Here is a 55,555-nt window from a genome sequence, read left to right as displayed (position 1 = left end):
TGGCGTTGGGCAAACCGTTGCGGGTCAAGGTGCAGGCACGCGACGTCAGCCTCAGCCTGCACGCCGAGGAAGCCAGCAGCATCCTCAACCGCTTGCCGGTGACGGTCACCCAGGAAATAGCGGCGGACAACAGCGCCCATGTACTGGTGCGCCTGGATGCCGGCGGTACGCCGCTGCTGGCGAGGATTACGCGCTTCTCCCGCGACCAACTGCACCTGCATCCGGGCCAGGCCTTGTGGGCGCAAATCAAGGCGGTAGCCGTGCTGGCGTAAGTATTTGGCACCCGCGCAAAACCCTGTGGTCAATCAGGTATACCGGCCTGATCTGTTGCCAAGGAACCTGCACCATGCCCGACTCTGCGCTGCCTGCCGACCTGCCCCGCGACCTGCATTATGTTGACGACACCCAGCCCGGCATCCGCCGCAAAAAGCTGCGTGGCAAGTTTCAGTATCTCGACCCCAAAGGTCAGCGCATCACCGATGCCGATGAAATAAAGCGTCTGAATGCGTTGGCCGTGCCACCGGCCTACACCGATGTGTGGATCTGCGCCGACCCGCGCGGGCACCTGCAAGCCACCGGCCGCGATGCCCGAGGCCGCAAGCAGTACCGCTATCACACGCGCTGGCGCGAAGTGCGCGACACCGACAAATACTCGCGCCTGCAAGAGTTCGGCAATGCCTTGCCCAAACTGCGCAAGCAATTGGAAGCGCAAATCGCCGCGCCGGGGTTCACCCGTGAAAAAGTCCTGGCCACCGTGGTGATGCTGCTGGACGCCACACTGATCCGTGTCGGCAACACCCAATATGCCCGCGACAACAAATCCTACGGGCTGACCACCCTGCGCAACCGCCATGTGGACATCAAGGGCAGCGAGATTCAGTTCCAGTTTCGCGGCAAGAGTGGCGTCGAGCACCAGGTCAGCGTCAAGGACCGGCGCCTGGCCACGGTGGTCAAGCGCTGCCTGGAGTTGCCGGGGCAGAATCTGTTTCAGTACCTGGACGAAGACGGCGAGCGCCACACTGTCAGTTCCCACGACGTGAATACCTATTTGCACAGCCTCACCGGCGCCGATTTCACCGCCAAGGACTATCGCACCTGGGCCGGCACTGCGATGGCGCTGGCGGTGTTGCGCGAGTTGGAGTGGCAGCCCGAATCCGATGCCAAGCGCCACGTGGTGGCGATGGTCAAGGACGTCGCCAAGCAGTTGGGCAATACGCCAGCGGTGTGCCGCAAGTGCTATATCCACCCCGCCGTGCTGGAGCACTTCAGCCTGGGCGAGCTGTCCAAGTTGCCCAAGCCACGGGTGCGCAAGGGCCTCAAAGCCGAAGAAGTCGCGCTGGCGATGTTCCTCGAGCAATTGGCCACCGACTTGCCCAAGGGCGCCAAGCTGGGTTAGCCTTCGGGTCCCTTCTGACTCACGGGATGAGCGCCGACGTGAACAACTAAGCCTTCCAAAATGTACCTGCAACGAGCCGCCTGGCGCGCTTGTTGGCCTGTTCGACATTTTTTTGGAGGTGCTGATGACTGACGTCAAACGCCTGCCCGTATTGGTTTCCCTGCAACACGTGTGCTTTCAGTTCGCCAATGGCGAAACCTTGCTGGACGACCTCACCCTGTCCATTGATTACACACCCACCGGGATTGTCGGCCGTAATGGTCGCGGTAAAAGTATCCTGGCGAAGCTGCTTGCCGGGGTGCTTGCACCCTCTTCCGGTACGCTGGACGGCAAGGCCCGCGTCGCTTACGTCGCACAGAGCCTGACGCTGCAACCGGGAGCAAGCCTTGCGCAGATCACCGATACTGCCCAGGCCCTGGCCGCGCTTGAGCGCATGGCCCGAGGCGAGGCCCGGGGCGGTGACCTTGAGCTGATTGACGATCGCTGGGACCTTGCCGAACGCCTGCGTGCCGCACTTGATGACGCGGGTTTACACGCGCTCGGCTTTGACGCGCCAGCCCATCAACTGAGCGGCGGCCAACTGGCCAGGGTTGCCGTCATCGGTGCGCTATTGGCGGCGCCGGATCTGCTGGTGCTGGATGAGCCCACCAACCACCTCGACAGCCATGGGCGCGAGTGGCTGCTGCGGGTTTTGAGCGAGTGGCGCGGCGGTTTGGTGGTGGTCAGCCATGATCGCCAGCTGCTCAATACCCTGGCGCGCATCGTCGAGCTGTCGCCCCTTGGCATGCGTGTGTATGGCGGCAATTACGCTGCCTATCGCCAGCAGCGCGATACCGAACAGCACGCTGCCGCCATGGCGCTTGAGCATGCTCGTCTGCAACGCAGCCGCGAACGCAAGCGCCTGCAAAAAGATCACGACAGCCTGCAACGCAATGCCGCACGCTCACGCAAGCATGCCGAAACCGCCAACGTTGATCGCTTTACCAAAGCCCGCTGGAAAGGCGCCGCCAAGGAAATCGTCAGCACGGTGCGCAGCGCTCACCAAGCCTACAAGAATGAGCTGGATGGGCAGGTGCGCCAAGCCTATGCACGTGTCGTCGATGAAACCCCGACCTTGCTCGCCCTGCCCGGCTCGGCCTTGCCCAACGGCCGACACGTACTCACCCTGGAGCATGCCCAACTGCCGTGGCTCGACCCGCACCAGCCGGCAACTTACCTCACACTCAACCTGATCGGCCCGGTACGCGTGGCCGTGCGTGGGCCGAACGGTTGCGGCAAGTCCACGCTGCTCAAGCTGCTGGCGGGCCAATGGCAAGCGGTCAGCGGCGCCTGCACGGTGTCGATACCCGCCGCGTATATCGATCAGCACCTGGCGCTGCTGAGGGATGAGCGTTCCATCGTCGAACAACTCAACCTGCTCGACACGCCCCTGGCCGAAGGCGAGCTGCGCACGCGCCTGGCCTTGTTGCAACTGGATGCCCTGCGCGTCACCCAACCCACCGGTCAACTGAGCGGCGGCGAACGCTTGAAAGCTGCGATGGCGGTCACCCTATGGCGCGATTCCCCGGCGCAACTGCTATTGCTGGACGAGCCCACCAACCATCTGGACCTGGAATCGGTACTGGCCTTTGAGCAGGCGTTGCGCGGGTTTACCGGGGCCATTGTCGCGGTATCCCATGACGAGGCGTTCATCCAGGCGATCCGGCCGACCCACCATTTGATCTGGCAGCCCAGCGGCTGGCGACTGGAAAGTGTCTGAGGTCATTGCATGCACCGCCAAAGCGTCCTACGGTAGTGGCCGAATAATCTCACCGCGGAGCCCGGTCCTATGTTGCCTTCGTCCCAAAGGCCTTACGCCAATGCAGCGCTTGCCCATCGCCAACGCTGGCGCGGGCGTGTCGGCTTGATGCTGGTGGCCAGCCTGTCGGTACTGGCGGGCATGACCGATGCGATTGGCTTTATGGCCAGCGGGGATTTTGTTTCATTCATGAGCGGCAACACCACGCGCCTGGCGGTGGCAATCAGCGCCGGCGACCTGGGCCTGACCGGGCGCCTGCTGTTGCTGGTGGCGATGTTTGTGCTGGGCAACGCCCTGGGCGTGGTGGTCAGCCGCTTCAGCCGCCGGCATGCGCTGCCTTTGCTGCTATGCATCGCCGCCTTGTTGTGCGGCGCGGCGCTGTGGCCCTTCGACGATACGTTGCCGGCGCTGCTGGCGGCGATCCTGGCCATGGGCATGCTCAATGCGGCCGTGGAAGAGGTCAACGGTTTGCCGGTGGGCCTGACCTATGTGACCGGCGCGCTCTCACGTTTTGGTCGCGGGTTGGGGCGCTGGATACTGGGGGAACGGCGTAATGGTTGGCGGGTGCAACTGGTGCCATGGGTCGGCATGTTCGTGGGCGCCGTGATTGGCGCGGTGCTGGAGCACCAACTCGGGCTCAAGGCGCTGCTGGTCAGTGGCGCATTGGCCGCCGTGCTGGGGCTGGTGTCACTGAAGATTCCCCGGCGCTGGCACTTGGGCTACATGCCGCGATAGATAGAAAACGAGGCCCGCTCGACGTTCAGGCCTCGACGTCCGTGTACTGGTAAAGAGCCATCACGTCGAGCGAGCGGGAGGAATGATAATTCAATGTCCAGCGCCTGTCCCGCCGGGCGTTTCCGAAAAATGCTAAGGAGACAGCCTACAGACAGGTTGCCAGTGCGGCCAACCGACGCTTGGCCGGCATCGTGTCCTGGGCGGCATAGTACTTGACGCTGGAACCGCCACCGGCGACGCGCACATCGGCAAAGTAGTCACCGCCCGTGGTGTAGACGGTAAAACCACCGGCTTCGAGCGGCTCTTTGAAGCCACCAGCGTCAACGCCGAACACAGCCTCGTCCTGCCAGCCGAACTGAATGCATTGGGCTACCACCAATGTGGCCTTGTCCGACGCCAGGGTCTTGTAGGGCTGACCGCTGCGCGCGTCCTTCATCTTCGAGCCCGCACAGCCGGACAGTGCGGCCACTGCCAATGCGCCAATTACCAGCTTTCGCATGCCATTGCTTCCTTTGGAAAAAATGCGACTTTACCACTCTCCGGTGATTGTCTGATGCGTGCATGAACTTTGTTTCACTGTGAAGGGCGCGCCTGACCCCTATAGTCAGCAGGCTCATTTTTAAGAAGTATCCCTTCTGCCCGCTCTCCCGCGGGCTTTTTTTTGCCTGGTTTTTTTGGGAGGCGGTTGAGCACGCGGTGTTGATGTTTGTTGGGGGCCATTACTTAGGTAACGGCTGAGGATGTAAGGGCCTTAGCAACAGCTACAGCCGACCTCACCGTCAAGGTTGGATGCGGTCAACTGTGGGAGCGGGCTTGCTCGCGAATGCAATGTGTCAGTCAATTCATCTGTCACTGACCCACCGCATTCGCGAGCAAGCCCGCTCCCACACTTAGACCCCGTTGCATCAGGTAGATAGGCTTTTGCTTCAACCATTCAGGTCGGCTTTAAGGCCGCCATGCTGTAGATTTTAATCTGAGGCGCCCCGTCAACCACGCTGGCCGAACGCAGGCTTGAATCCGTGGGTAACCCGGTCAAAACCACCAGCGAAACAAATAAAACAACCCCATGCTCAACAGCACCGTAATCAACACGCTACGCGTCCAGAACATCAACGCCACCGCACAGACTCCCGCCAGCAAATAAGGATTACCCGGACTCAGATTCAACTGATGGTCGGCAAGAAAAATGATCGGCCCGCAAATCGCCGTCAGCATCCCAGGCACTGCAAACCCCAGAAACTCCCGCGCCCCACGGTTAAGCCGCACCGGCAAACGCGGCTCGATAAACAGGTAACGGTTAAAGAAAACCACCAGCCCCATGGCCACAATCATGATGTAGATCACTTCTGCCCTACCCCCAGCCGCTTGCAGGCAAACCCTGCACTCATGCCCAACACCCCGGACACCACCACCGCCGACTCCCAGTGCAAAAAGCTCAGCCACACCGAAAACAGCAGCGACACCGCCACACACACCACCGTCGGCACATCACGCACCACCGGGGTAATCAACGCGATAAAGGTCGCGGCAATCGAAAACTCCAACCCCAACTGGTCAAGCCCGGGGATGCTTTTGCCGAGCACAATGCCGGCCAGGGTAAAGAGGTTCCAGGCGATGTAAAACGTCAGCCCCACCCCCAACGCATACCAGCGATTGAACGTCTGGCGGTCATAGTGGTTGACCAGCGCGAAGAACTCATCAGTGAGCAGAAAGCCCAGGCTCATGCGCCAGCGGGCGTTAAGTGACGAGAGTGTCGGGCGCATGTGCATGCCGTACAGCAAATGCTGGGAAGTCAGCAGCAGGGTGGTCAGCACAATCGAGATCAGGCTGGCGCCGCTCTTGACCATGCCGATGGCCACCAACTGCGCGGCACCGGCAAACACGATGGCGGACAAACCCTGGGCCTGCAGCGGGGTAAATTGCGCGTCAATGGCCATGGAGCCGGCGAGCAGCCCCCACGGCGCACAGGCCAGGGATAACGGAATAACGGCGACGGCGCCGCGGGCGAAGGCGTAATGCGGTAAGGCAGCAGGCATGGAGACGGCTCATCGACAAACAGTCGACAAGCATGCCAGCGTTTAAAGCAGGTTGTCTTGAACGATCTTGCGCACTCAGGCGAGCTTGACCGACACCTGCTCCACCGAGTCGCGCGCCTCGCGCAGTTCATGGGCATCCTGATTGAGCCGGTGAATGGTATTGAGCAGGCGTTGGCGCAGCACTTCATCGCCGAGTTTTTCGACGGCGCGCATCAGGTCAAACGCCGCGGTTTCGTTATTGTCCGCGACGGAATCGAGGGTCTTGCGCAGGTTGCGAGTGGCACGGGTCACGCGGGTTCATCCTTCATCAGCAATGGGCAGGCACTTTAGGACATTCGTGTTTCATTTTAATTTCAGTCACTTGTGGCGGATTGAAGGGCGTTTGATCCACATCAATCGAATTCAGGAATTGACCTGCACATATGGACATACGTATATTCGAATAAACGCATATGAAAAAGACCTTCATCATGTCAGACCCCTTCTCCCCGCCCACCCTGTTCAAATGCCTGGCCGACGCCACCCGTGCCCGCTTGACGTTATTGATCCTGCGCGAAGGCGAACTTTGCGTGTGCGAACTGATCCATGCTCTGGACGACAGCCAGCCAAAGATCTCCCGGCACCTGGCGCAACTGCGCAGTTGCGGGTTGTTGCTGGATCGTCGTCAGGGCCAATGGATCTACTACCGCATCAACCCGGCACTGCCCGCTTGGGTCACTCAAGTGCTGGACACCACCTTGCAAGCCAACCAGCCCTGGTTGCACCACGACGCGCAGCGTCTTGCTGCCATGGGCGACCGACCACAACGGGCCAGCACCTGCTGCTGAGCCATCGGAGCGTTAATTCATGCTTGTCGCAATTGGCATTTTTATCTTCACCATCGTTCTGGTCATCTGGCAGCCCAAAGGCCTCGGAGTCGGCTGGAGTGCAAGCATGGGCGCCATTCTGGCCCTGGCCTGCGGGGTCATCAGCCTGGCGGACATCCCCGTGGTGTGGCACATCATCTGGAACGCCACCGGCACCTTTGTTGCACTGATCGTCATCAGCCTGTTGCTCGACGAGGCCGGCTTCTTTGCCTGGACCGCCCTGCATGTGGCGCGTTGGGGCCGTGGGCGTGGCCGGCGGCTGTTTGCCTATATGGTGCTGCTGGGCGCGCTGGTTTCGGCGCTGTTTGCCAACGACGGCGCCGCGTTGATCCTCACGCCCATCGTCATGTCGATGCTGCTGGCCTTGCGCTTTTCTCCGGCAGCGACCCTGGCGTTTGTGATGGGCGCGGGGTTTATCGCGGATACCGCGAGCCTGCCGCTGGTGGTGTCAAACCTGGTGAATATCGTCTCGGCGGATTACTTCAAGATCGGCTTCAACGAGTACGCGGCGGTGATGGTGCCGGTGAACTTCGTCAGTGTCGCCGCCACCCTTGCGGTCCTGCTGTGGTTCTTTCGCCGCGATATTCCCCAGGCCTACGACCCGGCCGACCTCGAAGACCCCGCCAGCGCCATCCATGATCGTGCGACCTTTCGCGCCGGCTGGTGGGTGTTGGGCATCTTGCTGGCGGGCTGTTTCGCGTTAGAGCCGCTGGGCATTCCCATCAGTGCGATTTCCGCCGTGTGCGCTGTGTTGCTGCTGGTGATCGCCGCCAAGGGCCACAAGATCTCCACACGCAAAGTGTTGAAAGAAGCGCCGTGGCAGATCGTGGTGTTTTCCCTGGGCATGTACCTGGTGGTCTACGGCTTGCGTAACGCCGGCCTGACCACCTACCTCGCCACCTGGCTCGACACCTTCGCCACCTACGGCGTGTGGGGCGCGGCCATGGGCACCGGCGTGCTGACGGCGCTGTTGTCATCGGCAATGAACAACCTGCCGACGGTGCTGATCGGCGCGCTGTCGATCGAGTCCAGCCATGCCGTGGGCGTGGTCAAGGACGCGATGATCTACGCCAACGTGATCGGCAGCGACCTGGGCCCGAAAATCACCCCGATCGGCAGCCTGGCCACCTTGTTGTGGCTGCATATCCTGGCGCGCAAAGGCATCACCATCACCTGGGGCTACTACTTCAAGGTCGGCATCGTGCTGACCTTGCCGGTGCTGTTGATCACCCTCGCCGCCCTCGCCTTGCGCCTGAGTCTCTGAAGGAGATACCGCAATGAAAGTCCTGTTCATGTGTACCGCCAACAGCTGCCGCAGCATCTTGTCCGAGGCAATGTTCAACCACCTCGCGCCGTCAGGTTTCGAGGCGATCAGCTCCGGCAGCTTCCCCAAAGGCCAGGTGCTGCCGCGCAGCCTGAGCACGCTGCAGGCAGCGGGCATCAGCACCGAAGGTCTGTACAGCAAGGGCAATGAGGCCTTTGAGGGCAACCCGCCGGATGTGGTGATTACCGTGTGCGACAAAGCTGCGGGCGAAGCCTGCCCGGTGTATTTCGGGCCGGCGGTGAAGGCGCATTGGGGCTTGGAAGACCCGTCGGATGTTCAGGGTGACGAGGCCAGTGTGGACGCAGCCTTCAAGGCCACGCTCAGCACCATCGAAAGGCGTTGCACGGCGTTCCTGGCCTTGCCCTTCGCCCAACTCAGCCCAGCCGAGTTGAAAGCTGAACTGGCCCGCATCGCAGCGCTTTAACCGGAGGACATAATGACCACCCTGCCCAACCTCAACAGCACCCTTGCAGGCCCACTGCCTGCAGGGCCAGGCCACCCGCCGCGCATCCTGCTGCTTTACGGCTCCACACGCCCGCGCTCATTCAGCCGTTTGCTGGTGGAAGAAGCCGCGCGGCTGTTGCGCCACTTCGGTGCCGACACGCGCATTTTCAACCCTTCGGGCCTGCCGCTGCCCGACGATGCGCCCAATGATCACCCTAAAGTCCAGGAGCTGCTGGACCTGATGCAGTGGTCCGAAGGCCAGGTGTGGTGCTCGCCCGAGCGCCACGGTTCGATGTCGGCGGTGTTCAAGGCCCAGCTCGATTGGGTGCCCCTGGCCCTCGGTGCTGTTCGCCCGACCCAGGGCAAAACCCTGGCGGTGATGCAGGTGTCCGGCGGCTCGCAATCGTTCAACACGGTCAACCAACTGCGCGTGCTGGGGCGCTGGATGCGCATGTTCACGATCCCCAACCAATCCTCGGTACCCAAGGCATTCATGGAGTTTGATGACCAGGACCGCATGAAGCCATCGGCGCTCTACGATCGCGTGGTCGATGTAATGGAGGAACTGGTGAAGTTCACCCTATTACTGCGTGATCGCCCAGACCTGGTGGACCGCTATTCGGAGCGCAAGGAAAGCGCCGATGAGCTGTCGCAGCGTGTCAACCAACGGTCGATTTGAGCGGCCCTGCTGGCGTATGCTCGTGCCAACCGCATCCTGAGCTGAATCATGAGCACTCTGCACCACGCCTGGCTGGGCAATTACGAAGTCAGCAGCACCGCCTGCACCGGCCTGACCTTTGCCCGCCATAGCCACGATGAATGCGTGATCGGCGTAAACCTCGTCGGTGAGGAAAAGGTCTGGCTCGACCGCCGCGAATTCGAAGCCGGGCCGGGCAGCATTACGCTGTACAACCCCGGTCAGATCCAGGGCGGCGGCGCGGCGCCAGGCGCGCCTTGGCAGTTTGTCAGCCTGTATGCCACGGCCGACCAATTGGCGGCTGACCTTGGGTTGGCGCAGCTGGAGTTCGATCGCTCGTTGTGCTTTCAGCCGGATCTGGCGCAGCGCCTGGCTGTGGCGGTGAAAGGCGCCTTGAGTGCCGACGCATTGGTCCGCGATCTCAATGAAGAAGCCTTGGTGTTGCTACTGGGTGAGGTGGTCGGCGTCAGTGGTGTGCGTGTGCCTGGCAGCATGGCAACGGGCAAAAGCATGATCAGCCGCGCCCAGGAATTGCTGGCTGCGCACTTGCATCAAGTGTTGCCCCTGGACCACCTCGGCGATGAGCTGGGATTGTCCAAATTTCACCTGCTGCGCGCCTTCCAGAAGGAAACCGGGCTCAGCCCGCGGCAATGGGCGATGCAACTGCGCACCCGCCGCGCCAAAGGCTTGTTGCGCAATGGCATAGCGGCCAGCGAAGTCGCCCATGACCTGGGCTTTGCTGACCAAAGCCACCTCAACCGGCATTTTCGCGCCGCCTATGGCATCACGCCCGGCCGCTATCAAAGCGTGCTGTTTAAACGCTGAAGCGCAATCTGGTTCAAGACACCTGCCCCACCTGCCGCCACACTGCCCGCCCTCTCTTGAAGGAACGCGGGCATGTTGACGATCTTCTTTTACGCGCTGGCATTCGGTTTTGTGTTTTGCCTCTCGCCAGGCGCCGTGCTGGCAGAAACGTTGCGCCGGGGCCTGCTGCACGGTTTTACCCCGGCCTTGCTGGTGCAGATCGGCTCGCTGGTAGGCGATGCGGTGTGGGCAGTGATCGGCCTTACCGGCATCGCCCTGCTGATCCAGCATGACGCGGTGCGTGTGCCGCTCACGGCGGTCTGCGCGCTGTACCTGGCCTGGTTGGGGATCCGCAGCTTGATCGATGCCTGGCGCTTGCCCGAGGCGAGCAGCGCGCCCGCCAGTTCCGGGCAAAATGCGCTGGCGGTAGGCGCGGCGATTTCCCTGGCCAATCCGAAAAACATTGTCTATTGGGGTGCACTGGGCAGCGCCTTGTCCGGCATCGTCGGCACCACGCCCAGCCATGGCCAAACGCTGATGTTTTTTGCGGGCTTTATGCTGGCATCGGTGTTGTCGTGCTTTCTGATTGCGGCGTTGGTCAACCTGCTGCGCAAGAACGCCTCACCGTTATGGCAACGCATCAGTTATGGCGCCTGTGGTGGGGTATTGATCTATCTGGCAGTTCTGGCTGCACAAGGGATATGAAGTTATATATCGCACAACTTGTCGATGCGGCTTGTCTGAATAAACTCTGAACACCGACGTATTTAACCAACTATGCGTTGACATTTTGTACCCCGCTGAGTAGATTGCCCCTGCCCACAACTGGGGCCTTTTTTAAACCTCACAAAAGAAGCCAATGGACACAGTATCTAGTCGCTGTCCGAGCACCGCTCACGCGGGCATCGGGCGCCAAACCCAGAATATGACAGGACTCGCCTTCCAGGTCCGGTAAGCTGCGCTAGAGCTTGATGCTCCACCGTAACTGCCTCGCCGGTCGCCCGTCCGGTCCCGAGGTGTGTTATGACCTTTCAACTGATTGTTTTACCTGACATTCGCACGCTGGCCGCAGCCCTGCGCGCCAAGCTGTGCCGCGAGCCCGTGGGCTTTGCGCCTGCGCGCTCAACCTTTGCTGCACCCTTCCCTCAAGCTAGCAAAGATCCACTGCGCCCAGCTCCCCCGCTGGCGCACTGGCGTATCTGCCCTGCCAGCGGCCAATTGCTGCAGCACTGGGACCACGCCGACCCTCAAGACCCGCAGAGACCTCAGGTTTCCACCCTGGCTCAAGCCAGCCTGTTGCTCGAGTTTTACCTGAGTACTCGCGCCGCTTAAACCAGCTGGAAACAGCAACTTCCTGATGATTATTCTGGAGTTCGTTATGAACACATCCAGTAGTAGCCCGCTGCGCGCCAGTTAACTAACGCGCACTAAGCGGGCACTGTAGAAGTTATGTGAACACCCTATTTAAACCGATCGCGAAGTCCGCGGCTCGGCATGCTTTCGCTCGCCTGTATTCAGGTAAGTACCGGGTATGTTTTGTCGAGAATTGGCGACAGGAGTACAGACAATGAGCGCCGTAAAAAACACGCCTCTGCACAAGAAAAATGGCACTGCAACCGACACCAAACTGTCGATGCGTGCCGCCCGTGAAGCCCAGAACGGCCTGTCGGCCACCCTCGCCAATGTGCGTGCCACCCAGGACGGCCTGACCGAACTGGACGCTTCGGCACGTCTGCAACGCGAAGGCTACAACGAAGTGGCCCACGACAAGCCGCCTCATGCCATCGTCCAGTTCCTGCAGGCACTGAACAACCCGTTCATCTACGTACTGCTGACCCTCGGCGGCATCAGCTTTATCACTGACTGCTGGCTGCCGATGCAGGAAGGTGAAGAAGCCGACCCGACCAAAGTCATCATCATCATGACCATGGTCCTGCTCAGCAGCCTGCTGCGTTTCTGGCAGGAGCACCGCTCGGCCAAATCCGCCGAAGCCCTCAAAGCCATGGTGCGCACCACCGCAACGGTATTGCGCCGCGAGCAAGTCGGCAGCCAGCCGATCCTGCGCGAAGTGCCGATGCGCGACCTGGTCGCCGGTGACATCGTGCAGCTGTCTGCCGGCGACATGATCCCGGCCGATATCCGCCTGATCGAATCCCGTGACCTGTTTATCAGCCAGGCCGTGCTCACCGGCGAAGCCTTGCCGGTGGAGAAGTACGACACCCTCGGCGATGTCACGCAAAAATCCGCCTCTACGCTGGCGGCCGACCAAGGCAACCTGCTGGACCTGCCGAACATCTGCTTTATGGGCACCAACGTGGTCAGCGGTCGTGCCAAGGCGGTGGTGGTTGCCACCGGGCCGCGCACCTACTTCGGCTCATTGGCCAAGGCGATTGTCGGCTCCCGTGTGCAAACCGCCTTCGACCGTGGGGTGAACAGCGTCAGCTGGCTGTTGATCCGCTTCATGCTGGTGATGGTGCCGATCGTGTTCTTCCTCAACGGCTTCTCCAAAGGTGACTGGGGCGATGCGTTCCTGTTCGCCCTGGCGGTTGCCGTGGGCCTGACCCCGGAAATGCTGCCGATGATCGTCAGCGCCAACCTGGCCAAGGGCGCCACGGCCATGGCCAAGCGCAAAGTGGTGGTCAAGCGCCTCAATGCGATCCAGAACTTCGGTTCGATGGACGTACTGTGCACCGACAAGACCGGCACGCTGACCCAGGACAAGATCATCCTTGAGCATCACGTCAACGCCATCGGCCAACGCGATGACGCGGTGCTGTCGCTGGCCTGGCTCAACAGCTTCCACCAGAGCGGCATGAAAAACCTGATGGACCAGGCCGTGGTGCAGTTCTCGGAGCAGAACCCCAAGTTCCAGCTGCCGCTGGCCTACAGCAAGGTCGATGAACTGCCGTTCGACTTCGTGCGCCGGCGCCTGTCGATTGTGGTGCGCGACACGGCCGGCGACCAATTGCTGGTGTGCAAGGGCGCCGTGGAAGAGATGTTGAGCATCTCCACGCACATGCTCGAAGGGGGCACCGCCGTGCCGCTGGATGATCAACGCCGTGATGAACTGCTGGCATTGGCCAACGACTACAACGAGGACGGTTTCCGCGTCCTGGTGGTGGCGACACGCAATATCCCTAAATCCATGGCGCGCCAGCAGTACACCACCGCCGATGAGCGCAACCTGGTGATCCAGGGCTTCCTGACCTTCCTTGATCCACCGAAGGAAACCGCAGGCCCGGCGATTGCCGCGCTGCAACAAATCGGCGTGGCCGTGAAGGTGTTGACCGGCGATAACGCCGTGGTCACCAGCAAGATCTGCCGCCAGGTCGGCCTCGAACCCGGCCAGCCGCTGCTGGGCGTGGAAATCGAAGCGATGGACGACGCCACCCTGCTGCGCCGCGTGGAAGAACGCACGGTGTTCGCCAAACTCACGCCATTGCAGAAGTCCCGCGTACTGAAAGCCCTGCAAGCCAACGGCCACACCGTGGGCTTCCTCGGCGACGGCATCAACGATGCCCCGGCGCTGCGGGATGCCGACGTGGGTATCTCGGTGGACAGCGGCACCGATATCGCCAAGGAATCGGCCGACATCATCCTGCTGGAAAAAAGCCTGATGGTGCTGGAAGAAGGCGTGCTCAAGGGCCGCGAAACCTTCGGCAACATCATGAAGTACCTGAACATGACCGCCAGCTCCAACTTCGGCAACGTGTTCTCGGTGCTGGTGGCCAGTGCGTTCATCCCGTTCATGCCGATGCTGGCAATTCACTTGCTGCTGCAAAACCTGATGTACGACATCTCCCAGTTGGCTTTGCCGTGGGACAAGATGGACAAGGAATACCTGGCCAAACCGCGCAAGTGGGATGCCAAGAACATCGGCCGCTTCATGATCTGGATCGGGCCGACCTCGTCGATCTTCGACATCACCACCTTTGCGTTGATGTGGTACGTGTTCAGCGCCAACAGCGTGGAAATGCAGACCCTGTTCCAGTCCGGCTGGTTTATCGAGGGCCTGCTCTCGCAAACCCTGGTGGTGCATATGTTGCGCACTCGCAAGATCCCGTTCTTCCAGAGCACGGCTGCCTGGCCGGTGTTGATGATGACCGCCATCGTCATCTGCCTGGGGATCTACGTGCCGTTCTCGCCGCTGGGCACATTGGTGGGCCTGCAACCGCTGCCGCTCGCGTACTTCCCGTGGCTGGTCGGCACCCTGCTCGCCTACTGCTGCGTGGCACAGCTGATGAAAACGATCTACATCCGCCGCTTCAAGCAGTGGTACTGATCACCCCCGCCGTTTAAACGGTGGCGGTCGCCCGGCCGCCACCGTGCATCACAAGGACCCTGACTATGCGCGTGCTTATCTGTGCAGGTCGTCATTACGCTGACACCAAAAAGACCCGCCAAGTGCTGGACGCCTACCACCGCCTGCGCCCGGTGCAGGTTTTGATTCACGGCGGCAACCAGTTCCTCGGCAGTGACATCGAGGAATGGGCGCGGGAAATGCGCATCGACGTGGTGCGCTACCCGCCCAATTGGCAACGCCACGGCAAGCAGGCGGAACGCCAGCGCAACCATTTCATGCTCGCCGACAGCCGCCCCGACGTGATCATCGCCCTGCCGGGTGGTGACGACACCTCGGAGCTGGTTTGCCAGGCCAAAGCCAGCGGCATTTCGGTGCTGACCGTAGAAAGCTGAATTCAAGCGAGGTGCATCATGCACAAAAAACACAGCCCACAACGCCCGGACGGGTTTGCCAAATACCGCGAACGTCACTACCGGGGCGCTCGCCATACCCTGTTGCTGCTGCCACCGGCCAAGCGCCGCGCACTGCAACGTAACCTGATTTTTATCGGTACCACACTCGGCCTTATCTTACTCATTGCGCTGTTTTCCAAAGCCCAGGCGGCCGGCGGTTCGTATGTGGTCGACGACGGCGGGATCAACGATCCGGGTGAGTGCAGCGTCGACGCCTGGTACACCGCCAACCGACATCAAGGCAACATTCATAACCAGACGCTTAATCCCGCGTGTACCTTCAGCGCACTGCCTGCCGTGGAATGGAGCGCCGCACTGTCGCGCGCCAGTCATGCGGGGGATGCCGAGACGCAAATCAGCCCGCAGGTTAAGGCGCAGGTGTGGTCACAGGAAAGCCTGGGGCTGCAAATGGCCGTGTCTGCCACCAGCCACTTTGCCCTCGACCGCCAGCATGCATTCGACGGCGCGGACTTTAACGTGCCGTTGACCTGGCAACCGGTGCAAGCATTGCGCCTTAGCCTCAATGGCGGCTGGACCCACGCCTACAACGGCGGCGAGCAAAACCACCGCCTGACGTGGGGCACCGGTTTTGAGTACCAGTTGGCGGACGCGCTCACGCTGATCGGTGAGCGTTATGGCCAGGAAGGCGGTGACCAGGCCTGGCAGGCCGGGCCGCGGTTCCATGTGGGCAAATTGGTCGATGTGGATGTGGTGGTGGGGCAGAGCCTCACCGGTGATCACAACCAATGGCTGACCACCGGCGCGACCGTGCGTTTTTAGGCTTTTTTAGCCTGTTGCTCCAGGTTCAGTTGCAACGCTGGTTCGAGTTGCAACTGCGCCGCCAGTTCGTCCAGGTAGCCGCGCTCCTTCGGCGCCTGGTCATTGACCATCATCACGCTGGCCAGGTAGACCTCGGTCGCCAACCCTGGATCAGCGGCATATTCGGCAAAATCAGCGGCATCCAGAGGTTTGGCGACTTCGTCTTTGAGCCACTGCTTTAACTGCGGCTCATCGGTATGGCGGCCGATCTCGGCTGAGATCATTTCCTGCTCTTTGTCATCGATCTCTCCATCGGCCTTGGCGGCCGCAATCAGCGCGCGTAACAGCGCATGGCTATGAGCTTCAGCTTCCTGACCGTCAAGCTGGTCAACCGTCTGGATGGCCTGCTGCGGTGCACTGGCCTGCTGGCGTTGCCAGGCCTGATACGCCTGGAAAGCCGCCATCCCCAAGGAGGCCAACGCCGCATAATTCATCCCGCCGGAACGCGTTTGAGGGGTGCCACCAGCAGGCGCACCGCCCAACAATCCGCCCAGGCCACCTAATAAACCGCCCAGCCCGCCACCATCTGCCGCAGCGTTGCCGCTGCCGGAGCGGTTCAACAAACCGCCCAGCAAACCACCCAGGCCGCCCAGCCCACCGCCGGAGCTACCGCCGCCTTGCTGGCTGGCGCGCAGCAGCTGTTCCAGTAAATTGCTGGTATTCATGGTGTCACTCTCCCGCAGCGTAGTATTGGCATTTAACAACCATAGCCCGCTACCGCAGGAACACCAAGACCGCCGGGCGGGCACGCCTTATGATGGCCCCACCACGTTGAAGGAGAAACCGCGTGAACCGTCTTGAGCACATAGTGTTGATGGCTGACTACAACCAGTGGATGAACCGCAAAGTCTATGCCGCCGCCAGCCAGCTTACCGACGCAGAACTGACCACGGACCGGCAGGCGTTCTTCGGCTCCATCCACGGCACACTCAATCACCTGACACTGGGGGACACGGTGTGGCTAAAGCGATTTGCCGAGCATCCGGCAGGCTTTGCCCAACTGGCGCCATTAGCGTCGATTGCCACGCCTTCTGACTTGAAGCAACTGGCTTTCGCCAACCTGCGCGAGCTGGCGGCCCGCCGCGCCTGGCTGGACCAACTGATCATCGACTGGGCCAACAGCCTGCGCGAGCCCGATCTGGACCAGCGTCTGCAGTACCACAACATGCGCGGCGTGGCGAACCACAAGCCGTTCTTTGCACTGCTGATGCATTTTTTCAACCACCAGACCCACCATCGGGGCCAGGCAACCACATTGCTGACCCAGGCGGGCGTGGACGTCGGTGATACCGACTTGCTGGCCCTGATTGATTGAACTCAGCCGGCACTGAACGTGGCGTAAGCCTGCATCAAGCGCGGGAAGTCCTGCGGCTCGGGCAACTGCGCAAAGCTTTCAACCGCCGGCGTCGCAGCCCAGGGCAGTTTTTCGCTGGTCCAGGTTTCCATGAACGGCACGTAGTCGCGGGCGTTATCCAGCAAGGTTGCGCGCACATTGACGAACTCATCGATGCCATGGGGGCGCGTAAACAGCCAGCTCATGCAGTGCGGGCAGCAATAATGGCGGTCCACGCCGTGCAAGCCGCCGATCACCGGGCAACCCTGGGTCACGGTGAAACCCGCGGCCGGAATCAACGCGCTAAGGGAAAACGCACTGGCGGTCATCTTCTGACAGCCGCTGCAATGGCACGCCATGGTGATTACCGGCGGCAAACTCACGCTGAAACGCACCCGACTACAACGGCAACTGCCTTCCAGCGGCAAGGTTTCGACGCTCATCACTCACTCCTTTTTATGATTGTTGGCACCACAGGGTAGCGTGAACCGTCCGTGGAATAAAACCGAACGCCGCGCCGCCCGCGCGGTCACAACCCTGAGGGCTCGGGGTTGATTGCCTCGGCCCTGCCCACGCGTCGCCGCTGGTTTTTGGCCGCGCGTACCCCTATAAGAAGGAGACGCTTACATGGTCACTCACTTCAAGGTCGCCGGGCATCTGGCTTGCGGCCATCACGGCACCAACCTCACGTCCAGCACCGAGCTGAACCGAGTCAAATGCCGTACCTGCCGCAATACCGACGCCTATAAAGAAGCGCGCCGCACCCAGCGCAATGCCGCCCGCCGCTCCGCGCGCAAGGCCAAAACCCATACCGCCGTTGACTGGCGCAGTGCCTGGACGCAACGCCTCACAGATTTGCCGGGGCTGCAGCGCCTGCCACGAGGTTTCAGCGGGCAGCCATTTGTCTGAGCTGTTCAGGGGTTGAAAACAGGTTAACCCGGTTCCCATCGGGATCCTGCAGCAGCGCAGACTGAGTGCCCATGGCATATTCGTCACCGGCATCCGTACCTCTGCGCTGCTCAATTGTGGCAACACCGACTCAACCTCTTCTGCCTCAAATCCCAGGATCACCTGGGCGAGGCTCTTGTTCCTATAGGTGAGTGTCCGCCTGCTCGGCGGGATAAAACACGCCCTCCTTCCCTGTCTTTTTCAGATGTTCGCGCACCATTGCCTCAACCCGGGCCACTGCAGCCTGATCGTCAGCGTTGACCCACTGCAAGCACAGGCGTTGGACATTCTGATCGTGAGTGCCCTCGCTCATCATCTCGTGGGTGAAGACCCGTTCGCCACGCCACAGGCATAGCTGGGTATGAGTTCCGCCGAGCCATATTTCGTTGATTGCTCCAAGGTCGGTGGTCGCCAGTTGATCCACCGTGATTGTCTTATCCATTGTGCTGCGCCTTACCCATGAGTACATACAGGTAGACTGACAGGCATTGCCGGTCGTTCCCGGCATCGGCAGTTCAGTGCGCCTTGTGCTCGGCGGGCGGCGCATCGGCCGCAAGCTTCTGCACGTCGCTGACCGCCAGCTCACCCGACTGGCCGCCCCACCCCTGGCGCAGGTAGTTGAGCAGGTCGGTCAGCTGTTGGTGATTGAGCTTGTCGGCAAAGCCCGGCATCGGTTGCATGCGCTCGAACCCGGTGAATTGCTGCTCGCCGATGCCGTCCTCGATCACCCGCAGCAGGTTGCGCGGGTCTTCCAGGCGCAGGGTGGTGTTGCCGCGCATGGCCACCGCGATGTGCGGCTTGCCCTCGCCATTCGGCGCGTGGCAGCCGGCGCACACGTTCAGATAGTCCTGACGACCGCGTTGGGCACTTGGGCTCATGGCGTCCAGCGACGTCTCGCTCAGCACCTTGGCCTGCGGCGGTTGATCGCCCAGCAGGAAGGTCGCCATGGCAGCCAGGTCCGGATCGGTAAGGCCCTGGGTGCTGTTATGGAACACCGGGAACATCTCGTTGAACATCGTGCCCTGGGCACTCATGCCGTGCTTGAGAAACGTACTCAGGTCCTGATGATTCCAGCCGCGAGCGGCCAGGTCAGTGGCCAACAGGCTGGGTGCCAGGTAGCCATTGAGCACGCCGCCGGTCAGGCGTTTATCCTGCTGCATTGCGCCGGGTAAGCCGCGTGGCGTGTGGCATTCGCCGCAGTGGCCGAGCACCTCGACCATGTATTGGCCACGCTGAAATGCTTCACTTTTGCCCTCGGTCGGCGCAAGTTTCACATCCTTGCCGTAAAGCATGTTCCAGCCCATCAGACCCAGACGCACGTTGAACGGAAAGCTCAGGCGGGTAACCGGCGCCGCACGCTCGATGGGCTCGATGGTTTTCAGGTACGCATGGATCGCGTCCGACTCTGCACGGGGCATCAGGTGGTACGAGGTGTACGGCATCGCCGGGTACAGATTCGCGCCATCCCGGCGTTTGCCTTCGGTGAGCGCAGCGAAGAATTCGTCATCGCTGTACAGGCCAATGCCGTGCTCTTTGCTCGGGGTGATATTGGTGCCATAGATGGTGCCGAACGGCGAAACGATCGGCAGGCCGCCCGCAAACGGCGCGCCACCCGGTGCGGTGTGGCAGGCCATGCAGTCAGCGGCGCGGGCAAGGTATTCGCCGCGTTTGACTTGATCGTCCGCGTGCGCCAGCAACATCGGCGCGGCCAGGCCAACCGCCAGCGCAAGGCGGGAAAGTAGTTGTTTCATGCTTAACCCTCCTTGACCAGGCCGAGATCGGTCAGCACGTTGCGGGTCGCGTTGTAGTAACGCACGTAGCCGGTGCAGCGGCAGATGTGGTGACCGAGGCTGTCCTCGATGACTTTTTCCAGCTGGCTTTTGACGATCGGCTGACGCTGCAGCTTCTCGACCAGCACGGTCGCGGCATTGACGAAACCCGGCGCGCAGTAGCTGCACTGGAAGGCGAATTCATCGACGAAGCGCTGCTGGATCGGGTTCAGCTGAGTCACGTTGCCCTGCTCGTCGCGGGTTGCATGGCCTTCGATGGTGCGTATTTTTTTGCCAGCAAAATAGTGTGCACCGGTGATGCAGGTGCGCACTTCTTCGCTGGTGCCGTCCGGGTTGTCGACGATCACCACGCAGGCGTGGCAAATGCCCTGGCCGCAGCCGAGCCGCGAGCCGGTGAGGTTTTTGTATTCGTGCAGGTAGTCGATCATCGGCAGGTCATCAGGGATGTCCACCGGGCCGACGGATTGACCGTTGAGGGTCAGTTGAAACGGACGGTTAGCCATTGAGGGCCTCCTTGATGCGCGCAGAAGTGATTGGCAGGTCGCGGACACGTTTGCCGATGGCGTGGGCCACGGCGTTACCGATGGCGCCGACGATCGGGATCATCACCACTTCGGCAATGCCCTTGGACGGGTCGCTCGGCGACAGCGGCGGCAGGATTTCGGCCGTCTGCTTCCACACCGCTACGTGCCGGGCCATCGGCAAACGGTAACGGTTGAAATTCCAGTCACCCTCCCCCGGCCCGCCTTCGTACAGCGGCATCTCTTCCATCAACGCATGGCCAATGCCCATGGCGATCCCGCCTTCGAGCTGGCCCTTGACCAGTTCTTCCACCAGCACCCGACCGCACTCGACCCACGAGTGATGGTTGAGCACTTGCACGTCGGCGGAGCCCTTGTTCACTTTCAATTCCACCAGCGTCGCGACCGGGCTGTAGTAAGTCACCGCCGCGTTGTTCAACTGGGTGTCCGGGTAGTGGACGTTCTGGCGATCCAGCAGGTGGAAACCGTTGCTGGTCATCTGGGCTTTCTTCGCGTTTGGCGCGCCGTCGCCGTACTTCACGGCCAGGCCGTCGAGCGGCAGGCGTTCACGCACGCCGTCGATGCTGTAATCGGCTTCGGCCCAGCTCCAACGGTTGAAGCCGTGCACAGTGGCACCGGTCACCAGACCTTTTTCGTGGGCGTGTTTGGCCAATTGCTCAAAGCTCAGCGGCTGCATGCCGTTGGCGGTGAGTTTGCCGTCGACCCAATGCGCGTCTTCGCGGCGCACCACGTACGGGTTGGCCTGGCCGCCGTAAGGGCCTTGGCCCCAGATCTGCAACGCCGCCGGCCACAGGCCGTGGTTGAACAGCACCCGGGAGGCTTCACGGGTGGCGTGGCTGAAGTAATACGCCGAGTTGGTCGCCGACGAGGCCGACGCCAGTTTGCCGACCCAGCGCGGGTTGCGCAGAAAACCATCCTGCTCGGCCTGGCTCATGACGTAAGGGTTGCCGCCCGTGATCAGTTGCAACTCTTCCCATTCGGTTTCGCCGGTCTTCACTTGCGTGGCCGGGATGCCGATAAAGTCCGCCACCACCAGGGCTTGTGAGGTGGACATGCCGGTGCCGATTTCAATGCCGATATGGCGCAACGTCACATGCCCTTCGGCGGTGAATTCGATGCTGGCCATGGGGGCCTCGGAACCGGTGCCGAAGTCTTTCTGGCAGATGGCAAAACCGACGCCATACCAGTTATCCGGGTCAGCGGCTTCGCGGGTCTTTTTGATCTGGTCGCGGTTTTTCCAGACGTCGTGGGCAGCCGCTTTGTCAAGAATCTCGTGTAAGCGCAACGCCCCCGCCGGCACCGCGCCCTGGGTGTTTTTCATGCCCGACAGCAGCGCGTTTTTCTTGCGCAGGTCGATGGCATCGATGCCCAGACGCCCGGCGATTTCGTCGACCATCATCTCGGTCGAGGCCATGCTTTGCAGGGTGCCGTAACCGCGCATCGAACCCGCTTCAACCGCGCGGGAATGGTAGGCCGTGACCTGTAAATCGTTCTGCGGCATGTAGTAGATCGACTGCGCTGCCGTGGCGCCAACCGCTGCCACCGAAGGGCTGTAGTTGATCCGCCCACCGCCGTCGACGTTCATCTCGGCGCGAAAAATCTGGAAACTGTGATCGTTTTTGTCCACCGCCAATTGGTAGCGGATGTCGAACGGGTGACGCTTGATGCCGCTCTGGAACTGCTCATAGCGGTCGTTGGCCAGGCGCACCGGCACACCGGCGCCATACAGCGCGGCGAGGGCTGCGTAGTAGACAAAAATGTTGTGGTCCTTGGAACCGTAACCGACGGTGTAGCCCGGGTGCATGTTCAGATTCGCCAGGCCGAAGCGCGATGGCGCGATCATCTTCGCGGTTTCGGTGGCGGCTTCCAGCGGGCACTGGGTCGCGACGACAAAGTGCAACGTCTTGGTGGCCGGATCGTACCAGCCGTTACCGTTGTCCGGCTCCATCGCTGCCGGTTCAATCGACGGGGTTTTGTAACGCTCGTCGAACACCAGCCAGTTGTCTGGCGGCGCGTCGATTTGCTGCTGCATCCGGTCGGCGTAAAACAGCCCGCGCTCGGTCAGGTTGCCGTGCAGGTCCGGCTGGGAATTCCACACCGGGCGACGATTTTTCAGCATCGGGAACAGGATCGAATCCTTGAGGCTGGCGAATTCATCCTCGTCCGCCGAGGTCGCCCCGCCGACGCGCACGTAGCGGAAGCTGCCGTAAGGGTCACGTTCGTAATACGGCACCTGGGCACCGTAACGGATGGCTTTGTCATTGAATTTGAGTTTGGCCTTGGCCTGACGGAAACGCTCGAAGTCGTTCCAGATCAGGATCGCCACAGGGTGACCGATGAACATCGGCACCTTGCCTTCCGGCAGCAGCGGATCTGGCGCGTGCTCTTCCGGGAAGACGATGCCGTCCTTGTCCAGGTCGGCGGCGGTGACGATGCGGTCAGGCTGCAACTCGGCGCCAAGCCACGCCAGGTCGTAGCCGGCGTAGATGCGATCGGCCTTGGTTGTCTTCAGCAACATGGCGTGGCCCTGCTGCTGCGGCCAGCCTGGCATGTCCTTGGCGCGGATGTCGCGGGCAAACACCTTGCTCCCGCATACTTTGGACAAGGCGTCGTTACGCGAGCGCGCCTTGCCGTTGTTGCCGAGCCATCGCTCGGACGGCACGGTCACGCTGTTTTCCATCAAGGCCGCCAGCGCCTGGGTGCTGAGCGGTGTAAGCGTCACGCTCACACCCGCCACCAGCCCGCCCTGAAGGAACGAGCGCCGGGAGATATCACGGTTGGACATGGATCATCCTCTGGGCGGTTATGGGTCCGCCCTTTTAGTTATGTTCTGGGGAATCGATCCTTGCAGGAGCGCTTTCGCTGGAAGCCAAAGGCTGGAGTTGACAGTGCAAAGCTGACCGAAAGGTTAACTTTATAGGTTTCTGCGCGCGCCGCAAACAATCTGTTACAAAAACCGAACAAAGAATCAACGCTGCGTTTCTAATCAACGCCCTCGACACGTTTAACCGGGCACGCGAAGGCAACCGCAGCACGCCGCGCCCGATTTAGTTACAATCTCATAGGTTTTTTCCACGGTACCGCAGCATGGATATTTCACTGTTTCGCGGGCGCTTGACGCGCTTGAACAAGCGTCTGCGCCAAGAGGCGCAGAATCATCCCGAGACCTGGTCGCAGATGCTGGTGCTGAGCGCGATAGATCAAATGGACGGCACGGCAACGCCTTCAAAAATTGCCGAGGCAGAAAATATCCGTTCGTCCAATCTTGCGTCGCTGTTGAAGGACCTGGAAGCGCGAAACCTGATTACTCGCACGCCAGATACCGAAGATCGCAGGCGCACTTGGATCGGGCTGTCCGAACAAGGCCAGACCGTCTTGCAGGCAAGCCGTCAGCGCCGGGATGAGTGGTTGGCTCAAGCAGCGAACGCGTGCCTGACGAGTGCTGAACGCAAGCAATTGGACGCGGCCGGGCTGCTGATGGACAAGCTCAGCCACTATGGCCGCGACGAGCAGCGCTGAACGCGCGTTGAAGCGTTTTTTTCAGATACGACGCTCGCAATTGCGTGCGTGCGCTCGAACTGCAAAGGCGTCGCAGTGAGAGAGGTGCCGCTTTGATCAAGCAAGGGCGCGACGACCCAGACCTCATTCGCCAGTTGGCACGCGATACGCCCCAGCACCTTGAGCCCGGGGGCATCGATACCGTCGTCATTGGTCAGAAGAATTCGCTCGAATCGATGATCACCGTTCGCCATGGTAATACTCCGTCAATGCAGGCGCTCGGATGACCGCCATCGATGGCGTATTTACCTATATTTAAATAGTTATCCATAAATAGCTATAAACCCGAAAAAACTACAGCGGAAACTCCGCCCGGATCAGCGTGCCCCCTTCGGCGCGGTTGCTGGCGGTAACGGCTCCGCCATGGGCCTGGCAGATTGCACGAGCGATGGACAAGCCCAGCCCGCTGCCGCCCGAATAACGCGCCCTGGAGCGCTCCGCCCGCCAGAAACGGTCGAATACGCTGTCCAGGTGCTGTGCCTCGATCCCTGGGCCGCGGTCACCAATCTCTATCACTACCCGGTCTTCGACGCGACGCGCCATCACGTTCATTTCGCCCCCACCCGCCGCGTAACGCAGCAGGTTATCAATCAGGATATTGAGCACCTGGCCCAGGCGATCGCGATCGGCATGGATACGAAACCCGTCGGCAATATTGATCTGCGTGCGCACGCCGGCCTCATCCAATTGCGGCTGGAACCAGGCCAGTCGCTCGGCGACCAGGGCCGCCAGGGAAAAATCGCTGCGCTCCAGCACCAAACGGCCGGCACGGGCCATCGACAACAAGTGCAGGTCATCCACCAGTTTGCGCAGTTGATCGAGCTGACGCTTGACCATGCCCAACTGCGCGGCATCACTGGGGAACACCTCATCGAGCATGCCCTGCACGCGCCCCATGGCGGCGTTCAATGGCGTGCGCAGTTCATGGGCGATGACCGCGCTGGACTCGCGTACATCACGCTCATAGCGCTGCAGTTGCGTGGTCATGCTGTTGAAGTCACTGATCAGGCGCTGCAGCTCATCGGGTGCGTCGCGGTGAACTGGCAGGCGCGTCAGGAAGTCACCGCCGGCGACCCGCCGCGCGCCCTGGGCAATCGCCGAGAACTGGCTGGACAAGGGTCGCGAAAACCACAAGCCACAGAGGATGATGATCGGAATAGCCGCCAGCACCAGGCACGCCAGAATCAACCAGTCTCGGTTGGCCATGTCCGGCTGGAAGAATTCCACCGGATAATATTCGGCAACCAGTTGGCGCAGACGTTTTTCGTTGAGCTGCGGCTCGGCGCGCAGCTGCAGCAATTCCTCGCGCGCCGCTGGCGGCAGGTGCTGCAAAAAATACCGGTCCGACAACCTGAAGTTGATCCACATGCAAATGGCGATCACCACCACCGCGCCAATCGCCAACAGGCTCATGCGCATGCCGACCCAGCGCCACAAGGGTTTGTCGTTGACCCGTGAGTTCTCACGCATAGTGCTCACCTGAACCGATAGCCGATGGAGCGCACCGTCACCAGTACCCCGGCGATGCCATGGGTTTCCAGCTTACGCCGCAGGTTGTGCACATGGGTGTCGACGACGCGAGCCAGGGCTTCGCTTTCCGGCAGGCAGATTTCCAGCAGCTCATCACGGGTGAACGCCTTGGAGGGTGTCTTCAGCAAGGTGACCAACAATTTGAACTCCGTGGGCGTCAGGTCCAGCAGCTGCGAGGGTGCATCGCGATGTTCAATGGCCGCGGTAAAGGCGACGAGGTCCACTCGCAGGTTTTCATGGCGCAACAGCTGTTCAACCGGCTGGCTGCCCATGGTGCGCCGCAACACCGCGTGCACCCGCGCCACCACCTCACGCGGGCTGTAGGGCTTGACCACATAGTCGTCGGCGCCATAGCGCAAGGCGCCGAGTTTTTCCGGCTCGTCGCCCATGGCCGTGACCATGATCACAGGCGTGTCACTGCTGCGCCGCACCGCGGACAGCACCTCGGTGCCACTCAAACGCGGCAGCATCACGTCGAGCAGTATCAGGTCGGGCCGCCAGCTTTTGTGCAGGTCCAGACCGCGCTGGCCGTCTTCGGCCAGCGCCACCTCAAAACCGTCCCGGAGCAGATAGGCTTCGAGAATGTTGGCGCTGTCGGCGTCGTCTTCGACGATAAGGATACGTTTTCCTGACACAAAGAAGCCTCTTGATGAAACCTTGATAATTCACGAACGGTTTATTGAAAGACCGCGGGCAGTATTGCCCTACGCCCGACTTTCGCGAACCGATCCTATGCCCACCACCGTCCCGCTGTCCAAGCCTATCAAGCTGTCTGAGCGCCTCGGCGCGGTTTTGCTGCTGGTCGGTATGCTGGCCGGTTGTTCGCTGGCGCCTGCGTACCAGACGCCCGCATTGCCGGTGCCGGACAACCTGAAAGGCACACGGGTCACGGACGCACCCTCCTCCACGATCAACAGCGCAGAAGCGCTTAGCGCAGAGGAAAAACAACTGCTGGCCGGCCTGGACTCATCGGCGCAGTTGCCGGCGATGGTTGAACAAGCCTTGGACTACAACCGTGACCTGCGCCTTGCGTTGCTGCGCGTAGAGCAAGCCCGCGCCCAGTACGGCATTTCCCGCGCCGATCGCTTGCCCACGGTAGCGCTGGGGCTGCAACGCAACCGCCAGCACTTGCACGACAAGGCTGCCGACGAGCGTTATGGGCAGGACATCGCGGTGGCCTCCGTGGGCATCTCAGATTTCGAGCTGGATTTTTTCGGCCGGGTGCGCAGCCTCTCCGAAGCGGCGCAGCATGACTACCTGGGCACGCGCTACGGTGCCCTTGCCGCGCGCAAGGCACTGATCGTTGAAGTGGCGCGGCTGTATTTGCAGGAACGCTTGCAGGCCGGCGTGAGAGCCGACATTCAGTCCATTCTCGACAACCAAAACCAGCTGCTGAGCGTACTCGACGGCCAGCAAAAAGCAGGGCTCGTGGCGCAGGACACGGTTGACACTCAGCGCATGCAGGTGCGTCGTTCCGCGCTGCAACTTGAGGATGCGAGCGCTGAACAGGCGCGTGCGCAACAGGCGCTGTCTTGGGTCACCGGGTATCAGGTCGCCCCTTTGGCAGCGGCGGCACAAAGCCCAGTCATCGATCTCAACCCGCCGTCATGGCTGGTCGATCTGCCGTCCCATCAGCTGTTGCAGCGCTTTGATGTGCGCCAGTGCGAACAAGCGCTGCGCGCCGCGAACGCCAACATCGGCGCCGCCCGTGCAGCGTTCTTCCCCTCAATCACCTTGAGCACCGGCGCCGGCATCGCCAGCCCGCGCTTGAACACCTTGTTTTCATCCGGCAGCGGCGCCTGGCTGTTCACTCCGCAACTGAACCTTCCGCTGTTCGACGGTGGCCGCAACCAGGCCAACCTGGAACTCGCCACCGCTCGCCAACAGTCCGCCGTCGCCCAATACGAAAAGACCGTGCAGGACGCCTTCCGCGAAATCGCCGACCTGTTGACTCAACGTCAGCAAGCGTTGGCCAACGCCACCACGCAAATTGATCTGGCGGCATTGACCGCATTGAAGACCAAGCGTCTTGACCAACAGATTGCCGCCGGTGCGGCGGCACGTTCGGAGCACCCGGCGGCTGCCATTCGCCTGACTGAATCGGCCATCGAATTACGCAAGGCCACCTACCAGTTGTTATTCAACCGCCTGGCGCTGTATCGCGCGCTGTCCGGCGCACCGCTATTTTCCTCCGCTGAAAGGGTTTCACCATGAACTTGAACACTCCCCCTACTCGCACCGTGCTGTGGGGCGCCGCCGCCTTGATGGCCTGCACGCTCGCAACCCCGGCACAGGCGGCCGACGCCAACCCGGCAGCCGACAAAACCACCGCCACCCTGGGCCTTGGCATGGGTGTCACGCCGCGCTACATGGGCGCCGACCGCTACCGCGCACTCGTGCTGCCGATGTTCAGCATCCAGCGCGGCGTGCTGTTCGCCGACACCACTCGTGGTGTGGGCCTGCAATTTCAATCCGACAGCGGCTTTGGCGCCAGCGCGGCGATCAACTACGACCTGGGCCGCAAGGAAAAGGACAGCACCAGCCGCCCGGGCGACCGCGAGCTGAACGGCATGGGCGATATCAACGGCGCCACCGTCGCCGACTTCACCCTCAGCCAGCAACTGCTTGACTGGCTGTCGGTCAGCGGCGAGGCCGAACTGCGTATGGCCGGCGAACACCGTGGCAACCGCTACCGATTCGGCCTGGAAGGCATTCTGTTCCACACAGGCAGCGACACCGTGGCCCTGGACATCGACGCCCATGCCGGTGATGGCCGCTACAACCAGACCTTCTTCGGCGTCACCCAGGCGCAGAGCCAACGTTCACTCTACGGGCGATACGACGCTGATGCCGGGATCTATGCCTACTCCGCCGCCTTGAACTGGCAGCACAGCCTGGACGCGCACTGGTCGACGCTGGCCAGCCTGACACTCACCCAGTACGCCGACCAGGCGCGTAACAGCCCGCTGGTCCGACGTGAAAGCGCCGGCCTGGGCATGTTCGCCATCAACTACACCTTCTAATAACGAGGCGCCAGGCATGCAGGGTTTTGCTCAGTTTTTCCGTCCTTGGGGCCGTCCCCTGCTGCTCGGCGTTGCCTGCCTGATGGTGGCGGCCTGTTCGCGCCAGGAACCGGTGCCAGAGCCGGCGATAAGGTCCGTCAAAGTCACCACCGTGCACGCCACAGAGGTCGACGCTGCGCCGTTGACCGGTGTGGTGCGCCACCGCCAACGCGCGGCCCTGGCCTTCGAAGGCGCGGGCCGGTTGGTGATGTTGAACGTGGACGTCGGCGATAGCGTAAAACAAGGCCAGGTGCTGGCAAGCCTGGACACTGCAGCCGTGCGGTTACGTCTGAAACAATCGCAAGCGGCCTTGTTAGCCAGCGTGGCGCAAACCGGCGAGCGCAGGCGCAACAAGGTCCGCCAGCAACAGCTATTCGCCCAGGGCAGCGTCGCGGCCAGCGCCGTGGAGCAAGCCGACGCCGCGTGGCAGGCCGCCGTTGCACAGCAGACCGCCGATGAGGCGGCGCTGGACCTCGTACGACGCGATCAACGCCAGGGCCAACTCGTCGCGCCGTTTGATGGCCGCGTCGTGGCCAGACCCGCGCAGTTGTACAGCGAGTTGTCGCCCGGCCAAGTGGTGATGGAACTGGAGGCCGGCGGCGCGTTGCAGGTCATCGTGCAAATCCCGGTGGAACAGGCCGCCGGCCTCAAGCCTGGCGACCACGCCGTCGCCAACGACCCGGCAGCACCCGGCTCAACCCTGCCGCTGATACTTGAAGGCGTATCGACGCGTGCACAGAACGGCCTGTTGCAAAGCGCGCGTTTCCGCCTGAACGCCCGCGACCTCGCGCTCCCCAGCGGCGTAAACCTCAACGTACGGTTGGCGGCGCCCGCCGCGCTCACGCTGTCGATTCCGACCCAGGCGCTGCGCATGGGTGGCGACGCCAGCCAGGTGCAGGTATTCGTCTATGACCCGGCCCAGGGCAAGGTCGCCCTGCGTGAGATCCGGATCGGCTTGATCGACCAAGGCCGTGTCGCCATCGACAACGGCCTCAAGGACGGCGAGCAAGTGGTCGTCACCGGCGTGGCGTTCCTCACCGACGGCCAGCCCGTCAACCTGCTCTCGCCCTCCAGCCGTTTGAGCACGCCCGAATGATCAACCTGACCCGTCACGCTTTGGGCGCAAGCCGCCTGACGTTATTCACTGCCCTGCTGATCCTGCTCGCAGGCGTGGCCACGTTCCTGAGCTTTCCGACCCAGGAAGAGCCCTCGGTGACGATCCGCGACGCACTGGTGAGCATCCAATTCCCCGGCCTGCCCAGCGAACGCGCCGAGGAGTTGCTGGCCCGCCCCACCGAAGAAAAACTGCGCGAGCTGTCGCAGATCAAAAACATCGTGACCACCATCCACCCTGGCAGTGTGATCATCCAGGTGACAGCCCGCGATGAAATCAAGGACCTGGGCGTGCTGTGGCAGCAGGTACGCAATAAAGTCGCCGAGGCCGGCGCCAGCTTTCCAGCGGGCACCCAGGGGCCGTTTGTCGACGATAATTTCGGGCGTGTCGCCGTGGCGTCCATCGCGATTACCGCGCCCGGCTACAGCATGAGCGAGATGCGCGGACCGCTCAAGCGCCTGCGCGACCAGTTGGGCGGGTTGCCCGGCATCGGCCAGGTGACGCTGCACGGCGTGCAGGACCAGCAGCTGTCGATCGACTTCAACCCGCAGCGCCTGGCGGGGCTGGGCTTGTCTCCTCAACAACTGTTCCAGCAATTGCAGCAACAGAATGTGTTGGCCCCCGGCGGTATCGCCGACATTGGCGGGCAAATCACCACCCTGACCGTCACCGGCGAAGTGCTCAGCGTGGAGCAACTGCGCCAGTTGCCGATCCAACTGCCCGGCGCAGACGGCACCGCGCAGTCGGTGGCCCTCGGCGCCATCGCGCAGATCTCGGTAATGGCTACCGATCCACCCCAGACCGCTGCGGTATATCAAGGCCAGGACGCCGTGGTGCTGGCAGTGTCGATGGCGCCAGGACAGAACGTTCATCAATTCGGCGTGGCCTTGCGCGAGCGCTTGGCCCAGCTGGAGCAGCAACTGCCGGTGGGTTTCAGCACCCATAGGGTGACGTTCCAGGCGGATGTGGTCGATCAGCAGATGGCCAAGATGAAGCATGTGATGATCGAGACCGTGGTCATCGTCATGGCCGTGGTCATGCTGTTCCTGGGCTGGCGCACGGGGTTGGTGGTGGGCGCGATTGTGCCGCTGACCATCCTCGGTACGTTGATCGCCATGCGCATGCTCGGGGTCGAGCTGCAAACCGTGTCCATCGCCGCGATTATCCTCGCCCTGGGCCTGCTGGTGGACAACGGCATTGTGATTGCCGAGGACATCGAGCGCCGACTGCATGCCGGTGAGGATCGACGCCAAGCCTGCGAGGATGCCGGGCGTACCCTGGCGATTCCATTGCTGACCTCGTCGCTGGTGATTGTGCTGGCCTTCTCGCCGTTCTTCCTCGGTCAGACCAGCACCAATGAATACCTGCGTTCACTGGCTGTCGTGCTGGCGCTGACGCTGCTCGGCTCGTGGTTGTTAAGTATCACCGTCACGCCGCTGCTGTGCCTGTATTTCGCCAAAGCCGCTCCTCAGGACACGGCAGAGGACAGTTACGACAGTGGTTTTTACCGTGGCTATCGGGCGGTCATCCGCCGGGTGCTGCAGCACAAAGCGCTGTTTTTGATGGCCATGCTGGTGTTACTCGCCGCCGCGATCTTCGAACTGATGCGCGTGCCCTATGACTTTCTGCCTCAGTCGGACCGCTTGCAGTTCCAGGTGCCCATCACCCTGGAGCCCGGCAGCGGTTCGCGCAAGACCTTGCAGAGCGTGCGCGAGATCAGCCTGTGGCTGAGCAAGGAACCCCAGGTGGCCGACAGCATCGGCTACGTGGGCGATGGCGGGCCGCGTATCGTTCTGGGCCTCAACCCGCCTTTGCCGGCACCGGAAACCGCGTACTTCACCGTCAGCGTCAAGGCCGGTACGGATATCGATGCGGTGATCGCCAATACCCGCCGCTATCTGCTCGAGCAACACCCGGAAGTGCGCGGCGAGCCCAAGCGTTTTTCCCTGGGCACCACCGAGGCCGGTGTCGCGATCTATCGCGTGCTGGGCCCGGACGAACAGGTATTGCGCAGCCTCGCCGGTCAGATCGAAAAAGCCCTGCGTGACGTGCCAGGCACACTGGATGTGCGCGATGACTGGAGCACGCGCCTGGCGCGGTATACCGTCGAGGTCGACCAGCACAGCGCGCGCCGCGCCGGTGTCGACACTCAAGCCATTGCCCAGGCGTTGCAACTGCATTTCGGCGGACTCCAGGTGTCGTCGTTGCAGGACAACCAAACCCGCGTCCCGCTGGTGGTGCGTGAGCCGTCGACGACAAGCGATGCCTGCCCCGATCTGCGCGGCATCCTGGTCTACCCGGCCGACGGCTCTACGCCCGTGCCTCTGTCAGCCGTAGCCCGTATCGTCGCGTCGAGCGAACCTTCGACGCTGATGCGGCGCAATCAGGAACGCGCCATTACCGTGGTCGGGCATAACCCGTCTTTGACGGCGACTTCCATCGTCGAGCAGTTGGCACCGCAAGTAGCGGCGCTGCCCCTGCCGCCGGGCTATCGCATTGAACTGGGCGGTGAAATCGAAGACTCGGCGGATGCCAACCAGGCGTTGCTGCAATACCTGCCCCACGCGCTGATCGCCATGCTGTTGCTGTTCGTCTGGCAGTTCAATTCGTTTCGCAAGCTGCTGATTGTGGTCTCGGCGATCCCCTTCGTCCTGATCGGCGTGGCTGTTGCGCTGCTGATCACCGGCTACCCGTTCGGCTTCATGGCCACCTTCGGGCTGTTGTCCCTGGCGGGGATCATCGTGAACAACGCCGTGTTGCTGCTCGAGCGTATCGAGGCCGAACTCCACGAGGGCCTGCCGGTGTACGAAGCGGTGGTGAATGCCGCCGTGAAACGCCTGCGCCCCATCGTCATGACCAAACTGACCTGCATTATCGGGCTGGTGCCGTTGATGCTGTTTGCCGGGCCGCTGTGGAAAGGCATGGCGATCACGCTGATGGGCGGCCTGGCGCTGGGCACGTTGGTCACTCTGGGGTTGATCCCCGTGCTGTACGTATTGCTGTTCACACCGCGTAAACATTCACACATCAAGGCGAACACACCATGAATTTTTCGTTGAAGGCAAAGCGCACTATCAAGCGCATAACCCTCGGGGCCGTGCTGCTTAGCGCGCTGTCGATGAGTATCGGCGCTCAAGCCTCCGCGTTCGTCCACCCAGGCCTGTTGCAGACCGAACAGGACTTCATACGCATCCGCGAAAAACTGGCCAACCATAATCAGCCGTGGCTGGCCGGTTGGCAGAAGCTGACTGCCAACCGGCACGCATCACTGGCCTGGAACCCGAGCCCCGTCGCGGTGGTGTATCGGGGCGCGGAGGGTCAGCATCCGGAAAACTATGCCAGGTTATTCAACGACGCCGCCGCCGCGTACGCATTGGCCCTGCGCTGGCAGATATCCGGCGACCCCGCGTATGCCGACAAAGCCGTGGCGTTGTTGAACCAGTGGTCCACCACCCTCACGGCCATTGAGGGCACCTCGGACCGATTCCTGGCATCAGGCCTGTACGGTTACCAGTTCGCCAATGCCGCAGAATTATTGCGCGGTTATTCAAAGTGGAAGGCTGCGGACTTTCGTCAGTTCCAGCACATGATGCTCACGGTCTTTTACCCGATGAACCATGATTTCCTGGTGCATCACAATAACGCGCTGGTCGACCATTATTGGGCGAACTGGGACCTGGCCAACATGAACGCGATGCTGGCAATTGGCGTGCTGACCGACCGCCGCGATATCTATGATGAAGCAGTCAACTACTTCAAACATGGCGCCGGCAACGGTTCCATTGAACACGTGGTGTGGAAGCTCTACGGCAATGGTCTCGGCCAGGTCCAGGAAAGCGGGCGTGACCAGGCGCACACCCTGCTTGATATTGCCTTGCTCGGCAGTTTCTGCCAAATGGCCTGGAGTCAGGGCGATGATCTATTCGGCTATCAGAACAACCGCGTGCTGCAAGGCGCCGAGTATGTGGCCAAATACAACCTGGGCCAGGACGTGCCGTTTACACCTTTTATCAACAGCGGTTTCCAGCAAACCGTTATTTCGGCAAAGCATCGCGGCGACATCAGTCCGATCTGGGAACTGCTCTACAACCACTACGTCGTGCTTAAAGGCCTAAAAGCGCCGAACGTGAAAGCCTTCGCGCATAAAGTCCAGGTAGAAGGGGGTGGCGGGGATTACGGTCCAAACAGTGGTGGATATGACCAACTGGGGTATGGAACATTGCTCTACTCGTTGAGCGAATACGGTCTGTCAGCCAGTGAACTGGTGCCCTGAAAATTCATCAATGCGCCTTTACGGCAACCACGACTGCGGCTCAATACGGCACTGCCAGCCTGAGTTGATGTATTCCAGTGGGAGAAGACATGACTCTCCCAGGTGCTCCTTGAAAGCAGAGTGGCCGAGTGAGCGCGGCCCGTTGCTCCAGGGTTATTTCCAGCTTCTTGCGCACAATTCGCAGCTGCACCGCCATCGAACCCCGCGCCTTGAAAGTCATGACACTTTACTTGCGCATGACACACTGTGTCATTAAGATCACCCTATGTTCTGAAGTCACCTTGAACCTATCTGGAACCTGAGGGTAAAACGTTGAAAGTCCATTTTGTGATGCACGAGTCCTTCGAAGCACCGGGTGCGTTCGAGAACTGGGTAAACGCCCGGGGTTATCAAGCAACCTATTCACGCGTATACGAATATGCCGTCCTCCCGGACGACGCCGCCTCGTTCGACCTCTTGGTTGTGCTAGGCGGGCCCCAGGACCCTGGCACATCGCTTGAGCAATGCGCCCATTTCAACGCGTTGGCCGAGCGCGAACTCATAAACAAAGCCATCACAAGCGGTCGTGCGGTCGTCGGTGTTTGCCTGGGTTCGCAACTGATCGGCGAAGCGCTGAATGCGCCTTTCGCACACAGCCCCGAGAAAGAAATCGGCAAATTTCCCATTCACCTGACCGAGGAAGGCTTGGCGAATCCAAAGTTTTCCCATTTCGGCAAGACTCTGGATGTCGGTCATTGGCACAACGACATGCCTGGCCTCACCGGGAATGCCAAGATCATTGCGTACAGTGAAGGCTGCCCGCGCCAGATCGTTGAGTACAGCAACTTGGTATATGGCTTTCAGTGCCATATGGAACTCACCCAAGACGTCGTGGAATTGTTGATCCAAGCCTCTGAAACGGAACTGGCGACATTGACTGACCGCAGGTTTGTCCAACAGCCAGCAGCATTGCGGCAGAACAACTACGACGAGATGAACCAGAAACTATTCCTATTTTTGGACAAGCTCGTTGCTGATTACCTGGCCCAATAGGGCTCAAATAGAACAGGTAAAACTCTCCACAGTTTTTACCGGGTGTCGTGCGCATCGTCTTGGCCCATTGTCGGATGGATAACGGCAGTCAACTTGCCCGATTCAAGGTGCTGCACCTGTAAAACCGCTCACACCCTCGGCTACAGCGACGCCCGCGTGCTGCGCCGGGCGTTTAAACGGTGGACGGGTACCTTGCCGAGCGAGCAGTGCCAGCGCTGAGGATCAGCCGGTTTTATTCAGCGACACGGCCGGCTCATAACGCCTGTCAACCGCCTGCGCGCCTGGCAATTCCTTACGCAACACCCACAACGTGACCGACTTGGGCAGCACCCTGGCCAGGCGGATCACCCACCTCATCGGCCAGGGAAACAAATAATCCCATCGGCGGCTGCGCATGGCGTACAGCATATGGTCGACCGCCACGGCCTCGGATATTTCCAGCGGTGCCGGCATACCATCGTTGGCGGTTTGCGCGGTGGCGACAAACCCTGGGTAGAGCGATAGAAAACGAATGCCACGGCCACCGAACTCGATGCGGCACGTATCTATCAACAAGCGCAGTGCGCCCTTGGCGGCGCTGTACGGACCCTGCAAAGTCACACCGAGAAAACCCGCGAGTGAATTGGTGTGCACCACAAAACCATACCCCTGGCGGCTCATCTGCTCCAGGGCCGGGAACAGGTAGTTGACCACCACGTCGTAGTTCGAGCGCATATACGCCGTGACATCTGCGGCTTTCATCTCGCGCATATCCAGCGCGGGTGCTCCGCCGGCGTTGAGCACGACCACGTCGAGGCGGCCATACAGCTCGACGATTTCATCCACCAGGCTAGCCGCCGCCTGCTCATCCAGGGCATCCACCGCCGAGACAAGGCATTTGCCGCCCTGGAGTGTGATTTCCCGTTGCAGATCATCCAGCAGGTCCTTGCGCCGAGCGGTGGCCACCACCCAGGCCCCCTCCTGTGCCAGACGCACCGCCAGGCCCCGCCCCATGCCGGAGGACGCGCCTACCACCAGCACCACTTTGCGCGCAAAACTGACGGGCTTGCTCGCGGGGCATCGGCGCAGCAACCCCACCAGGGTCAGTGCAATCAGCGAGAATATGGCACTGACCAGCAACACGTACTCCGCGTTCTCCCCCACTACCCACTGCGACGCCATCAACGGGCCGAAGGCGCTCCCCAGTAGTTGCATGCCTGGAACCAGCGCCGCTATCCGCCCCGAGCGATCAAGTTGCAACGCGATACGCACCTGGAACGGCGTCAACATCAGCCAGATCAAGCCAAACGCGCCGCACAACAGCAGGAATACCCTGACGCCCAGATCAGCCGAAAAATACATCCCCAGCGCGATGCCACCCAACAGCGAAGCGGCGACCGCCAGCATTGAATAGTCCGAGACTCGACGCACCAGGATAATCCCCAAGCACCCGCCCAACACCTGCATCAGTAACGTGCCAGAAACGAGCAATTGTGCGCTTTGCGCATCCATTCCCACGTATTTGCTCAATGGCTCCAGGTAAGCCCAGAGCCCACCTATGGCGCTGAGCTGCATAAAGGCCAATCCCAGCAGTAGCACGTGGTTAAGGCCCCAACCGAACTTGGATTTTTCCGCGTGCTCTACTTGCTGATTCGTCAGTCGAATGGGTTGCCAGCGGACCAACAGCAACGAAGCAGCCGTGAGGGCTCCCAGAAACACAAAACCGTAAGACAATGTGCTCTGAATGGGCAGTACCCAATATGCCAACACAGCGGCTACCGCTGCCTGGCCCAGTGTCTGCACCACCATGAACACACCCGCCACACGATCAGGCGCGGGCCCCTGGATGACCAGGTTGACGGTGCCCCATAACAGCAGGCCTTCGGCCAATCCGGCCAGGGCCCGGGTCAGTGCCAGGGCCCCATCGCCAGTGGTATTGGCCGTGATCAGGTCCATCCCCGATGCTGCCAGGATGGCGACGACCGTGATCACTCGCAGACTGAACACCGAACGCAGCAAATCGCCCAGTACTACGCCCAACCCCAACGACAGAATTTCACCCATGGCGACCAAGCCGACACCCTCAAGTGAGAGGCGGTTTTGCGCCAGCAACTCTCCCAGCAACAAGGGTTGCAGCCCCACCATCAACACGGCGATAGAGCCCAACGCCAAGGCGACACTCAGTTGTTTACGGGAAACAGCGGACGGCATGTGCATGGCGTTACACCTCTTGAAGGGGTTTCAGTAACCACGGTTTTCCGGCGGAATCTCGCCTCGGGCAAAACATTGCGTCGCGCGCTTTTCATCTTTCATCAGTCGGCCGTTGGCAACCAACACCACCCACCAGGGCAACAGCGTCATCTTGGCGCCAGACGCTCTGGCGAGGGTGAAGGCCTTGGCGCACTTTTCAAACAGCTGCGCATTCATCGCCATTCGGGTACCGGTGGTGCCCAGGGTCGCGGGTACGCCCTTGATCAACACGGCATTGCCACCCCGCTGCAAGGCGCCGGGAATGTCGTAGACTGACGCCGCCGGCGCACCCATATGGCCAATATGCCGTGCCTGCTCATCAAACAGAATGGGCATGACCCCGCCAAAGTCTGCCAAGCGCTGGGCGAAATCCCCTCCGCCCAGCAAAATGGCGCCGACGTCACTCCGGGCACGGTAGATCGCCTGGTGGGTCTGGCTGTCACCCAGCACATGCACCGGCCAATCGACGTGAGTGGGGGCCAAGTCATCCAACAGGCCCCACCACATGCTTTGCTCGCCCGGTATGCGCAAGGAAAAACTGCTCCCCTCCTGCACCAGACCCGCCAGCCGTTGCCGGATTTCCAGCCATTGTTGCCGCAGTACATCCTGCATCACGCTCACCTCACACCAGTTGAAAGACGGCGTCGAATCGCTCGAGCGCGTCGTCGATGACGTCGTCGGTATCCGCCAGGCTGGTATAGATCCGACTGCCGGCCAGCGTAATCACCCCGTGGGCTGTATAAGCAGCCCCCATCTCTTCCATCATGTGCTTGCGCGACTTGGCTTCGTTACGTGCACGCAGCAACTTGAGCGGGTTGCTGGTATCGAGCAACAACACGCCTGAGGTTTGCAGGTGCACGATCGAGCCCATGTTATAGGCCACATACGGTAAGCCACGACGGTTAATGATTTCGTCCAGCCCCTTGCGCATACGGTCGCCCGCGCGTCCCGCCAACGCCGGCGCATTCAGTTTGCGCGCCTCGATCAAGGCGTAGTAACCCGCGACGCAGGACAACGGGTTGGCCGACAACGTGCCTCCGACAAATGCGCGCCGTGCACTGGTGCCGATGCCGCCGGCGAGCAATTGCATGACATCTCTACGCCCACCGATCGCCCCGGCCATGGGGTAACCACCGGTCAGGCATTTGCCCAATACGGTGATGTCCGGCATCACGTTGAAATACCCTTGGGCGCCGCCCAAACCGGCGCGGAAGCCGGTGACCACCTCGTCGAAAATCAGCAGCGTGTCGAACTCATCGCACAGCTTGCGCAGTTGGCGGTTGAAGTCCGGGTGCACCGGACGCGTGCCACTTTCCGGGCCGAAGGGCTCCACCATGATCGCCGCCGTGCCGCCGCGCAGGCGGTTGATCTGCAAGCGCCGACGCAACGCCTCCAGGTTATTCGGTGGGCTTTCCTGGGTGTGGGCCGTGGCGCCGCGTGGAATGCCGACGGCCTCCATACGGCCGGTGCCCGGCAACCGCATGCCGTATACCAACTGGTCACTCCAGCCGTGATACGCCCCGCCGATCTTGATCACCCATTTCTTGCGGGTATAGGCACGCGCCAAACGCACCGCCGCCATGACCGCCTCGGTACCGGAGCCGAGCAGGCGCACCATGTCGACGCCGGGCATCACTTCGCAGACCAACTGCGCCAGCTTCACCTCGTATTCATGCAACAGGCCGGTGACCGGCCCGCAGTCGTCGAGGATCCGGTTGACCTGCTCACGAATCGCCGGATGGTTGGAGCCCAGCAAAGTCGGACCGCCGGCCTGTAGAAAATCGATATAGCGGTTGCCGTCCACATCGGTCAGATGCGCGCCCTTGGCCTGGGCGATGGCGAGTGGGAACGGGTGATTGAACGCGAGGTTATGCTGCACGCCCCCCGGTATGAATTGCTTGGCCTCCTCGGCAAGCCGCCTCGAACCCTGGCAGCGCTCGTCGAAGTAGCCCATGACCTTGTTCAGCGCCTCACGCTTCAAGGGGCGAATCGGCTGCTTGACCAGCGCATCGAAACGCCGATACAGCGAGTCGACATCAGGCCATTGCGAAACCGCTGAATCTGCCGGCGCAGGCAATGTGATGGGATCAAGGGGTTTGTTCATGATGGGGTCTCGGAAGAAGAGTGGGCTTGGGCAGCGCTGGAACGCACCAGTGCGTCGACCAGGCGTGCGACGGCGGCAGGTGACTGTGATTTTTGCCGGGACTGTTCGGTGATTTGGCGTAACAGGTAGTCACGGCAAAAGGTCTCGAGGTCCTCAAGGCGCGACAGGGTTGTCTCGACATCCGGCCCACAGCACAACACCCCGTGGTTGCGCATCAGGTACGCGTTGTAATCCCAACGAATGGCCCGGCCGAACTTGCCGGCCAGCCAGTTGGAGCCTGAAGGTGCGTACCCGACCAGGGGAATATGTTTACCCAAGGAATCCCACAGTTCAGGGTTGGGCACATCCATCGGTTCGCCGAGCAAGGTGCAAGCACTGGCTACGGGTTGATGCGTGTGGATGCTGCACTGCACGTCCGGGCGCGCCCGCAGGATTTTTGCATGCAACCCGCTTTCGACCGTGGGTGCACGTTCACCGGAGAGCTGCGCCAGATCCTTGAGGCGCAGCACGCAGACGTCCTCGGGGCGCATGGTGAAATAGTCGGTGGCCGACGGCGTAACGGCGATGTGCTGCGCATCGATGCGCAACGCGAGATTGCCGCCGGTGGCCGCGAAAAAGCCGCGGTGACACAAATGCTGCGAGAGCTCGACGATTTGCTCTTGGACATGACTCATGAGGCAGTCTCCTGTGGAGGGTTCAGGCGTCGGTAAAGGGGCGCAAGGCGTTTGCGAACCTCCTGGAACGTGGCGAATTGATCGTCGTACAGCGCGCGAGTGGCACGGGACGGTTCAAACAGGCGGTGCGGGCGTTTGAGACTGGATAGGTCGTGGAACTGCAGCTTGCCCAACGCCACCGCTGCAATGAACGCCGCCCCGCGTGCATTGGTCTGGATGGCGTTCTGCGGCTGCTGGATAACGCGCCCACAGACGTCAGCCATGATCTGGCACCACACGTCCGATTGGGCACCGCCACCGGTGGCCACGATCACATCGCTGGGCTGGCCGAGGAAGCGCGCGAACGGTTCGAACATCCAGCGCGTATTGAGCGCGACCCCTTCCATGAAGGCGCGAATAATGTCTTCCCGTGAGTGCTCCAGTTTCAGGTTGAACAAACCGGCGCGCAGGCTCGGATCACTGATCGGCGAGCGCTCGCCACACAACCAGGGTGTGTAGATCAACCCTCTGGAACCTGGTGGCACCCGCGCGGCGATGCGGTCGAGCAAGGCGTAGACGTCCGGTTGCTGTTCATCACTGAGCAGCTCATCCGGGTGGTACAGCACCTTGTCACGCAGGAATGAAAGGTTAGCGCCCGCCGCCGACTGCATGGCCATCGCCAGGTAGCGACCGTTGACAGCACTGGGTACCGCCGCAATGTGGTGACGCACGCTGGTTTTCTTGAAGGGGACGTGTGCGCCCACCCACGATGAAGTGCCCAGATACAGGTGTGGAGCAAAGTCGCTGACAGTGGCGCCAACGGCCACCGCCGAGGTGTCGACGGCGCCCGCTACCACTTGCGTGGTGCGCGCCAAACCGAGCGCTTCGGCAAGCTCCGGGCGTAAGGTGCCGATAACATCCGTGGAGCGGACCAGCTCAGGCAGTTTGCCCGCCTCGATTCCCAGCGCCTTGACCAGGCCGTCGTCGTAACGGATGCGGTGGGGATCGCGGTTGTCGGTGATCCAGGCGGTCAACATCGAGTCACTGGTGGCGCAATAGCGACCCGACAGGCGCAGGTTCATGTAGTCGAGTACGTTGAGGAACTTGTGGGTGCGCTCGTAACGCTGCGGCTCATGATCGTGGATGTAGGCCATGTGCCCGGCCGAATCCATACCGGACAAAGACGCCACGCCACCGGTCAAGCGCAGTGACCGCCAGAGTTTGAGCGGCCCGTACCCGGCCAGGCTGAACCGCCCTCCTCCCATGCGTTTTTTGACCGCACCGGCGCCGCGTTTATCCAGCCACAACATCGCGTGCCCAATGGCCGTGCCGTCCCGATCCACGCACACCGTGCCTTCGCTCTGTGTCGAACAACACACCGCGATCACTTGGCGGCGCCTGACGGGGTCGGCGCCCAACAGTTCGTTGGCGCCGCGCAGGAAGGCATCCCACCAGTCCTGCGGCGCCTGCTCGACGCTCAACCCGTTCACATGCAGCGGCACGCTGTGAAACGCCCATGCGCGAATATCGCCTTCCAGTGAAACCAGGGCGCACTTGCAACCGGAGGTGCCGAGGTCCACCGCGAGGACGAGTTGCTCCAGACCGGTGGCCGCCTGAGGCGTCCGGGATAAGAAAAGCGAAGTCATAAAGGTCTACTCAGAAAGTACGCGAAATCGACGCGACCCAACGGTTTTCATCCGTGGCGCGCACATGGCCGTCGTCCTCCGCCATGTACAACTCGCGCGCGCGCGTCTTGGCGGTGACAAAGTCCAGCCCCCAATCGAAGCCCCACAAGTGATGGATCAGGCCAATGTCGTAGTCCGCCGCGTTCGCTTCGGAGAAATTGACGATTTGCTGATAGCCCGCATGCAGCTTGAGCGTGGTGTTCATGCCGAGTGCGTATTTGTAGTCCAGGTCATAGAGCAGGCTGCCACGGGAGTTGCGGTCGCCCTTGGCGTAGCATTCCAGGCCCTTGGTGGGATCGTCGCGGAACTGCAACTGGGCCCCGCACACGCCTCCGGTATTGGCGCCACGATAGGTCTTGGACAAGACCCTGGCGACTCGACCTTCCAGCGCACCGTAGCCGATTTCCAGCACGGCGAACTGGCTGTTGTAGTTGGTCGTGCGTTCATTGGTGGGCGTGAAGGTGTCGAAGTCGAATTTGTTCGGCGCCTTGAACTGCGCCCCCGGGAACATCTCCGCCGCCAGGCCCACGCCGTAGTGCCACGCTTCCGGATCGCCAAAGCGATAACCACCCGCGAGCAAGACGCCCAGGCCATCACCGTCAAGAAATTGCTTTTTGCTGACAGTGGTGAACTCGGCAAGCGCGACCAGGCCACTTTCATGGGCAACCTGAACAGTGACGCGGGCGCCGGGATGATTCAAGGAGTCCGAAACGCCCCGCGTGCGGACGTCGGATACAGCCTTGGCCGTGACATCGATGGCATAACTGGCCATTTCGTCGGCGAAGGCCAGGGATGGGCTGACAACAGGCCACAGCAAGGCGGCCATTAGATAATGGTGTGTCGTTGCGCGCATGGGGCTCTCCTACAAGAAAGGTCGGATTACAAAGTGCAAACCGGTGCAGGAGGCAGTGAGGCAATGCGTTCGAATTGCTCTGTCTTGCCGAGAATCTCGGTGCCGACAAAAGCCCGGACATTGAGGATTCCCTCTTTGACCCGAACGACGCCTTTGTATTTTTTATGATCACGGGGGTCGAACACCCAGCCATCGCGCCACGCTTGCTGGTCGAAACGCTCCAGTTGCATGATCTGTACGCCGCAATCGCTGGTGGTGGAGGCCACGTCCTTGACCCAGACCACCTTTCCACACAGCGCGCCGGGCTTGTCGGCGCAATCGTCAACCTTGACCACAGCGTCCTTTTCCGAAGTGAGCCACAGGCCCTTGGCCTCTTGTGGACCCGTTGCTGCATAACCGCTGGACGCGCACACCAGCGCCAGGGAAAGGAAAAGCCATTGCCGAGCCTTCATAGTCATCACCTGTATTTTTTGTTTTAAGAGACCGTCACACTAACGACGCATCGGTTATGATAGTCATCGCTACACGATAGTTATAACTACCATTATCGAGCTCAGCAACATTTTTTTTCATTTTGATAAGCTGACTCTTCAACCTTTTTATTGCCAGGTATCTATGGCCAAGCCCAACACTGCCAGCGCCCGCGCCGCTACCGCCGGGAAAACACAGGAACACAAAAAACCGCCTGCACAGCAGCGCAGCACTGAGACCTACGAGCGGATTCTGGTCGCAACCGCGCAAACCCTGTGTGATGTGGGAATAGAACGTCTGTCCACCAACCTGGTCTGCGAATGTGCCGGGCTGACCCCGCCAGCGCTGTACCGCTACTTTCCGAATAAGTACGCGCTGCTGACGGTATTGGGAGAGCGCCTGCTGGAAAAACAGAACGGGCTCATCGATAACTGGATCACTCCGCAGCTGTTGTCCGGACCGCCCGAGGCTCTGGAGTCGGCGCTCGCCGATCTGATCCTGGACACCTACCGGGTCACCCAGGCGACGCTGGGCGGCATGTGGATTCTCAAGGGCTTGCGCGCCGTACCGGCACTGGAGCACGTGCGGCTCAACTCCCACCGCAAGGTGTCCGCCGCACAGGCGCAAATCCTCGCAGCGCTATTTCCACAGGCCGATCCTCAACAGCTGACCACCGCTGCCCGTGTCGCGGTGGAGATGATTCACGCCACGATCGAACTGTTGTTTGACGAGTCCCTGGACCCCAAGAGCGTCTGCGCTATGGTCGCGTCGATGATTGTCAGCCATCTGGACCGGTTGGCGCCTGCTCCAAGCGCATGAGGTGAGAACGACCATGGCCGGCGCGAACCCGCTGCCCGGCCGGGTCGCACCTTCATCGTCATCAGTTCGTATTGGCCGCCAACGAGCTGAGGGCTTATCGGCTGCGCCTGTCCCGGCACTGGTGATGGCGAAGAAGTTAGAAATTGCGCCAGTTGCTGTTACGCCGAGGGATCACGCTGTACGCCACTCGTCGAGGGATATGCACAGCGTTAAAACTTTATTTCCTGTTGCCCTCTCCCATTCTTTGAGGAGAAAACCAAGATCGCTCAATGCGCCGGCGACTATACGGCCAGTTGCAAGGCAACACTCACACAGGAGGCCCTTGCGAATCCTCATGCAACCGCCAAAGTTCCTCGCCACGCAGGCGCGATGCTTCCCAACAACGCTGGGGTGGTGACTTATCACTACGCCGCACAGGACCTTAAGCAAGCCAAAATCGATTGTGAGAAAGACGGCGGGCAGTGGACGTGGCAGTCAGCTCAATAACCGGATTTCAAATGGCCCATCCCCTATGAACGGCTCTGAGAATGGTACAGCTGCGCCAATACCGCTTATGTTTAAGCGCGGTGATACGGTGCCCAATAACCCGGACCTGCCCGTACTTTTTTATTCAGAGGCACTGTCCAAGCCCTTCGACGACCCTGCGGCACTCTTTGAAGCAATGTTCGCCAGCCAAGGTTGGCCACCTCAGTGGCGTGATCGGATCTACAACTATCATCATTACCATACACAGGGGCACGAAGTGCTGGGTGTCGCAAGCGGCCACGCTCAGCTGATGCTGGGTGGCGAGCACGGGCAGCTTATGAACGTGAGTACAGGCGATGTGTTGCTGTTGCCGGCAGGCACCGGGCATTGCAGTTTGAGCGCCAGTAAAGACTTCCTCGTAGTCGGCGCCTATCCGCCAGGCCAGCGTGCGGATATCTGCCGCGAGGCGCCCACCCCAGAACAGTTGAGGAATATCGAACAGCTACCCTTTCCTGATGAGGGGCCAGTGCCGGGCGATCAAGGTGCCTATCGCAGGCTGTGGGTTAGAGATGGCTAAGCGCCCTCGCCCGCCATGGCTAGCGGGTGAAAATCCGGCAGCGATTTCAGGGCATATTGGACTTCCTCGCGCGAGCCCATGAACCGTTCCTCTCGACTGGGTACTCCACGATCGTAGCGGCGACAAACATGATAATTGCTCCTGCGCACGAGCGAATGCGCTATCACCCTGTGCCAAAAAACGACCTTTCAAATCAATCAATGTTCAAGTGAAAGTGTTTTGAACGAGCATGGTGTCAGGTTTTCCAAGGTCTACAGGGTTGAACCTGACGTTCACGAATTCAGCTTGAGAGAAGGCCAGAGGATGGAACCTACGACAATGATTACCAAGACAGCCAGAATGGCCAAGTCATGCTCCTTGGCGGCAACCTTTACCCTGCTAAGCGCCTGCGCTGGCAATGATTCCCCCTCGAATGTGGAGGCACCCGGCAAACCCACTACTCCGTCTACCCGAACCCTGGAGGCCGGTGCAGCCCTGCTCCAATCTCGTGCGCCTGTTGATGCATTGAACGCCTATCTGGACGGTTTTCACTTCTATAACGGCCATCCTGATGTGCAGATGGAAGCGCATCACTACTGCGCGGTTCTCAATGAAGAGGTGATTCAATGCGTGATCTACGACGGCAATCGCAAGGATGCAAAGTTGATGGGCGTGGAATACATCATCAGCGAGCAGTTATTCAACACACTGCCTGAACCTGAAAAGGCGCTTTGGCACAGCCACGTACATGAAGTGAAATCAGGGCAACTTATCGCGCCGGGAATCCCCGAAGTGGCCGAGCACGCCTTGATGGAAAAACTGGTACATACCTACGGTAAGACCTGGCATACCTGGCATACCGATCTCCACAAACGCCTGCCGCTGGGTGTGCCGCAACTGATGATGGGGTTTACCACCGATGGCCAGGCCAACCCTCGGATGGTCGCCGAGCGAGATCAGCGAATGGGTATCGACAGCACCGAAAAGAAGAAGACTCGCATCGATATAGTTGCGCCACCCATCGCACCTGGTGCGGACGCATGGCAACAGGGCACCGTTATTCAGATCACCGATCCGACTATGATGAGGTAAATCAGCATGTCTTACGACTTCCAAGGTATTGCCAGTGTGATTACTGCTTCGCGCCATTTGGGAACACCCTCAGATGAACGCTTGAATGACTCAGTAAACATCCAAATGAGCAGCAGTGGAAAACCGACCATTGCGCGCTTGGACTTCGATACCCCGCTGGATTGGCCGGGCAATCCTAACTTTCTCGCGGTCAATTTACCCGATGGCTCCTCCTTGAGTGGCGTCATCATCGATATGGAGCGGCCCACGAATGCGCCCGGGTGGGTCACTTTTACAGTAGATGATTGAAGTGTGATAAGCGCCGGGGCTCACCCATCGAATTGTCGGACACTTTTTTGAATTTTCTTTGACGTCAAATATCTGTAATTCATGAGCATAGGGAGGCCTCATGAAACATAACACTCTATTTACCATCGAGTATCAGCTTCACGGTGAACCAAAGTCCTTCATCGTGCGCGCATCGCAAATGAACAATGCAGAGGCTTGGCATTGGGCCGCTTGCGATGCAGGTGTCGCCTTCATACCCAAATTTGGCCAGCACACACTCAAGCGTGTTTCCAAGCCGATGGCGGAAAAATATGGCATCACGCAGGTACGCTGGAGCGCCGCGACGCAGGTGCAATGGGCGGAGGGTCTCGCATGATGAACAGCCAGACGCCCGGCCAAGTATCACGCCCCTGACTCAGGGGCTTTTGAAGGTCCCCCGGGGGCGATGCCGCCTTGATCGACGTCCGCCTCCCAGGGGCGGTTGACCGTCGGGGCGCACCTTTTGCCCGGCATGCCCCAAGGTGTAGGGTTTGGATGGTTCGCTCATGACGCCTCCTCACGCCCTGCCCGACTTTTTCTACCAGGCCGGCGACTTCACGGCCTAGGGCCAGCGGGAGTTTGTCCTGCTTGACCTCCGGGTATTGGCCCTCGAGAATCTTGTAGTGATCTCATCGAAAAACTCTGTCGCTTATGGCGTTAGTCTGGATCTATTCAGAAGGAATGACGGAAATTTTTCCGTTGCGCTCAAGGATCGCAAATTTAATCTGATTGATCTCCACGATGCCTTGAGCGGATCGGGCGGCTTCAAGAATATCGCTTTCATCCAACCGCGCACGCTTGAGGCGCTCATGGAGCACATTGCCATGCTCGACGACTATCGTCGGGCCGCCATCAAGCAGGCGGGAAAACCAGCGTGAACGCTGTTTGACCAGTGAGAAACCAATGTCTATTGCAATCAGCGTTGCGATCACCAGCACCGCATTGGTCAGCGAGAAGTCGTCGCCCAGCAACGCCTGCTGGGTCGCCTCGCCAATGACCATCAACAGCACCAGGTCGAAAGTGGTCAGCTCCGCAAGCGAACGCCGGCCGGCGATCTTGAACAGGATCATCAACACCAAGTAGATAGCAGCTGCCCGTAACACCGAATCCATGATGCCCCCTAGGGATAGATGAACTGTGAGAAACCCAATGAGGCGCCGGTTGGCAGCGAGACGCGCGTCGTAAAACTGCCCACACCATCGCTGTGCACCGTCAGGTGCACGATCGCCTGCCCTGCGTCGTCGCTGAGCACCCACAGCCTTACGCCCTCGCCTGCGGCACTCGCCTTGAGTGGCTGCGGTTGAAGCATTTCAATTTCAAAGCCGCGCAACAATTCGCCGTTGATTTCGACTTCAACCGGCTCGCGGGGTTTGCCCTGGAGATGGACGATCAACTCATCGGAAGAGCCATTGCGCAGGAACCGCTGGTACTCGACGCGCAGTTGCCCATCGGCACTGCGGCTCTCTGCGCTGCTCAGCGGCCCTTTGGAGAAAACCCCTGCCAAGGTGAGCCCGATCAGCGCTACCAGGCCGTACCAGCCCACTCGCTCGAAGCACCAGACCTTGCGTTGCAAGACCATGTCTTCATCGACGGGGTAATTGCGGCTGTGCAGGTCCCGATGAATAGGCTCCTTCATACGGCCCCTTGATCAACCCTTACTGTGTTCTGGAGAGGACGGGCCTTTGGTGACGCCGCGCGGACCCGCAATCGCCCAAATAGCCACCCCTACAAACGGTAATACCACGACCAACGCCGTCCAACCCGCCTTGCTGCCCGTGCTGTTATCGCTACGCCAGACGCTGTTGAGGACCCATAAGTCCAGCAACAGCAGAATGACCATCAGGCCAATCCAAAAATAGGTCACTTGCATGACGCACCTCCCGGTCACTGGTTATAAGTGGTTAGGTTTGAGGGGCGCCGATGAGGTTCAGATTTTTTGAAATGGCTAAGCGTCGATCTAAAAAGGCGATAATTCAGGCCCGGTTGAATCGCTGAATTAATCGATATTTCAGAATACTCTGAAGAGCGGACGAGAATTCGACGGAACGCAGAAACAAAAAAACCCGCCAGAAGGCAGGTTTTTCAAGGCTTCCAAGGAACTCAACGGCTTCCAGTGGAATGTAAAATGGTGCCCGAACCCGGAATCGAACCGGGACGCCCTTACGAGCGGGGGATTTTAAGTCCCATGCGTCTACCAGTTTCGCCATTCGGGCGGTAGCGCGGTGTTGCAGGGTTGGGAATATATAGACCCTGGCGCTTGGACGCAAGGTCGAAGCGTACCTTTATGGTGCTCATTCCAAGCTGAAAAAGCTCGGCAGATCAGTGAGCTACGCAGTAAACCGGTACTGCAACAAGCCGGTTGGCTGAGCGCCCCAAGCCGACGCCACGGGCTGAATGCAGCCCTTTTTTCCAGGATCAGCTAAGTTGAAGACTTTGGCGATACCAAAACCCATGATCAAACAGGAATGATCGCAATGCGCACCTTTTCAATTCAACATATAGATCATGTTGTTTTACGCGTGAAGGACATCTCGCGCAGCCTGGCGTTTTACACCTCGGTACTGGGCTGTGAGGTCAAAAAGCGCCGTGATGACCTCGGCATGATCCACCTCAGTGCCGGCACGTCCCTGATTGACCTGGTCGATGTGAACGGGTCGATCGGTCGTGAGGGTGGGGAGCCGGCGGGCAAGCAAAGGCATAACGTCGATCACGTTTGCCTCAGGGTTGAGCCTTTTGATGAGTCCGCCATTCTCAGCCACTTGGCTGAGGCGGGTGTGTTTGCGGAAAAGGCGCAGCAGCGCTACGGCGCAGACGGGACTGGCTGGTCGATTTATTTCAATGACCCGGATGATAACCGGATCGAGTTGAAAGGCCCTGCCATTTAGTCTGGCTGCATAGAGGACGGCGAACGATACCTTTATCGTGCGCCATCAATAGCCCTCAACGCATTAGTCAAAAGCGCCGTTAAGCACTTCGTAGATGATCCCGGAAGCAATAGCCACGAGGATCAGATCCGTGCCTGCCTGCTGCCATTCGTAGCCGTCGTAATGAGGCAGCCTGCCGAGTAATCGGCCGTCCAGCTTTTTCGCAATCCCTGGAGGCAGCGGCTTTCCTCGGGCGAGGTTCTTTTGTATGCCAGGGGGCAGTGGTGGGCCAGGTCGCCAATAATCACGGTAGCCACCGAGCACGCCCAGCACGCTGCCTCGATCAACGCTTGGACCATAGTGCGAATCGCCGCCTTTGCCCTTCTTGCCCTGCCCGCCTTGGCTGTTGCCGTTGCCATGCCCTTGCCCCTTCCCGTTACCAGGATCAGCCAACGCCGTCGCCGAGCCCGCGACCAGCGCAATGCAGGTGATGACGACTACCAACGAGCGAGATTTGAACATGATCATTCACTCCAGAAGGGACTGCCCTTTTGAATATAGATCGAATTGCCGAAATCAGTAGCGCTCGCCCATTACGGACGGCTCAAATGCGGCCCGCTCAACTTTATAAAAACGATTCTCTTGCGAACGCCCTGCGAAGGTTTTTATTGAGGTATGCGAAAGCTGCCCGCCGATTTTCTCCATCGCCCGCTGCGAGCGAATATTGTCGGCGCCGACGTGGAACCATACGGTATCGACCCACTGAAAGGCGTGCTTGAGCATCAGTTGTTTAAGCTCGCCATTGGCCCCGCCGCCCCATTTTTCACGCGCCAGAAACGTGTACCCGATCGCCACCTCACGCAGCGGCTCGCTGAAGTCGTAGTAACGAGAGCTGCCCACTACCCTGTTGCGCTCAGAATCGATCACCACCAGTACGCTGGGGGATGCCAGCGCCTGCTCGAACCATTCGCGAAACACCGGTTCCTGGTAGCGCGTGGGGCTGGGGTGCTGGGCCCAGATCAACGGGTCGCAGGCGACGCCATACAGGGCCTCGAAATCCCCGGCTTCCAGCGGGCGCAGCTCAAGTAACGAGCCCTTGATGGAGGGCGGGATGGGTAGCGATTGCATCACTGTTCTCCAGGCGCTGACGGTGCCAGATCATCGCGCATGGGATAGGGCACTCGCAAGCACATGGGCAGCGCACTACCGCTCAGTCGACCAGTTCGCCCTTACGCGCCAACGCCCACGGCGCAATCAACCGTTGCGGCGTCTGGCAGGTTTTACGCTTGAACACAAAGTTGCGGCACTTCTCGGCAAATTGCTGGCGGTTGCGCACCATGTCCAACGCCATCTGGGCCAACTCGTTTTGGCGGCAGCGTTCCATTGGCTCAAGGTCGATATTGGCTTTGCGCGTGCGTTGCGCGGCGTATTTTTCATCGCTCAGCGCGCCTTGGGCCGCTTGCAGCAACCAGGCACTGAACTCATTTGGGCAACGTGGGCCAATGTCCTGCACCATGCCCCACTGCTGTGCCTGAATGGCGCTGATCGGCAGGCATTCTTCGGTGAGCTTATGGGCAATCTCGCTGCCCACCGCACGCGGCAGGCTGTAGGTCCAGTATTCGGAGCCATACAGCCCCATGCTCTTGTAATGCGGGTTAAGCACCACACCGGCGCGCGCGAAAACAATATCGGCCGCCAGGGCTAGCATTACACCGCCGGCGCCGGCACTGCCGGTCAGGCCACTGACCACCAGTTGCCGGGCGGTCAGCAGTTCCTGGCACACATCATCGATCGCCTGGATATTTGCCCAAGCCTCCAGCCCCGGCACGGGGGCGGCCTGGATGACGTTGAGGTGCACGCCATTGGAAAAGCTGCCGCGCCCGCCCTTGATCAGCAGCACCTGGGTGCTGCGCGCCTTGGCCCAACGCAGTGCAGCGACCAGCCGCTGGCACTGTTCGGTGCTCATGGCGCCGTTGTAGCACTCGAAGGTCAACTCGCCGACGTGGCCGCACTCTCGATAGCGAATCGGTTGATAGGCCTGTTCATTGAAGGCTTGATGGGCGATTGAGCTGTCCAGCACGGGCACCCCCGCCAGGCGCCCGGCCAACACGTGACGGGCCGGCAACTTGAAGGTCTCCTCGCCTGGCTGGGCCTTGCGTTTGAGCGAGCCGACCCACACGCTCTGATCACCGGCCGCGACCAATACTGCATCATCCTGTACCGCGAGCATTTCACCCGGCAAGCCCCGGCGTGCATCCAGGTGCGCGTCGTACACGTAATACTGCTCGCCGTGAATACTGGCCAACACACCCGGCTGGCCGTCGGCGGCGTCGATGCTGCGTTTGATGAAGCGCGCGCAGTCGTGCCAGCTGAAGGCACGGTCTACCTGCTTCATGTTCGGCTGCAAGCGCCCGATAACGTTGAGCTGCGTGTAGTCCAGCGGCGTAGGGAACACACCACGGGTGAATTTTTCCACCACGTCGCGAATACAGGTGATCGCAGCATCACTCACCAGGCCGTTGTACAACTCGGACTTGCGCACCTCGGCGGGCATCTCGAACTCACAGGTCGACCACACCGGCCCCGCGTCCATCTCCTCCACCGCCTGCAGCGCGGTGACGCCCCAGCGGCGCGCCTGCTGGGTGATGGCCCAATCCAGCGCGCTGGCGCCACGGTCACCGACAATACCCGGATGAATGATCACCACCGGGCGATCGAGGTTGCTCCACAGCTGCTGCGGCACGCGGTCCTTGAGGAACGGGCAAATTACCAGGTCGGCGTCGGATGCCTCGATTTGCCGGCACACCGAGGCTTCATCGGTGAACAGCACCACGCTGGGGTCAAACCCCGACTGGCGCAAATCCAGCCAGGCCCGTTGGGTCAGACCGTTGAATGCAGAGGACAACAAGATGATCTTCAATGATCGCATGGCAGACTCTTCCTTGAGGTGCACGGCCACAGGCTCGCATTGAGCCGTCCCTGGCCTTTGATGGAAGCACAAGGTTAAAAGGCTTGCCAGGCGGGGCACCTGATCGAGATCAATGTTCGGTCAGCCAGGGAGAATTGCGTCGCAAGAACCGGAGTTTCAGTGACTTGGCGCCCGCCTACACTGGCGCAAATGCACAGTGACCGAGGCTTTCATGACTCACCTTGCCGCCCCCCTGGAACGCCTGGATTGGCACACCATCGGCCTGACACTCGACCGCGAAGGTTTCATCGTGCTGCCCGGCATGTTCGCGCTTGAGGTCCCAGGCTTGTTCACCCACCTTCTGAACGGCTTTTATCCGCCATTGGCTCAGGTTTCCAACCAGTGGAACGACATCCTGCAGCTGCCCTACCGCTTCCCGCCCCAACTCACCGACCTTCACGCGCAGTGCCGCGCCGTCGGCCAACAGCACGCACTGCCCCAACTGACATGCCTGCGCAAAGACGAGCAGCAGGCGCTGAGGCAGGACGCCGAGGGCGAGCACGTATTTCCGTTTCAACTGGTCGGCGTGCTGTCGGCTCCCGGTGAGGATTTCACCGGCGGTGAATTTATCCTCACCGAGCAACGGCCCCGAATGCAATCGCGGCCGATGGTGGTGCCGTTGCAGCGCGGTGATCTGGCAATAATCACGACTGCCTACCGCCCGTTCAAGGGCAGCAAGGGTAACTACCGGGTGAATATGAAACACGCGATCAGCAGGGTCCGAAGCGGCGAACGACACGGTTTTTTGCTCAGTTTTCACTTATGTCCTGGGGCTGCGCATGACTAGCGAGCGCATGTGGCGGCTATTGGGCAGTGATGGCCAAGCCTACTCAAGCGCCGAACCGGGCACATTGGCTGGTCATCGACGCGGCAAACGCTACGGCCTGCTGGATTGCCGCGCGGCGCTGCACGCCATCGCCCATGGCGGCTATGTGCAGCACCGGGTGTTTTTCCTCAATCAATCCAGCGCCATCGCAGCGGGCTATCGCCCTTGCGCCGTGTGCATGCCGGCCGAGTATCGCCAATGGAAACTTCAGCAGCCTTTATCAACACTCACCTGGATAACCTCGATTGGCCAACGATCGAAGCGGCCCTGAGGAACGACGGCTACGCGCTGCTGCCGAGACTCTTGACGCGGCAAACCTGTCAGCAACTGGCAGCGCTCTATGCTGATCAAAGCCACTTTCGCAGCCGCATCGTCATGCAGCGCTACGCCTTCGGGCGAGGTGAATACCAGTACTTTCGCTACCCGCTGCCGGCACTCGTCGACAACCTGCGCGCGCATCTTTACGCGCACCTCGCACCGGTCGCCAACCGCTGGCATGCGGCGCTGAAGATGAGTCAACGCTTCCCCGACACTCATGTAAAATTCAAGGCAATCTGTCACCGGGCCGGCCAATGCAGGCCCACGCCGCTGATGCTGCGCTATCGGCAAGATGACTACACCTGCCTGCATCAGGATTTGTATGGCGAGCAGGTGTTTCCGTTTCAGGTGGTGTTCCTGCTCGACCAGCCAGGCCTGGACTTCGAAGGGGGTGAGTTCGTCCTCACGCACACCGGTTCCAGCAAACCCACGCGGGCTGAGGTGGTGCCTCTTGAACAAGGCCAAGCGCTGATCTTTGCCGTCAACAGCCGCCCGGCACGTTCCGCGCGTGGTTTTTGCGCAGTCAGCGTGCGTCACGGCGTGAGCCGTCTGCATCGCGGAGAGCGCCACACGCTGGGCATCATCTTTCACGATGCCAAATGAATGCGGTCATCGAGTCGCAATTCTGCTTTTATGTGTGGGGCTTGCTCGCGAATGCGGTGTGTCAGACACGTAAACACTGACTGATCCACCGCATTCGCGAGCAAGCCCGCTCCCACACGATGGGTGCAGCCCTTGGATTTGGCGCCTATAACTGCTGTAGTGAAAAAACCACCTGACGGAGCATCACTATGAACCCGACGAAAACCGCACTGGTCCTGATTGAATTCCAAAACGACTTCACCACTGCGGGTGGCGTGTTTCACGACGCAGTCAAAGGCGTCATGCACAGCACCGACATGCTGGCAAACACTGCAACCACCGTTGAACAAGCCCGAAAACTCGGTGTGAAGATCATCCATATGCCGATCCAGTTCGCCGACGGCTACCCCGAACTGACGCACCGCTCCTACGGCATTCTCAAGGGTGTGGCAGACGGCAGCGCCTTTCGGGCCGGCAGCTGGGGCGCCGAAATCAGCGAGGCACTGAGCCGTGAGCCGGCTGACATCCTGATCGAGGGCAAACGCGGCCTGGATGCGTTTGCCACCACCGGCCTGGATTTGGTGCTGCGCAACAACGGCATCCAGAACCTGGTCGTCGCAGGCTTTTTGACCAATTGCTGCGTTGAAGGCACGGTTCGTTCGGGTTATGAGAAAGGCTACGACGTGGTGACGTTGACCGACTGCACCGCCACCTTCAGCAATGAGCAACAACACGCCGCCGAGCACTTCACCTTGCCGATGTTCTCGCAAACGCTGAAACACACCCAGTTTCTACAAGCGTTGAACGCCCAATAAAAACAACGGCGACTCATCACTGAGTCGCCGCCTGCTTGCGGGCCTGCCTCACTCGTCAGGCACGTACTGCATCTCGCCGTTGCCAAACGACCAATCCTCGCGTTTCACATCCACCAGGTTGATCCACACATCTTCTTTGCGCAGCCCGGTCTTGGCGTGGATGCCCTCGGCGATAAATTTATAAAAAGCCTTTTTCACCGCGATGCTACGCCCGGCGCTCCAGGTCACCTGGATAAACACGATGTTCGGCGTGTAGGTAATCCCCAGATAACCCGCTGCCGGATACACCAACTCATCCTTGGCGTGACGATTGATGATCTGGAATTTGTCGTGCTCAGGCACATTGGCCACGCTGGTCATGGCGGCGTAGACCACGTCACCAATCGCAGCGGCGGTTTCAGTGGAGGTGTCGGCGGCCAGGTCGATTCGAACTAAAGGCATGGGAAATTCCTCGGCAGGTCAGTGGCCGGTGCTCAAACGTGGCCATTGGCACTACGCTAGCTCGAACGACAAAATACATCAAGCGCATATTGTTATATTTAATTATGCGTATTTAGCATTTTAAATGCTCGCCAGCACAAAGTCGTAATAAGCACGCCTGTGCACCGCAAGCGCATGCATTCAGCTGTGCCGCACCACACTGTCTTGCAGGGCCACACGCCCGACGTCGACAAAGTTCGAGGCCGAATGCGGGTCGGCATGCCCGAAGGAAATGCCGAACATCAGCTTCAACTCCTCACTCACCCCCAGCACTTCGCGCACGGTTTCGGCATACATGCCCAACAGCGTCTGGGGAATCCCGCCCAGGCCGCGCGCCTGCAGCGACAGCAGGAAAGTCTGCGCGTACATACCGATATCCCCCGCCGAACGCACGTAATCGCTGATCTTGGGCATGAACAGTAAGGCCACATGGGGCGCATCGAAAAAAGTCAGGTTGTGGCGCAAGCAAGCCGCACGGGCGGCGTGGTCTTCACGGCCAATATCAATCGCCTCGTAGCGTGCGCGACCACTGGCCTGCGCACGCTCGGCAAACACGCCAGTGTAGGCCGCCATATCGAACTCAAAATCCGGGGTGAAATGTTGCCGATCATCG

General features: G+C 60.6%; 61 protein-coding genes and 1 tRNA gene (2 of these 62 cut by a window edge). 33 read left to right on the top strand and 29 right to left on the bottom strand.

Annotated elements, in window-relative coordinates; translation table 11 throughout:
- From modC to QF043_RS13070, 4 genes are all read left to right on the top strand, one after another.
- A protein-coding gene (gene modC, locus QF043_RS13085) for a molybdenum ABC transporter ATP-binding protein (RefSeq protein WP_307418803.1) crosses the window boundary here: on the top strand, positions 1-272 show its end. 808 nt of this gene lie to the left of the window's left edge; only the last 272 of its 1,080 coding nucleotides appear in the window; its start codon lies off the left edge, out of view; it ends in the stop codon at positions 270-272.
- Between the two features lie 74 nt (positions 273-346).
- The gene (locus QF043_RS13080) at positions 347-1,396 is read left to right on the top strand and encodes a DNA topoisomerase IB (RefSeq protein ID WP_307418802.1); all 1,050 of its coding nucleotides are present in this window, start codon (positions 347-349) and stop codon (positions 1,394-1,396) included.
- Between the two features lie 124 nt (positions 1,397-1,520).
- Complete coding sequence (locus QF043_RS13075) at positions 1,521-3,155, top strand: ABC-F family ATP-binding cassette domain-containing protein (RefSeq protein ID WP_307418801.1); 1,635 nt, start codon at positions 1,521-1,523, stop codon at positions 3,153-3,155.
- A gap of 69 nt (positions 3,156-3,224) precedes the next feature.
- The gene (locus QF043_RS13070) at positions 3,225-3,929 is read left to right on the top strand and encodes a YoaK family protein (protein WP_058420356.1); all 705 of its coding nucleotides are present in this window, start codon (positions 3,225-3,227) and stop codon (positions 3,927-3,929) included.
- A gap of 145 nt (positions 3,930-4,074) precedes the next feature.
- Here QF043_RS13070 and QF043_RS13065 read toward each other — a convergent pair whose 3' ends face one another.
- From QF043_RS13065 to QF043_RS13050, 4 genes are all read right to left on the bottom strand, one after another.
- Positions 4,075-4,428, bottom strand: coding sequence for a lipoprotein (locus QF043_RS13065; RefSeq protein WP_307418800.1), 354 nt, complete (start codon positions 4,426-4,428; stop codon positions 4,075-4,077).
- A gap of 533 nt (positions 4,429-4,961) precedes the next feature.
- Complete coding sequence (locus QF043_RS13060) at positions 4,962-5,273, bottom strand: AzlD domain-containing protein (RefSeq protein WP_307418799.1); 312 nt, start codon at positions 5,271-5,273, stop codon at positions 4,962-4,964.
- On the bottom strand, positions 5,270-5,965 hold the full coding sequence (locus QF043_RS13055) for an AzlC family ABC transporter permease (RefSeq protein WP_307418798.1): 696 nt from the start codon (positions 5,963-5,965) through the stop codon (positions 5,270-5,272). Before QF043_RS13055 ends, QF043_RS13060 begins: the two co-directional genes overlap by 4 nt.
- Before the next feature lie 75 nt (positions 5,966-6,040).
- Positions 6,041-6,256 carry a hypothetical protein gene (locus tag QF043_RS13050; RefSeq protein ID WP_017138831.1) on the bottom strand — a complete coding sequence of 72 codons (216 nt, stop codon included), beginning with the start codon at positions 6,254-6,256 and terminating at the stop codon, positions 6,041-6,043.
- 179 nt (positions 6,257-6,435) lie between these two features.
- On the opposite strand from QF043_RS13050, the gene QF043_RS13045 reads away from it, so the two are divergent.
- The 10 genes from QF043_RS13045 to QF043_RS13000 all read left to right on the top strand — a co-directional run bounded on the left by QF043_RS13045 (position 6,436) and on the right by QF043_RS13000 (position 15,635).
- The gene (locus QF043_RS13045) at positions 6,436-6,792 is read left to right on the top strand and encodes a metalloregulator ArsR/SmtB family transcription factor (RefSeq protein ID WP_056860337.1); all 357 of its coding nucleotides are present in this window, start codon (positions 6,436-6,438) and stop codon (positions 6,790-6,792) included.
- Between the two features lie 19 nt (positions 6,793-6,811).
- Positions 6,812-8,095 carry an arsenic transporter gene (locus QF043_RS13040; protein WP_307418797.1) on the top strand — a complete coding sequence of 428 codons (1,284 nt, stop codon included), beginning with the start codon at positions 6,812-6,814 and terminating at the stop codon, positions 8,093-8,095.
- A 13-nt stretch (positions 8,096-8,108) separates the two neighbouring features.
- Positions 8,109-8,579, top strand: a complete 471-nt coding sequence (locus QF043_RS13035) for an arsenate reductase ArsC (RefSeq protein ID WP_307418796.1) — start codon at positions 8,109-8,111, stop codon at positions 8,577-8,579.
- A 9-nt stretch (positions 8,580-8,588) separates the two neighbouring features.
- A complete protein-coding gene (gene arsH, locus QF043_RS13030; RefSeq protein ID WP_373460781.1) occupies positions 8,589-9,278 on the top strand; it encodes an arsenical resistance protein ArsH in 690 nt (229 codons plus the stop codon).
- Positions 9,279-9,326: 48 nt separating this feature from the next.
- Positions 9,327-10,121 (top strand): AraC family transcriptional regulator, encoded by a 795-nt coding sequence (locus tag QF043_RS13025; protein ID WP_307418794.1) that lies wholly within the window; start codon positions 9,327-9,329, stop codon positions 10,119-10,121.
- Positions 10,122-10,193: 72 nt separating this feature from the next.
- Positions 10,194-10,805, top strand: coding sequence for a LysE family transporter (locus QF043_RS13020; protein WP_307418793.1), 612 nt, complete (start codon positions 10,194-10,196; stop codon positions 10,803-10,805).
- A gap of 318 nt (positions 10,806-11,123) precedes the next feature.
- Entirely contained in the window at positions 11,124-11,432 is a 309-nt protein-coding gene (locus QF043_RS13015) for a hypothetical protein (protein ID WP_307418792.1), read from the top strand.
- 235 nt (positions 11,433-11,667) lie between these two features.
- Positions 11,668-14,382, top strand: coding sequence for a magnesium-translocating P-type ATPase (gene mgtA, locus QF043_RS13010; RefSeq protein WP_307418791.1), 2,715 nt, complete (start codon positions 11,668-11,670; stop codon positions 14,380-14,382).
- Between the two features lie 65 nt (positions 14,383-14,447).
- A complete protein-coding gene (locus QF043_RS13005) occupies positions 14,448-14,795 on the top strand; it encodes an SLOG family protein (protein ID WP_305453592.1) in 348 nt (115 codons plus the stop codon).
- A gap of 18 nt (positions 14,796-14,813) precedes the next feature.
- Positions 14,814-15,635 carry a hypothetical protein gene (locus QF043_RS13000; protein WP_307418790.1) on the top strand — a complete coding sequence of 274 codons (822 nt, stop codon included), beginning with the start codon at positions 14,814-14,816 and terminating at the stop codon, positions 15,633-15,635.
- Here the strand turns inward: QF043_RS13000 and QF043_RS12995 are convergent.
- Positions 15,632-16,339: a tellurite resistance TerB family protein gene (locus QF043_RS12995; protein ID WP_307418789.1), complete on the bottom strand. Its 708-nt coding sequence runs from the start codon at positions 16,337-16,339 to the stop codon at positions 15,632-15,634. The two genes, QF043_RS13000 and QF043_RS12995, sit on opposite strands and share 4 nt — an antisense overlap.
- A 122-nt stretch (positions 16,340-16,461) precedes the next feature.
- Between QF043_RS12995 and QF043_RS12990 the strand changes: the two genes are divergently transcribed.
- Positions 16,462-16,989 (top strand): DinB family protein, encoded by a 528-nt coding sequence (locus tag QF043_RS12990; RefSeq protein ID WP_307418787.1) that lies wholly within the window; start codon positions 16,462-16,464, stop codon positions 16,987-16,989.
- Positions 16,990-16,991: 2 nt separating this feature from the next.
- On the opposite strand, the gene QF043_RS12985 is transcribed toward QF043_RS12990, so the two are convergent.
- Complete coding sequence (locus QF043_RS12985; RefSeq protein ID WP_307418785.1) at positions 16,992-17,450, bottom strand: GFA family protein; 459 nt, start codon at positions 17,448-17,450, stop codon at positions 16,992-16,994.
- Between the two features lie 184 nt (positions 17,451-17,634).
- On the opposite strand from QF043_RS12985, the gene QF043_RS12980 reads away from it, so the two are divergent.
- On the top strand, positions 17,635-17,916 hold the full coding sequence (locus QF043_RS12980; RefSeq protein WP_017138846.1) for a hypothetical protein: 282 nt from the start codon (positions 17,635-17,637) through the stop codon (positions 17,914-17,916).
- A 181-nt stretch (positions 17,917-18,097) separates the two neighbouring features.
- Here QF043_RS12980 and QF043_RS12975 read toward each other — a convergent pair whose 3' ends face one another.
- From QF043_RS12975 to QF043_RS12960, 4 genes are all read right to left on the bottom strand, one after another.
- Positions 18,098-18,397 carry a hypothetical protein gene (locus QF043_RS12975; RefSeq protein ID WP_307418784.1) on the bottom strand — a complete coding sequence of 100 codons (300 nt, stop codon included), beginning with the start codon at positions 18,395-18,397 and terminating at the stop codon, positions 18,098-18,100.
- 73 nt (positions 18,398-18,470) lie between these two features.
- Positions 18,471-19,706 carry a cytochrome c gene (locus QF043_RS12970; protein WP_307418782.1) on the bottom strand — a complete coding sequence of 412 codons (1,236 nt, stop codon included), beginning with the start codon at positions 19,704-19,706 and terminating at the stop codon, positions 18,471-18,473.
- A gap of 2 nt (positions 19,707-19,708) precedes the next feature.
- Positions 19,709-20,248, bottom strand: coding sequence for a (2Fe-2S)-binding protein (locus tag QF043_RS12965; protein WP_307418781.1), 540 nt, complete (start codon positions 20,246-20,248; stop codon positions 19,709-19,711).
- Complete coding sequence (locus QF043_RS12960) at positions 20,241-23,072, bottom strand: xanthine dehydrogenase family protein molybdopterin-binding subunit (RefSeq protein ID WP_307418780.1); 2,832 nt, start codon at positions 23,070-23,072, stop codon at positions 20,241-20,243. Before QF043_RS12960 ends, QF043_RS12965 begins: the two co-directional genes overlap by 8 nt.
- A gap of 302 nt (positions 23,073-23,374) precedes the next feature.
- On the opposite strand from QF043_RS12960, the gene QF043_RS12955 reads away from it, so the two are divergent.
- A complete protein-coding gene (locus QF043_RS12955) occupies positions 23,375-23,806 on the top strand; it encodes a MarR family winged helix-turn-helix transcriptional regulator (RefSeq protein WP_307418779.1) in 432 nt (143 codons plus the stop codon).
- On the opposite strand, the gene QF043_RS12950 is transcribed toward QF043_RS12955, so the two are convergent.
- From QF043_RS12950 to QF043_RS12940, 3 genes are all read right to left on the bottom strand, one after another.
- A complete protein-coding gene (locus tag QF043_RS12950; RefSeq protein ID WP_373460685.1) occupies positions 23,782-24,039 on the bottom strand; it encodes a 5'/3'-nucleotidase SurE in 258 nt (85 codons plus the stop codon). The genes QF043_RS12955 and QF043_RS12950 overlap by 25 nt on opposite strands.
- A 100-nt stretch (positions 24,040-24,139) precedes the next feature.
- Complete coding sequence (locus QF043_RS12945; protein ID WP_307418778.1) at positions 24,140-25,315, bottom strand: cell wall metabolism sensor histidine kinase WalK; 1,176 nt, start codon at positions 25,313-25,315, stop codon at positions 24,140-24,142.
- 5 nt (positions 25,316-25,320) lie between these two features.
- Complete coding sequence (locus tag QF043_RS12940; protein WP_065931229.1) at positions 25,321-26,010, bottom strand: response regulator; 690 nt, start codon at positions 26,008-26,010, stop codon at positions 25,321-25,323.
- A 97-nt stretch (positions 26,011-26,107) separates the two neighbouring features.
- Here QF043_RS12940 and QF043_RS12935 point away from each other — a divergent pair, with 97 nt between their 5' ends.
- The 6 genes from QF043_RS12935 to QF043_RS12910 all read left to right on the top strand — a co-directional run bounded on the left by QF043_RS12935 (position 26,108) and on the right by QF043_RS12910 (position 34,856).
- Entirely contained in the window at positions 26,108-27,589 is a 1,482-nt protein-coding gene (locus QF043_RS12935; RefSeq protein WP_307418777.1) for an efflux transporter outer membrane subunit, read from the top strand.
- Entirely contained in the window at positions 27,586-28,398 is an 813-nt protein-coding gene (locus tag QF043_RS12930; RefSeq protein WP_307418776.1) for a MipA/OmpV family protein, read from the top strand. The genes QF043_RS12935 and QF043_RS12930 overlap by 4 nt, the downstream gene beginning before the upstream one ends.
- A gap of 16 nt (positions 28,399-28,414) precedes the next feature.
- Positions 28,415-29,533 (top strand): efflux RND transporter periplasmic adaptor subunit, encoded by a 1,119-nt coding sequence (locus tag QF043_RS12925; protein ID WP_307418775.1) that lies wholly within the window; start codon positions 28,415-28,417, stop codon positions 29,531-29,533.
- Complete coding sequence (locus tag QF043_RS12920; protein WP_307418774.1) at positions 29,530-32,598, top strand: efflux RND transporter permease subunit; 3,069 nt, start codon at positions 29,530-29,532, stop codon at positions 32,596-32,598. Before QF043_RS12925 ends, QF043_RS12920 begins: the two co-directional genes overlap by 4 nt.
- Complete coding sequence (locus QF043_RS12915) at positions 32,595-33,824, top strand: alginate lyase family protein (RefSeq protein ID WP_307418773.1); 1,230 nt, start codon at positions 32,595-32,597, stop codon at positions 33,822-33,824. Before QF043_RS12920 ends, QF043_RS12915 begins: the two co-directional genes overlap by 4 nt.
- 312 nt (positions 33,825-34,136) lie before the next feature.
- Positions 34,137-34,856, top strand: coding sequence for a type 1 glutamine amidotransferase (locus QF043_RS12910; RefSeq protein ID WP_307418772.1), 720 nt, complete (start codon positions 34,137-34,139; stop codon positions 34,854-34,856).
- A gap of 222 nt (positions 34,857-35,078) precedes the next feature.
- Here the strand turns inward: QF043_RS12910 and QF043_RS12905 are convergent, their stop codons facing one another.
- From QF043_RS12905 to QF043_RS12875, 7 genes are read right to left on the bottom strand one after another with little or no spacing between them, the layout of a single operon-like run.
- A complete protein-coding gene (locus QF043_RS12905; RefSeq protein WP_307418771.1) occupies positions 35,079-37,052 on the bottom strand; it encodes an MFS transporter in 1,974 nt (657 codons plus the stop codon).
- Between the two features lie 24 nt (positions 37,053-37,076).
- On the bottom strand, positions 37,077-37,697 hold the full coding sequence (locus tag QF043_RS12900; protein WP_307418770.1) for a hypothetical protein: 621 nt from the start codon (positions 37,695-37,697) through the stop codon (positions 37,077-37,079).
- A 10-nt stretch (positions 37,698-37,707) separates the two neighbouring features.
- On the bottom strand, positions 37,708-39,189 hold the full coding sequence (locus QF043_RS12895) for an aspartate aminotransferase family protein (RefSeq protein WP_307418769.1): 1,482 nt from the start codon (positions 39,187-39,189) through the stop codon (positions 37,708-37,710).
- Complete coding sequence (locus QF043_RS12890; RefSeq protein WP_307418768.1) at positions 39,186-39,863, bottom strand: class II aldolase/adducin family protein; 678 nt, start codon at positions 39,861-39,863, stop codon at positions 39,186-39,188. Before QF043_RS12890 ends, QF043_RS12895 begins: the two co-directional genes overlap by 4 nt.
- Entirely contained in the window at positions 39,860-41,488 is a 1,629-nt protein-coding gene (locus QF043_RS12885) for an FGGY-family carbohydrate kinase (protein ID WP_307418767.1), read from the bottom strand. Before QF043_RS12885 ends, QF043_RS12890 begins: the two co-directional genes overlap by 4 nt.
- A gap of 10 nt (positions 41,489-41,498) precedes the next feature.
- Entirely contained in the window at positions 41,499-42,380 is an 882-nt protein-coding gene (locus QF043_RS12880; protein WP_307418766.1) for a TorF family putative porin, read from the bottom strand.
- A gap of 26 nt (positions 42,381-42,406) precedes the next feature.
- On the bottom strand, positions 42,407-42,832 hold the full coding sequence (locus tag QF043_RS12875; RefSeq protein ID WP_307418765.1) for a DUF2147 domain-containing protein: 426 nt from the start codon (positions 42,830-42,832) through the stop codon (positions 42,407-42,409).
- A 163-nt stretch (positions 42,833-42,995) separates the two neighbouring features.
- Between QF043_RS12875 and QF043_RS12870 the strand changes: the two genes are divergently transcribed.
- The 5 genes from QF043_RS12870 to QF043_RS12850 all read left to right on the top strand — a co-directional run bounded on the left by QF043_RS12870 (position 42,996) and on the right by QF043_RS12850 (position 46,426).
- Positions 42,996-43,670 carry a TetR/AcrR family transcriptional regulator gene (locus QF043_RS12870; protein WP_307418764.1) on the top strand — a complete coding sequence of 225 codons (675 nt, stop codon included), beginning with the start codon at positions 42,996-42,998 and terminating at the stop codon, positions 43,668-43,670.
- Between the two features lie 511 nt (positions 43,671-44,181).
- Entirely contained in the window at positions 44,182-44,712 is a 531-nt protein-coding gene (locus QF043_RS12865; RefSeq protein WP_307418763.1) for a cupin, read from the top strand.
- Between the two features lie 318 nt (positions 44,713-45,030).
- Entirely contained in the window at positions 45,031-45,783 is a 753-nt protein-coding gene (locus QF043_RS12860) for an OBAP family protein (RefSeq protein ID WP_307418762.1), read from the top strand.
- 6 nt (positions 45,784-45,789) lie between these two features.
- On the top strand, positions 45,790-46,071 hold the full coding sequence (locus QF043_RS12855) for a hypothetical protein (protein WP_307418761.1): 282 nt from the start codon (positions 45,790-45,792) through the stop codon (positions 46,069-46,071).
- Between the two features lie 100 nt (positions 46,072-46,171).
- On the top strand, positions 46,172-46,426 hold the full coding sequence (locus QF043_RS12850; protein WP_307418760.1) for a DUF6555 family protein: 255 nt from the start codon (positions 46,172-46,174) through the stop codon (positions 46,424-46,426).
- A 331-nt stretch (positions 46,427-46,757) separates the two neighbouring features.
- On the opposite strand, the gene QF043_RS12845 is transcribed toward QF043_RS12850, so the two are convergent.
- The 4 genes from QF043_RS12845 to QF043_RS12830 all read right to left on the bottom strand — a co-directional run bounded on the left by QF043_RS12845 (position 46,758) and on the right by QF043_RS12830 (position 48,302).
- Entirely contained in the window at positions 46,758-47,201 is a 444-nt protein-coding gene (locus QF043_RS12845) for a DUF421 domain-containing protein (protein ID WP_065946802.1), read from the bottom strand.
- An 8-nt stretch (positions 47,202-47,209) separates the two neighbouring features.
- The gene (locus tag QF043_RS12840; RefSeq protein WP_307418759.1) at positions 47,210-47,725 is read right to left on the bottom strand and encodes a hypothetical protein; all 516 of its coding nucleotides are present in this window, start codon (positions 47,723-47,725) and stop codon (positions 47,210-47,212) included.
- 12 nt (positions 47,726-47,737) lie between these two features.
- On the bottom strand, positions 47,738-47,959 hold the full coding sequence (locus QF043_RS12835) for a PLD nuclease N-terminal domain-containing protein (protein WP_307418758.1): 222 nt from the start codon (positions 47,957-47,959) through the stop codon (positions 47,738-47,740).
- Positions 47,960-48,215: 256 nt separating this feature from the next.
- Positions 48,216-48,302: transfer RNA gene (locus QF043_RS12830), tRNA-Leu, on the bottom strand.
- Positions 48,303-48,563: 261 nt separating this feature from the next.
- On the opposite strand from QF043_RS12830, the gene QF043_RS12825 reads away from it, so the two are divergent.
- Positions 48,564-48,974 carry a VOC family protein gene (locus tag QF043_RS12825; protein ID WP_307418757.1) on the top strand — a complete coding sequence of 137 codons (411 nt, stop codon included), beginning with the start codon at positions 48,564-48,566 and terminating at the stop codon, positions 48,972-48,974.
- A gap of 63 nt (positions 48,975-49,037) precedes the next feature.
- Here QF043_RS12825 and QF043_RS12820 read toward each other — a convergent pair whose 3' ends face one another.
- The 3 genes from QF043_RS12820 to QF043_RS12810 all read right to left on the bottom strand — a co-directional run bounded on the left by QF043_RS12820 (position 49,038) and on the right by QF043_RS12810 (position 51,882).
- Positions 49,038-49,475 (bottom strand): anti-virulence regulator CigR family protein, encoded by a 438-nt coding sequence (locus tag QF043_RS12820; protein WP_307418756.1) that lies wholly within the window; start codon positions 49,473-49,475, stop codon positions 49,038-49,040.
- A 54-nt stretch (positions 49,476-49,529) separates the two neighbouring features.
- Positions 49,530-50,081 (bottom strand): GNAT family N-acetyltransferase, encoded by a 552-nt coding sequence (locus QF043_RS12815; protein WP_307418755.1) that lies wholly within the window; start codon positions 50,079-50,081, stop codon positions 49,530-49,532.
- A gap of 82 nt (positions 50,082-50,163) precedes the next feature.
- Positions 50,164-51,882, bottom strand: a complete 1,719-nt coding sequence (locus tag QF043_RS12810; protein WP_307418754.1) for a hydrogenase maturation protein — start codon at positions 51,880-51,882, stop codon at positions 50,164-50,166.
- 211 nt (positions 51,883-52,093) lie between these two features.
- Between QF043_RS12810 and QF043_RS12805 the strand changes: the two genes are divergently transcribed.
- The 4 genes from QF043_RS12805 (at position 52,094) to QF043_RS12790 (ending at position 54,462) form a co-directional block, all read left to right on the top strand.
- Positions 52,094-52,708: a 2OG-Fe(II) oxygenase gene (locus tag QF043_RS12805; RefSeq protein WP_307418753.1), complete on the top strand. Its 615-nt coding sequence runs from the start codon at positions 52,094-52,096 to the stop codon at positions 52,706-52,708.
- Positions 52,701-53,018 carry a metal-binding protein gene (locus QF043_RS12800; RefSeq protein ID WP_307418751.1) on the top strand — a complete coding sequence of 106 codons (318 nt, stop codon included), beginning with the start codon at positions 52,701-52,703 and terminating at the stop codon, positions 53,016-53,018. The genes QF043_RS12805 and QF043_RS12800 overlap by 8 nt, the downstream gene beginning before the upstream one ends.
- Positions 52,946-53,668: a 2OG-Fe(II) oxygenase gene (locus QF043_RS12795; RefSeq protein ID WP_307418750.1), complete on the top strand. Its 723-nt coding sequence runs from the start codon at positions 52,946-52,948 to the stop codon at positions 53,666-53,668. Before QF043_RS12800 ends, QF043_RS12795 begins: the two co-directional genes overlap by 73 nt.
- Before the next feature lie 188 nt (positions 53,669-53,856).
- Complete coding sequence (locus QF043_RS12790) at positions 53,857-54,462, top strand: cysteine hydrolase family protein (protein WP_307418749.1); 606 nt, start codon at positions 53,857-53,859, stop codon at positions 54,460-54,462.
- 48 nt (positions 54,463-54,510) lie between these two features.
- Here QF043_RS12790 and QF043_RS12785 read toward each other — a convergent pair whose 3' ends face one another.
- Together QF043_RS12785 and QF043_RS12780 are read right to left on the bottom strand one after the other, a co-directional pair.
- Complete coding sequence (locus tag QF043_RS12785) at positions 54,511-54,903, bottom strand: tautomerase family protein (protein WP_305453618.1); 393 nt, start codon at positions 54,901-54,903, stop codon at positions 54,511-54,513.
- 180 nt (positions 54,904-55,083) lie between these two features.
- Positions 55,084-55,555, bottom strand: partial view of a nitroreductase gene (locus tag QF043_RS12780; protein ID WP_307418748.1) — the 3' portion only. 206 nt of this gene lie beyond the right edge of the window; only the last 472 of its 678 coding nucleotides appear in the window; its start codon lies beyond the right edge, outside the window — the gene reads right to left on this strand; its stop codon occupies positions 55,084-55,086.

This window comes from Pseudomonas sp. W3I7 (assembly GCF_030816095.1).
GTDB classification, from domain to species: Bacteria; Pseudomonadota; Gammaproteobacteria; order Pseudomonadales; family Pseudomonadaceae; genus Aquipseudomonas; species Aquipseudomonas salomonii.
The sequence above is the reverse complement of the archived record's forward strand: the minus strand, read 5'-3'. Positions and strand labels throughout refer to the sequence as shown.

Bases quoted from the DNA above. Each gene is read 5' to 3' on its own strand.
- QF043_RS13080 (WP_307418802.1), top strand. From the start codon at position 347: ATGCCCGACTCTGCGCTGCCTGCCGACCTGCCCCGCGACCTGCATTAT.
- QF043_RS13075 (WP_307418801.1), top strand. From the start codon at position 1,521: ATGACTGACGTCAAACGCCTGCCCGTATTGGTTTCCCTGCAACACGTG.
- QF043_RS13070 (WP_058420356.1), top strand. From the start codon at position 3,225: ATGTTGCCTTCGTCCCAAAGGCCTTACGCCAATGCAGCGCTTGCCCAT.
- QF043_RS13065 (WP_307418800.1), bottom strand. From the start codon at position 4,428: ATGCGAAAGCTGGTAATTGGCGCATTGGCAGTGGCCGCACTGTCCGGC.
- QF043_RS13055 (WP_307418798.1), bottom strand. From the start codon at position 5,965: ATGCCTGCTGCCTTACCGCATTACGCCTTCGCCCGCGGCGCCGTCGCC.
- QF043_RS13045 (WP_056860337.1), top strand. From the start codon at position 6,436: ATGTCAGACCCCTTCTCCCCGCCCACCCTGTTCAAATGCCTGGCCGAC.
- QF043_RS13040 (WP_307418797.1), top strand. From the start codon at position 6,812: ATGCTTGTCGCAATTGGCATTTTTATCTTCACCATCGTTCTGGTCATC.
- QF043_RS13035 (WP_307418796.1), top strand. From the start codon at position 8,109: ATGAAAGTCCTGTTCATGTGTACCGCCAACAGCTGCCGCAGCATCTTG.
- QF043_RS13025 (WP_307418794.1), top strand. From the start codon at position 9,327: ATGAGCACTCTGCACCACGCCTGGCTGGGCAATTACGAAGTCAGCAGC.
- QF043_RS13020 (WP_307418793.1), top strand. From the start codon at position 10,194: ATGTTGACGATCTTCTTTTACGCGCTGGCATTCGGTTTTGTGTTTTGC.
- QF043_RS13015 (WP_307418792.1), top strand. From the start codon at position 11,124: ATGACCTTTCAACTGATTGTTTTACCTGACATTCGCACGCTGGCCGCA.
- mgtA (WP_307418791.1), top strand. From the start codon at position 11,668: ATGAGCGCCGTAAAAAACACGCCTCTGCACAAGAAAAATGGCACTGCA.
- QF043_RS13005 (WP_305453592.1), top strand. From the start codon at position 14,448: ATGCGCGTGCTTATCTGTGCAGGTCGTCATTACGCTGACACCAAAAAG.
- QF043_RS13000 (WP_307418790.1), top strand. From the start codon at position 14,814: ATGCACAAAAAACACAGCCCACAACGCCCGGACGGGTTTGCCAAATAC.
- QF043_RS12995 (WP_307418789.1), bottom strand. From the start codon at position 16,339: ATGAATACCAGCAATTTACTGGAACAGCTGCTGCGCGCCAGCCAGCAA.
- QF043_RS12985 (WP_307418785.1), bottom strand. From the start codon at position 17,450: ATGAGCGTCGAAACCTTGCCGCTGGAAGGCAGTTGCCGTTGTAGTCGG.
- QF043_RS12980 (WP_017138846.1), top strand. From the start codon at position 17,635: ATGGTCACTCACTTCAAGGTCGCCGGGCATCTGGCTTGCGGCCATCAC.
- QF043_RS12975 (WP_307418784.1), bottom strand. From the start codon at position 18,397: ATGGATAAGACAATCACGGTGGATCAACTGGCGACCACCGACCTTGGA.
- QF043_RS12970 (WP_307418782.1), bottom strand. From the start codon at position 19,706: ATGAAACAACTACTTTCCCGCCTTGCGCTGGCGGTTGGCCTGGCCGCG.
- QF043_RS12965 (WP_307418781.1), bottom strand. From the start codon at position 20,248: ATGGCTAACCGTCCGTTTCAACTGACCCTCAACGGTCAATCCGTCGGC.
- QF043_RS12960 (WP_307418780.1), bottom strand. From the start codon at position 23,072: ATGTCCAACCGTGATATCTCCCGGCGCTCGTTCCTTCAGGGCGGGCTG.
- QF043_RS12955 (WP_307418779.1), top strand. From the start codon at position 23,375: ATGGATATTTCACTGTTTCGCGGGCGCTTGACGCGCTTGAACAAGCGT.
- QF043_RS12950 (WP_373460685.1), bottom strand. From the start codon at position 24,039: ATGGCGAACGGTGATCATCGATTCGAGCGAATTCTTCTGACCAATGAC.
- QF043_RS12945 (WP_307418778.1), bottom strand. From the start codon at position 25,315: ATGCGTGAGAACTCACGGGTCAACGACAAACCCTTGTGGCGCTGGGTC.
- QF043_RS12935 (WP_307418777.1), top strand. From the start codon at position 26,108: ATGCCCACCACCGTCCCGCTGTCCAAGCCTATCAAGCTGTCTGAGCGC.
- QF043_RS12930 (WP_307418776.1), top strand. From the start codon at position 27,586: ATGAACTTGAACACTCCCCCTACTCGCACCGTGCTGTGGGGCGCCGCC.
- QF043_RS12925 (WP_307418775.1), top strand. From the start codon at position 28,415: ATGCAGGGTTTTGCTCAGTTTTTCCGTCCTTGGGGCCGTCCCCTGCTG.
- QF043_RS12920 (WP_307418774.1), top strand. From the start codon at position 29,530: ATGATCAACCTGACCCGTCACGCTTTGGGCGCAAGCCGCCTGACGTTA.
- QF043_RS12915 (WP_307418773.1), top strand. From the start codon at position 32,595: ATGAATTTTTCGTTGAAGGCAAAGCGCACTATCAAGCGCATAACCCTC.
- QF043_RS12905 (WP_307418771.1), bottom strand. From the start codon at position 37,052: ATGCACATGCCGTCCGCTGTTTCCCGTAAACAACTGAGTGTCGCCTTG.
- QF043_RS12900 (WP_307418770.1), bottom strand. From the start codon at position 37,697: ATGCAGGATGTACTGCGGCAACAATGGCTGGAAATCCGGCAACGGCTG.
- QF043_RS12895 (WP_307418769.1), bottom strand. From the start codon at position 39,189: ATGAACAAACCCCTTGATCCCATCACATTGCCTGCGCCGGCAGATTCA.
- QF043_RS12890 (WP_307418768.1), bottom strand. From the start codon at position 39,863: ATGAGTCATGTCCAAGAGCAAATCGTCGAGCTCTCGCAGCATTTGTGT.
- QF043_RS12885 (WP_307418767.1), bottom strand. From the start codon at position 41,488: ATGACTTCGCTTTTCTTATCCCGGACGCCTCAGGCGGCCACCGGTCTG.
- QF043_RS12880 (WP_307418766.1), bottom strand. From the start codon at position 42,380: ATGCGCGCAACGACACACCATTATCTAATGGCCGCCTTGCTGTGGCCT.
- QF043_RS12875 (WP_307418765.1), bottom strand. From the start codon at position 42,832: ATGAAGGCTCGGCAATGGCTTTTCCTTTCCCTGGCGCTGGTGTGCGCG.
- QF043_RS12870 (WP_307418764.1), top strand. From the start codon at position 42,996: ATGGCCAAGCCCAACACTGCCAGCGCCCGCGCCGCTACCGCCGGGAAA.
- QF043_RS12865 (WP_307418763.1), top strand. From the start codon at position 44,182: ATGAACGGCTCTGAGAATGGTACAGCTGCGCCAATACCGCTTATGTTT.
- QF043_RS12860 (WP_307418762.1), top strand. From the start codon at position 45,031: ATGATTACCAAGACAGCCAGAATGGCCAAGTCATGCTCCTTGGCGGCA.
- QF043_RS12855 (WP_307418761.1), top strand. From the start codon at position 45,790: ATGTCTTACGACTTCCAAGGTATTGCCAGTGTGATTACTGCTTCGCGC.
- QF043_RS12850 (WP_307418760.1), top strand. From the start codon at position 46,172: ATGAAACATAACACTCTATTTACCATCGAGTATCAGCTTCACGGTGAA.
- QF043_RS12845 (WP_065946802.1), bottom strand. From the start codon at position 47,201: ATGGATTCGGTGTTACGGGCAGCTGCTATCTACTTGGTGTTGATGATC.
- QF043_RS12840 (WP_307418759.1), bottom strand. From the start codon at position 47,725: ATGAAGGAGCCTATTCATCGGGACCTGCACAGCCGCAATTACCCCGTC.
- QF043_RS12835 (WP_307418758.1), bottom strand. From the start codon at position 47,959: ATGCAAGTGACCTATTTTTGGATTGGCCTGATGGTCATTCTGCTGTTG.
- QF043_RS12825 (WP_307418757.1), top strand. From the start codon at position 48,564: ATGCGCACCTTTTCAATTCAACATATAGATCATGTTGTTTTACGCGTG.
- QF043_RS12820 (WP_307418756.1), bottom strand. From the start codon at position 49,475: ATGTTCAAATCTCGCTCGTTGGTAGTCGTCATCACCTGCATTGCGCTG.
- QF043_RS12815 (WP_307418755.1), bottom strand. From the start codon at position 50,081: ATGCAATCGCTACCCATCCCGCCCTCCATCAAGGGCTCGTTACTTGAG.
- QF043_RS12810 (WP_307418754.1), bottom strand. From the start codon at position 51,882: ATGCGATCATTGAAGATCATCTTGTTGTCCTCTGCATTCAACGGTCTG.
- QF043_RS12805 (WP_307418753.1), top strand. From the start codon at position 52,094: ATGACTCACCTTGCCGCCCCCCTGGAACGCCTGGATTGGCACACCATC.
- QF043_RS12800 (WP_307418751.1), top strand. From the start codon at position 52,701: ATGACTAGCGAGCGCATGTGGCGGCTATTGGGCAGTGATGGCCAAGCC.
- QF043_RS12795 (WP_307418750.1), top strand. From the start codon at position 52,946: ATGGAAACTTCAGCAGCCTTTATCAACACTCACCTGGATAACCTCGAT.
- QF043_RS12790 (WP_307418749.1), top strand. From the start codon at position 53,857: ATGAACCCGACGAAAACCGCACTGGTCCTGATTGAATTCCAAAACGAC.
- QF043_RS12785 (WP_305453618.1), bottom strand. From the start codon at position 54,903: ATGCCTTTAGTTCGAATCGACCTGGCCGCCGACACCTCCACTGAAACC.